56 protein-coding genes and 6 pseudogenes (1 of these 62 only partly in view) are annotated in these 51305 nt (G+C 69.9%); 37 read left to right on the top strand and 25 right to left on the bottom strand.

All coding sequences use genetic code 11. From position 1 onward, the window contains the following. From ABEB00_RS00585 to ABEB00_RS00515, 15 genes are all read left to right on the top strand, one after another. Positions 1 to 513, top strand: a 513-nt coding sequence (locus ABEB00_RS00585; RefSeq protein ID WP_345616714.1) for a glycoside hydrolase family 15 protein, incomplete at its 5' end; no start/stop codon positions are given. Positions 514 to 515: 2 nt separating this feature from the next. Further along, on the top strand, positions 516 to 1862 hold the full coding sequence (locus ABEB00_RS00580) for an ATP-binding protein (RefSeq protein ID WP_345616712.1): 1347 nt from the start codon (positions 516 to 518) through the stop codon (positions 1860 to 1862). Next, the gene (locus ABEB00_RS00575) at positions 1859 to 2284 is read left to right on the top strand and encodes a roadblock/LC7 domain-containing protein (protein ID WP_345616711.1); all 426 of its coding nucleotides are present in this window, start codon (positions 1859 to 1861) and stop codon (positions 2282 to 2284) included. The genes ABEB00_RS00580 and ABEB00_RS00575 overlap by 4 nt, the downstream gene beginning before the upstream one ends. Beyond that, entirely contained in the window at positions 2281 to 2637 is a 357-nt protein-coding gene (locus ABEB00_RS00570; RefSeq protein WP_345616710.1) for a DUF742 domain-containing protein, read from the top strand. Before ABEB00_RS00575 ends, ABEB00_RS00570 begins: the two co-directional genes overlap by 4 nt. Continuing rightward, positions 2615 to 3235: a GTP-binding protein gene (locus tag ABEB00_RS00565; protein ID WP_345616708.1), complete on the top strand. Its 621-nt coding sequence runs from the start codon at positions 2615 to 2617 to the stop codon at positions 3233 to 3235. Before ABEB00_RS00570 ends, ABEB00_RS00565 begins: the two co-directional genes overlap by 23 nt. After that, entirely contained in the window at positions 3232 to 4416 is a 1185-nt protein-coding gene (locus ABEB00_RS00560) for a cytochrome P450 (RefSeq protein ID WP_345616707.1), read from the top strand. The genes ABEB00_RS00565 and ABEB00_RS00560 overlap by 4 nt, the downstream gene beginning before the upstream one ends. Before the next feature lie 13 nt (positions 4417 to 4429). Beyond that, entirely contained in the window at positions 4430 to 5659 is a 1230-nt protein-coding gene (locus ABEB00_RS00555; RefSeq protein WP_345616705.1) for a cytochrome P450 family protein, read from the top strand. A gap of 162 nt (positions 5660 to 5821) precedes the next feature. After that, positions 5822 to 6385, top strand: coding sequence for a LexA family protein (locus ABEB00_RS00550; protein WP_345616704.1), 564 nt, complete (start codon positions 5822 to 5824; stop codon positions 6383 to 6385). 128 nt (positions 6386 to 6513) lie between these two features. Beyond that, complete coding sequence (locus ABEB00_RS00545; RefSeq protein ID WP_345616703.1) at positions 6514 to 7146, top strand: hypothetical protein; 633 nt, start codon at positions 6514 to 6516, stop codon at positions 7144 to 7146. Positions 7147 to 7538: 392 nt separating this feature from the next. After that, the gene (locus tag ABEB00_RS00540) at positions 7539 to 8390 is read left to right on the top strand and encodes a hypothetical protein (RefSeq protein ID WP_345616702.1); all 852 of its coding nucleotides are present in this window, start codon (positions 7539 to 7541) and stop codon (positions 8388 to 8390) included. Next, positions 8387 to 8875 (top strand): helix-turn-helix domain-containing protein, encoded by a 489-nt coding sequence (locus tag ABEB00_RS00535; RefSeq protein ID WP_345616701.1) that lies wholly within the window; start codon positions 8387 to 8389, stop codon positions 8873 to 8875. Before ABEB00_RS00540 ends, ABEB00_RS00535 begins: the two co-directional genes overlap by 4 nt. Further along, positions 8872 to 9483 carry a hypothetical protein gene (locus ABEB00_RS00530; protein WP_345616700.1) on the top strand — a complete coding sequence of 204 codons (612 nt, stop codon included), beginning with the start codon at positions 8872 to 8874 and terminating at the stop codon, positions 9481 to 9483. The genes ABEB00_RS00535 and ABEB00_RS00530 overlap by 4 nt, the downstream gene beginning before the upstream one ends. A 155-nt stretch (positions 9484 to 9638) precedes the next feature. Beyond that, positions 9639 to 10544, top strand: a complete 906-nt coding sequence (locus ABEB00_RS00525) for an endonuclease/exonuclease/phosphatase family protein (protein WP_345616699.1) — start codon at positions 9639 to 9641, stop codon at positions 10542 to 10544. Positions 10545 to 10736: 192 nt separating this feature from the next. Continuing rightward, positions 10737 to 10871 (top strand): hypothetical protein, encoded by a 135-nt coding sequence (locus ABEB00_RS00520; protein ID WP_345616698.1) that lies wholly within the window; start codon positions 10737 to 10739, stop codon positions 10869 to 10871. 95 nt (positions 10872 to 10966) lie between these two features. Continuing rightward, a complete protein-coding gene (locus tag ABEB00_RS00515) occupies positions 10967 to 11992 on the top strand; it encodes a hypothetical protein (RefSeq protein WP_345616697.1) in 1026 nt (341 codons plus the stop codon). 412 nt (positions 11993 to 12404) lie between these two features. Here ABEB00_RS00515 and ABEB00_RS00510 read toward each other — a convergent pair whose 3' ends face one another. After that, positions 12405 to 13637: a helix-turn-helix domain-containing protein gene (locus ABEB00_RS00510; RefSeq protein WP_345616696.1), complete on the bottom strand. Its 1233-nt coding sequence runs from the start codon at positions 13635 to 13637 to the stop codon at positions 12405 to 12407. A 275-nt stretch (positions 13638 to 13912) separates the two neighbouring features. Here ABEB00_RS00510 and ABEB00_RS00505 point away from each other — a divergent pair, with 275 nt between their 5' ends. From ABEB00_RS00505 to ABEB00_RS00495, 3 genes are read left to right on the top strand one after another with little or no spacing between them, the layout of a single operon-like run. Beyond that, positions 13913 to 14473, top strand: a complete 561-nt coding sequence (locus ABEB00_RS00505; protein WP_345616694.1) for an ATP-binding protein — start codon at positions 13913 to 13915, stop codon at positions 14471 to 14473. Then, positions 14470 to 14994: a dCTP deaminase gene (locus ABEB00_RS00500; protein WP_345616693.1), complete on the top strand. Its 525-nt coding sequence runs from the start codon at positions 14470 to 14472 to the stop codon at positions 14992 to 14994. The genes ABEB00_RS00505 and ABEB00_RS00500 overlap by 4 nt, the downstream gene beginning before the upstream one ends. Continuing rightward, the gene (locus ABEB00_RS00495; RefSeq protein ID WP_345616692.1) at positions 14924 to 15457 is read left to right on the top strand and encodes an HAD-IA family hydrolase; all 534 of its coding nucleotides are present in this window, start codon (positions 14924 to 14926) and stop codon (positions 15455 to 15457) included. Before ABEB00_RS00500 ends, ABEB00_RS00495 begins: the two co-directional genes overlap by 71 nt. Before the next feature lie 457 nt (positions 15458 to 15914). Here the strand turns inward: ABEB00_RS00495 and ABEB00_RS00490 are convergent, their stop codons facing one another. Beyond that, entirely contained in the window at positions 15915 to 16883 is a 969-nt protein-coding gene (locus tag ABEB00_RS00490; protein WP_345616691.1) for a hypothetical protein, read from the bottom strand. A gap of 1687 nt (positions 16884 to 18570) precedes the next feature. Between ABEB00_RS00490 and ABEB00_RS00485 the strand changes: the two genes are divergently transcribed. The 10 genes and pseudogenes from ABEB00_RS00485 to ABEB00_RS00440 all read left to right on the top strand — a co-directional run bounded on the left by ABEB00_RS00485 (position 18571) and on the right by ABEB00_RS00440 (position 26944). Next, positions 18571 to 19464, top strand: a complete 894-nt coding sequence (locus ABEB00_RS00485) for a helix-turn-helix domain-containing protein (protein ID WP_345616690.1) — start codon at positions 18571 to 18573, stop codon at positions 19462 to 19464. 2 nt (positions 19465 to 19466) lie between these two features. Further along, positions 19467 to 20165, top strand: a complete 699-nt coding sequence (locus ABEB00_RS00480; RefSeq protein WP_345616689.1) for a zinc finger domain-containing protein — start codon at positions 19467 to 19469, stop codon at positions 20163 to 20165. A gap of 161 nt (positions 20166 to 20326) precedes the next feature. Then, positions 20327 to 20968: a WhiB family transcriptional regulator gene (locus ABEB00_RS00475; RefSeq protein WP_345616688.1), complete on the top strand. Its 642-nt coding sequence runs from the start codon at positions 20327 to 20329 to the stop codon at positions 20966 to 20968. Next, positions 20965 to 22657 (top strand): annotated as a pseudogene (locus tag ABEB00_RS00470) (hypothetical protein). Before ABEB00_RS00475 ends, ABEB00_RS00470 begins: the two are co-directional and overlap by 4 nt. After that, entirely contained in the window at positions 22654 to 22845 is a 192-nt protein-coding gene (locus ABEB00_RS00465) for a hypothetical protein (RefSeq protein WP_345616687.1), read from the top strand. Before ABEB00_RS00470 ends, ABEB00_RS00465 begins: the two are co-directional and overlap by 4 nt. An 85-nt stretch (positions 22846 to 22930) precedes the next feature. Then, positions 22931 to 23167, top strand: coding sequence for a hypothetical protein (locus ABEB00_RS00460; RefSeq protein ID WP_345616686.1), 237 nt, complete (start codon positions 22931 to 22933; stop codon positions 23165 to 23167). A 263-nt stretch (positions 23168 to 23430) separates the two neighbouring features. Beyond that, the gene (locus ABEB00_RS00455) at positions 23431 to 23781 is read left to right on the top strand and encodes a plasmid mobilization protein (protein ID WP_345616685.1); all 351 of its coding nucleotides are present in this window, start codon (positions 23431 to 23433) and stop codon (positions 23779 to 23781) included. Beyond that, positions 23778 to 25520 carry a relaxase/mobilization nuclease domain-containing protein gene (locus ABEB00_RS00450; RefSeq protein WP_345616684.1) on the top strand — a complete coding sequence of 581 codons (1743 nt, stop codon included), beginning with the start codon at positions 23778 to 23780 and terminating at the stop codon, positions 25518 to 25520. Before ABEB00_RS00455 ends, ABEB00_RS00450 begins: the two co-directional genes overlap by 4 nt. A 208-nt stretch (positions 25521 to 25728) precedes the next feature. Next, complete coding sequence (locus tag ABEB00_RS00445) at positions 25729 to 26172, top strand: hypothetical protein (protein ID WP_345616683.1); 444 nt, start codon at positions 25729 to 25731, stop codon at positions 26170 to 26172. A gap of 79 nt (positions 26173 to 26251) precedes the next feature. Then, the gene (locus ABEB00_RS00440) at positions 26252 to 26944 is read left to right on the top strand and encodes a hypothetical protein (RefSeq protein WP_345616681.1); all 693 of its coding nucleotides are present in this window, start codon (positions 26252 to 26254) and stop codon (positions 26942 to 26944) included. Positions 26945 to 27114: 170 nt separating this feature from the next. Here the strand turns inward: ABEB00_RS00440 and ABEB00_RS00435 are convergent, their stop codons facing one another. The 18 genes and pseudogenes from ABEB00_RS00435 to ABEB00_RS00350 form a co-directional block, all read right to left on the bottom strand. After that, positions 27115 to 27936 carry an SPDY domain-containing protein gene (locus tag ABEB00_RS00435; protein ID WP_345616680.1) on the bottom strand — a complete coding sequence of 274 codons (822 nt, stop codon included), beginning with the start codon at positions 27934 to 27936 and terminating at the stop codon, positions 27115 to 27117. Between the two features lie 12 nt (positions 27937 to 27948). Further along, a complete protein-coding gene (locus tag ABEB00_RS00430; protein ID WP_345616679.1) occupies positions 27949 to 28239 on the bottom strand; it encodes a hypothetical protein in 291 nt (96 codons plus the stop codon). Positions 28240 to 28340: 101 nt separating this feature from the next. Further along, a pseudogene (locus tag ABEB00_RS00425) lies at positions 28341 to 28693 on the bottom strand (SPDY domain-containing protein). Between the two features lie 291 nt (positions 28694 to 28984). Continuing rightward, positions 28985 to 29716 (bottom strand): hypothetical protein, encoded by a 732-nt coding sequence (locus ABEB00_RS00420; protein WP_345616678.1) that lies wholly within the window; start codon positions 29714 to 29716, stop codon positions 28985 to 28987. Between the two features lie 441 nt (positions 29717 to 30157). Continuing rightward, complete coding sequence (locus ABEB00_RS00415) at positions 30158 to 30610, bottom strand: GNAT family N-acetyltransferase (protein WP_345616677.1); 453 nt, start codon at positions 30608 to 30610, stop codon at positions 30158 to 30160. 98 nt (positions 30611 to 30708) lie between these two features. Further along, positions 30709 to 30849: pseudogene (locus tag ABEB00_RS00410) on the bottom strand (IS21-like element helper ATPase IstB); the annotation flags it as partial. Between the two features lie 327 nt (positions 30850 to 31176). After that, positions 31177 to 31965, bottom strand: coding sequence for an SPDY domain-containing protein (locus ABEB00_RS00405; protein ID WP_345616676.1), 789 nt, complete (start codon positions 31963 to 31965; stop codon positions 31177 to 31179). 31 nt (positions 31966 to 31996) lie between these two features. After that, positions 31997 to 32485 carry a hypothetical protein gene (locus ABEB00_RS00400; RefSeq protein ID WP_345616675.1) on the bottom strand — a complete coding sequence of 163 codons (489 nt, stop codon included), beginning with the start codon at positions 32483 to 32485 and terminating at the stop codon, positions 31997 to 31999. A 32-nt stretch (positions 32486 to 32517) separates the two neighbouring features. Continuing rightward, complete coding sequence (locus ABEB00_RS00395; protein ID WP_345616674.1) at positions 32518 to 33387, bottom strand: SPDY domain-containing protein; 870 nt, start codon at positions 33385 to 33387, stop codon at positions 32518 to 32520. After that, the gene (locus ABEB00_RS00390) at positions 33384 to 34607 is read right to left on the bottom strand and encodes an ATP-binding protein (RefSeq protein WP_345616673.1); all 1224 of its coding nucleotides are present in this window, start codon (positions 34605 to 34607) and stop codon (positions 33384 to 33386) included. The genes ABEB00_RS00395 and ABEB00_RS00390 overlap by 4 nt, the downstream gene beginning before the upstream one ends. Before the next feature lie 45 nt (positions 34608 to 34652). Then, positions 34653 to 34955: a hypothetical protein gene (locus tag ABEB00_RS00385; protein ID WP_345616672.1), complete on the bottom strand. Its 303-nt coding sequence runs from the start codon at positions 34953 to 34955 to the stop codon at positions 34653 to 34655. A gap of 31 nt (positions 34956 to 34986) precedes the next feature. Beyond that, entirely contained in the window at positions 34987 to 36222 is a 1236-nt protein-coding gene (locus ABEB00_RS00380) for an MFS transporter (RefSeq protein ID WP_345616671.1), read from the bottom strand. Then, entirely contained in the window at positions 36219 to 36713 is a 495-nt protein-coding gene (locus tag ABEB00_RS00375; protein ID WP_345616670.1) for a regulator, read from the bottom strand. Before ABEB00_RS00375 ends, ABEB00_RS00380 begins: the two co-directional genes overlap by 4 nt. Further along, complete coding sequence (locus tag ABEB00_RS00370) at positions 36710 to 37552, bottom strand: winged helix-turn-helix transcriptional regulator (RefSeq protein ID WP_345616669.1); 843 nt, start codon at positions 37550 to 37552, stop codon at positions 36710 to 36712. Before ABEB00_RS00370 ends, ABEB00_RS00375 begins: the two co-directional genes overlap by 4 nt. Positions 37553 to 37595: 43 nt before the next feature. Then, positions 37596 to 38009, bottom strand: coding sequence for a hypothetical protein (locus ABEB00_RS00365; RefSeq protein ID WP_345616668.1), 414 nt, complete (start codon positions 38007 to 38009; stop codon positions 37596 to 37598). 13 nt (positions 38010 to 38022) lie between these two features. After that, positions 38023 to 38473: pseudogene (locus tag ABEB00_RS00360) on the bottom strand (hypothetical protein); the annotation flags it as partial. After that, a complete protein-coding gene (locus ABEB00_RS00355; protein ID WP_345616667.1) occupies positions 38470 to 38952 on the bottom strand; it encodes a hypothetical protein in 483 nt (160 codons plus the stop codon). The gene ABEB00_RS00355 and the pseudogene ABEB00_RS00360, both read right to left, overlap by 4 nt. Positions 38953 to 39049: 97 nt before the next feature. Continuing rightward, positions 39050 to 39370: an SH3 domain-containing protein gene (locus ABEB00_RS00350; protein ID WP_345616721.1), complete on the bottom strand. Its 321-nt coding sequence runs from the start codon at positions 39368 to 39370 to the stop codon at positions 39050 to 39052. A 214-nt stretch (positions 39371 to 39584) separates the two neighbouring features. Between ABEB00_RS00350 and ABEB00_RS35995 the strand changes: the two are divergent. After that, positions 39585 to 39755, top strand: a pseudogene (locus ABEB00_RS35995) (transposase); the annotation flags it as partial. 127 nt (positions 39756 to 39882) lie between these two features. Here the strand turns inward: ABEB00_RS35995 and ABEB00_RS00345 are convergent. Continuing rightward, a complete protein-coding gene (locus ABEB00_RS00345; protein WP_345616666.1) occupies positions 39883 to 41004 on the bottom strand; it encodes a hypothetical protein in 1122 nt (373 codons plus the stop codon). A gap of 435 nt (positions 41005 to 41439) precedes the next feature. Between ABEB00_RS00345 and ABEB00_RS00340 the strand changes: the two genes are divergently transcribed. Beyond that, positions 41440 to 42138: a hypothetical protein gene (locus tag ABEB00_RS00340; protein WP_345616665.1), complete on the top strand. Its 699-nt coding sequence runs from the start codon at positions 41440 to 41442 to the stop codon at positions 42136 to 42138. Between the two features lie 17 nt (positions 42139 to 42155). Here the strand turns inward: ABEB00_RS00340 and ABEB00_RS00335 are convergent, their stop codons facing one another. From ABEB00_RS00335 to ABEB00_RS00320, 4 genes and pseudogenes are all read right to left on the bottom strand, one after another. Further along, complete coding sequence (locus ABEB00_RS00335) at positions 42156 to 42899, bottom strand: hypothetical protein (RefSeq protein WP_425586407.1); 744 nt, start codon at positions 42897 to 42899, stop codon at positions 42156 to 42158. A 95-nt stretch (positions 42900 to 42994) separates the two neighbouring features. Continuing rightward, positions 42995 to 43477 (bottom strand): annotated as a pseudogene (locus ABEB00_RS00330) (hypothetical protein); the annotation flags it as partial. Beyond that, positions 43474 to 44016, bottom strand: coding sequence for a DUF4913 domain-containing protein (locus ABEB00_RS00325; RefSeq protein WP_345616719.1), 543 nt, complete (start codon positions 44014 to 44016; stop codon positions 43474 to 43476). The pseudogene ABEB00_RS00330 and the gene ABEB00_RS00325, both read right to left, overlap by 4 nt. A 245-nt stretch (positions 44017 to 44261) precedes the next feature. Continuing rightward, complete coding sequence (locus ABEB00_RS00320) at positions 44262 to 45017, bottom strand: DNA-methyltransferase (RefSeq protein ID WP_345616664.1); 756 nt, start codon at positions 45015 to 45017, stop codon at positions 44262 to 44264. 487 nt (positions 45018 to 45504) lie between these two features. Between ABEB00_RS00320 and ABEB00_RS00315 the strand changes: the two genes are divergently transcribed. The 7 genes from ABEB00_RS00315 to ABEB00_RS00285 all read left to right on the top strand — a co-directional run. Beyond that, positions 45505 to 46617, top strand: coding sequence for a C40 family peptidase (locus ABEB00_RS00315; protein WP_345616663.1), 1113 nt, complete (start codon positions 45505 to 45507; stop codon positions 46615 to 46617). Between the two features lie 129 nt (positions 46618 to 46746). After that, complete coding sequence (locus ABEB00_RS00310) at positions 46747 to 47061, top strand: DUF6112 family protein (protein WP_345616662.1); 315 nt, start codon at positions 46747 to 46749, stop codon at positions 47059 to 47061. Next, positions 47061 to 47753, top strand: a complete 693-nt coding sequence (locus ABEB00_RS00305; RefSeq protein WP_345616661.1) for a hypothetical protein — start codon at positions 47061 to 47063, stop codon at positions 47751 to 47753. Before ABEB00_RS00310 ends, ABEB00_RS00305 begins: the two co-directional genes overlap by 1 nt. A gap of 36 nt (positions 47754 to 47789) precedes the next feature. Next, positions 47790 to 49157, top strand: a complete 1368-nt coding sequence (locus ABEB00_RS00300; protein WP_345616660.1) for an SCO6881 family protein — start codon at positions 47790 to 47792, stop codon at positions 49155 to 49157. Between the two features lie 81 nt (positions 49158 to 49238). Further along, the gene (locus tag ABEB00_RS00295; RefSeq protein WP_345616659.1) at positions 49239 to 50708 is read left to right on the top strand and encodes an SCO6880 family protein; all 1470 of its coding nucleotides are present in this window, start codon (positions 49239 to 49241) and stop codon (positions 50706 to 50708) included. A 101-nt stretch (positions 50709 to 50809) separates the two neighbouring features. Beyond that, positions 50810 to 51271, top strand: coding sequence for a DUF6238 family protein (locus ABEB00_RS00290; RefSeq protein ID WP_345616658.1), 462 nt, complete (start codon positions 50810 to 50812; stop codon positions 51269 to 51271). A gap of 31 nt (positions 51272 to 51302) precedes the next feature. Beyond that, positions 51303 to 51305: the beginning of a VirB4 family type IV secretion system protein gene (locus tag ABEB00_RS00285; protein ID WP_345616657.1), read on the top strand. It continues 1509 nt past the right edge of the window; only the first 3 of its 1512 coding nucleotides appear in the window; the start codon lies at positions 51303 to 51305; its stop codon lies beyond the right edge, outside the window.

The following is a 51305-nucleotide window of genomic DNA, read 5'->3' as shown; positions in this document are numbered from 1 at the left end:
GCTTCTCCGCTGCTGGTCAGACCCACTCGTGAACACCCCTTCCTTCCGCCCGATGACCCGCGCGTCGTCGGTACCGTGGAGGCGGTGCGCCGCGAGCTGTCCACCCCGGACGGGCTCGTGCGCCGGTACCCGACCACCGGCGACCGTACCGGGATGGACGGCCTGGCCGGCGACGAGGGCGCGTTCGTCCTCTGCTCCTTCTGGCTCGTCGACGCCCTCGCCCTGACCGGCCGCGTCAACGAGGCCCACGCCCTGTTCGAACGCCTTCTCGTGCTACGTAACGGCCTCGGGCTCCTGGCCGAGGAATACGACCCCGTCCAGCAGCGCCAACTCGGCAACTTCCCACAGGCGTTCAGCCACATGGGACTGATCCAGAGCGCCAGGCTCCTCCATCGGCTGTCGACGCGATCCACCCCCGGCCGGGCTATTGCCGCACGGACACCGGACACGAACGATGTCAGTACCGCAGTCCGGACGGCAGGCCGTGTCCGCGAGAAGCTCACGAGGGTCTGATCATGGAACCGATACTGATCACCGCTCTCGCGCTGCTGGCTGTGGGGGCCACCGGCTCAGCCGTGCATCACCGCATCGCGGCGCGGTCCCAGCGGCGCCGTGCCGACCGGCTGGGCCAGCGCGTCGCACAGGCCCAAGAGCAGCTCGTCGCGGCCGAGCAGCTTGTCCGTCACGTCGCGATCTCGGTGGTCCCGGCTGCTGCGGCGGCGGCGCAGGCTGGCCAGCCGTACGGGCCCGATGTGGTGATGCCGCCGCAACTGGCCAACACCTCGCTCGCCAGTGCCTTGCGTGTGCTCACCGATCATGTCGTCTCCGCCCTCTTCGTGACCGTGCGCGCGGTCCAGGATTCGGCCCAGGAACGCGTCACGCAGACCAGGGTGGAGGCCGAGCGGCAGATCGCCGAGGCGCGCGGGGAGTCGGTGAACGTGGCCCGGGCGGCGGTGCGGGCCTTCTCAGCCAGCGTCGTGCAGCACGCCGCGAAGCTGAGCGGCAGGATCAGCGACGGGGTCCGCCGTCACCTGGGCGACGAGTCGTACGCGACGCTGGTCGAGATCGACCACCTGGGCCAGCAGATGCTGCGGACGGCTTCCGGGTACACGGTGCTGGCCGGCGGGAAGCTGTCGCGGCACTGGCCGGCGACCACTGTGACGGATGTCGTGCGCAGTGCCATGGGTCAGGTCGAGCACTACCAGCGCGTCCAGCACACGGAGTTCGACTCGCACGCGGTGCAGAGCCGTGCCGTGGCCGCGGTCGTGCACTGCCTGGCTGACTTGCTGAACAACGCGGTGCAGTACTCCCCGCCCAGCGCCAAGGTGTACGTGTCGGTGGAGCAGAGCGCCACCGGGGTCCTGCTGATCGTGGACGATTCCGGGCTGCCCATGGAGGACGAGAAGCTGCACTGGGCGCGGGGCGTGCTCGCCGGCAAGCAGCGCGACGACATCACCCAACTGGGCGCCCATCCGCAGACTGGGCTGCGCATCGCCGCCGTTCTCGCCGACGCGTACGGCTTCCGTGTCGATCTCACGACTCCCAACGTGTACGGCGGCAACCGTGCGGTCATCGTGCTGCCGCAGTCTCTGCTGACCGCACCGGCACGGCCCGAACCGTCGTCCGTGCCCGCGGCCCGTCTGACGCCCGTCCCGCCTGCGGGGCAATCCCTGGCCTCCGCCACTACCGCCGGCGGGCTCACGGTCCGTCAGCGCGGCACGCGCCACGCCGCTCCCCCGCGCACAGCGTCTGAGCCGGCGCGGCCGGGGAGCCCCGCGGTGGCTGCCGCCTGGGCCGCGGGAAGCCGCCGTGGCCGGCGCGAAGACATCCCCACCACCACCGACGAAGGACACCGATCATGACCACGGAGACACGCTCGAATCTCGGGTGGCTGCTGGACGAGCATCTCGGCAGTGTGCCGGGCGTACTGAGCGCGGTGCTGCTGAGCGGTGACGGGCTGCTGATGGCCCGGACACAGAGCATCGGGCAGGACGACGCCGAGAAACTCGCCGCGATCAGTTCCACGCTGCGGATCACGGCCAAGGTCTGGGACGAGGAGACCGGCCGCGGCGGCGTGCGGGCGCTGCTGGTCGAGAGCGCGTCCGGTTTCGGGCTGACGACCGCGGCCGGGACGAACTCGGTGCTCTCGGTGGTCACCGGCTCCGAGGCGGATCCCGGCCTGGTCAGCCAGGAGATGGAGCGGCTGGTGGTGCGTCTGGGCGAGCACCTCGGTACCGCCGAACGCGCGCGTTCGCTCCAGCCGGACGGGGATTCGGCGGCATGACCGGGCCGCGGCGTGACCCGGACATGGTCCGGCCGTACGTCCGCACCGGTGGACGGGTCCGGCCGGCGAGGCCGGTGCGCCTGGAGAGCGTGGTCATCGCCGCGGCCGGCCCCCTGCTCGAACTGGGAACCGACGCACGGCGGGTGATGGCTCTGTTCGCTCCGGCCGGCCGGGGCGGGCTGGCCGTCGCGGACATCGCCGCGGCCCTGCAACTGCCGCCGTCCACGGTCCGCATCCTCGTCTCCGCCCTGATCGGCAGCGGCCACCTGGCCAGCCCCGTGGCCGCTGCCGACGACCAGCCCGAATCCGACGTTCTGCTGAAGGTGCTTCATGGACTGCGCGCAGCCCTCTGACCCGGCCGTCGCCTACCTGCCCCACACGGTGACCGAGGCCGCCAAGATCGTGGTCGCCGGCGGGTTCGGGGTAGGCAAGACGACGTTCATCGGCAGCGTGTCGGAGGTGAGGCCGCTGCGGATGGAGGAGCCGATCACCGAGGGCAGCGTGGGCATCGACGACCTGCGCGGCACCCCGGACAAGGTCACCACCACCGTCGGCATGGACTTCGGCCGCATCCATCTGGCCCACGGCAGCCTCGCCCTGTACCTGTTCGGGCTCCCTGGCCAGACTCGGTTCCAGTCCCTGTGGGAAGAGATGGCCGGCGGGGCACTGGGCTGCCTCGTGCTCGCCGACACACGCGACCTCGACGCCAGCCACGACGCGCTCAGCCTGCTGGAGTCCCAGGCCATCCCCTACGCCGTCACCATCAACGCCTTCCCCGACGCCCCGCGCTACGGAGCCGGCGAAATACGCCAGGCCCTCGCTCTGGACGCCGGCACCCCGCTGACCACCTGTGACGCCCGCGAACGCACCTCCAGCCTGTACGCCCTGATCGCGCTCACCGAATACCTCGTCGCGCGCCGCGCGGCCACCCCCTTGGAGCCCACGCGATGACCGCCACCAGCCCCGTGCCCCTGTACGAGCCGGGCTTCGCCGCCGACCCACACCCCGCCTACGAGCACATGCGGACCGTCTACGGCCCTCTCGTTCCCGTCGAACTGTCGCCGGGCCTCCCGGCCACGCTGGTGATCGGCTACTACCAGGCCCGGCGCATCCTGGCCGACCCCATGCGGTTTCCCGCCGACCCGCGCATCTGGCAGCAGCAGGTGCCCGCCTCCTGCCCGGTGCGGCCGATGATGGAGTGGCGTCCCAACGCCCTGCGCAGCAGCGGCGCCGCGCACGCCCGCTACCGGGCCGCCAACACCAGCGCGATCAACGCCGTCGACCAGCACCAGCTCCTCACGGTCGTGGAGAAGATCGCCTCCAGCACCCTCGCGGACTTCCATCCGGCGGGCCGGGCCGACCTGCTCAGCCAGTACGCCTGGCCGATCGCCTTCCGCGTGCTGAGCGCCCTGCTCGGCTGCCCCAACGAGATCGGCTCCCGCATCGCCGACGGCATGGCCCGCATCTTCAACGCCACCGACGCCGATCACGGCAACCAGATCCTCGGCCAGGCCGTCGCCGAACTCGTCGCCCTGCGGCAGGGCCACCCGGCCGACGACATCACCACCCGCCTGCTGGCCCACCCCGCCCACCTGGGCGACGAGGAGATGGCCCACCAGCTCGTCACCCTCTACGGCGCCGGCATCGAACCCCTGACCAACCTCATCGCCAACACCCTGCTGAAAATCCTCTCCGACGCCGACTTCGCCGCCGCCGTCCACGCGGGCCGGTCCACGGTGCGCGACGCCCTCGACCTCGTCCTCTACACCGACCCGCCACTGGCGAACTACTGCATCACCTACCCGCCCTACCCCACCGACATCGACGGCGTCCTCCTCCCGGCCCACCAGCCGGTTCTCATCAGCATGGCCGCCTGCAACAACGACCCCGCACTGCGAGGCACCCCGGACGGCTTCGCCGGCAACCGAGCCCACCTGTCCTGGAGCAGCGGCTCGCACGCCTGCCCGGCACGCCCCCACGCCTACCTCATCGCGGAGACCGCGATCAGCTACCTCCTGGACGCCCTGCCCGAAATAGACCTCTCCGTCCCCGCCGACGAACTGCGCTGGCGCCCCGGCCCGTTCCACCGCGCGCTGGAAGCCCTCCCCGCCACCTTCCCCACCCTGCGCTGAAGGAGAGATCGCCGTGTCCGAACTGCCCCTCGTCCTCGACCCCACCGGAGCCGACCGCCACGCCGAGCACCGCGCCCTGCGCGCCCAAGGCCCGGCCGCCCGCGTGGACATCCTCGGCGTCCACGCCTGGGCCGTCACCGACCCCACCCTCCTGAACACACTGCTGACCAGTCCCGACGTGTCCAAGGACGGCCGCGCCCACTGGCCCGGCTTCGAGGAGGCCGCGGCCACCTGGCCGCTCGCCCTGTGGATCGCGGTGCGGAACATGTTCACCGCCTACGGCGCCGACCACCGCAGGCTGCGCCGCATGGTCGCCCCCGCCTTCAGCGCCCGGCGGGTCGCCGCCATGAAGGAGGACATCGCCGCCATAGTCACCCACCTGCTCGACCATCTCGCCGGCCTGCCTCGCACACGGGAGGTGGACCTGCGCGAACACCTCGCCTACCCGCTGCCCATCGGCGTGATCAGCCACCTCGTGGGCGTCCCCGAAAACCAGCGCGACGCGTTCCGCGCGGTCGTCGACGGCGTCTTCGACACCACCCTGACCCCGGCCGCGTCCCAGGCCAACGCCGAACGACTGTACGGGCAGCTCGACCAGCTCATCGCCACCAAACGCGAGGCCCCCGGCGACGACATGACGTCGCTGCTGATCCGGAGCCGGGACGAGGAGGACGGGACGGGCCTGAGCCACCAGGAGCTGCGCGACACCCTCCTGCTAATGGTCAGCGCCGGATACGAGACCACCGTCAACGTCATCGACCAGGCCATCGTCCACCTCCTCGCCCACCCCCGCCAGCTCGACCGGGTCCGCGCCGGCGCATACACCTGGCAGGACGTGGTCGAGGAGACCCTCCGCCTCGAACCCGCCGTCGCCCACCTGCCCCTGCGCTACGCCGTCCGCGACATCCCCCTGCCCGACGGACGGACCATCCCCCAGGGCGACGCCATCCTCGCCTCCTACGCCGCCGCCAACCGCCACCCCGACTGGCACGGCCCCACCGCCGACGACTTCGACATCACCCGCACCACCAAGGACCACCTCGCCTTCGGCCACGGCGTCCACTTCTGCCTCGGCGCCCCCCTGGCCCGCCTCGAAGTCGCCGAAGTCCTCGCACAACTGTTCACGCGCTTCCCGCACATGCAGCTCGCCGTCCCCGGCACCCGCCTGCACCCCCTGAACTCGCTGATCAGCAACGGCCACCAGGCCATCCCCGTCCGACTCGGCGCCCCCGCCGACTCCTGACCCGATTCGAGCGCTTCCCGGACATTCAACTCGCGGCGGATCAAGCCACGACGGCGACAACGCCGAGCCTGATCAGCAACCCCCGTCCCCGTGCGCCTACGGCCCACACCGAAGCACTGACATCCGATCGAGCCCGCCCCGCACACGAGTGCCTGAGGGACCATGAGCAGCAACGACGCACCGATCCCACAAAGCAGCCCCGCCCCGCTGCCCGAGCACGCCCTTGCACCGCAGGACGCGCCCCTGACGGAGCGGCAACGTCAGATCTACCGATTCATCTGCGACACCGTGCAGGAGGAGGGTTATGCGCCCACCCTGCGCGAGATCGGCCACGCGGTCGGGATGACCAGCGTTTCAGGAGTCGCCCACCAGCTCAGACAGCTAGCCGCGAAGGGATACATCACCTTGGATCCGGGACGTATGCGCGCCTACCGCGTCATCACCCGGCCACTCGGGACCGCGCAGTCGCTCGCGCACCCACAGTGCGGCTGCTCACCCCGCGCCGACGACAACGAAGAGGGGGGCGGCGCCCCGCTCGTCCTCAAAGTCATGATCACCCCCGGCATGAAAGATGCGCTGGTCAATGGGGCGACGCTGAACGTGAGACCACTCCTCATGCCCGACACCAACTGCTCCTCGCTCGGCAGCGCCGACATTCTCGGACAGGTCACGGCGATCACACACTCGGTGAACGACTCCTCAGAGAGTCCCTGTGTCCAGTCCTGACTCCCGTGCATGGCCCCCGTGAAGCCAGATCACCGCGCACGGGCTCATGCCGCCGGACCCTCCCCCCAACACACAGGGGCCGACAGCACTCCTACCCGATCAACCCACGAAGAAAGGTATGGACAACCGTGTCCCCGTCCCTGACCCAGTCGGCGCAGCCAGTAGCGCCTCAGCCGGCCGCACCCCTACTGCGGTTCCTCGACGGCTCCCTGGACCGCACCGTCGAATCCGCCACCGCATGGCTGACCAAGGCCGGCATCGATGGCACGGCCGCGTTCGACGAAGCCCGCGACATTGTGATCACGCTGCCCACGTCCGCTGCGGTGGACCAGCTCGCCACCGTGCTGCTGGATCCGTGCATCCGCGCGCATACCGCGGCGGACGACCTGGTGGAACTCCTGTCCTCCGCAGCTCTGGTCCACCACGTCGGTCTGCTGGGAACACACGCCGTGGAAGTGACCCTGGCCGACGGCGACCTCGGTGCGGCCATACAGTTCGCGGCCCTGCTCGGTGCCGGCGGCATCGACGACGGGCTCACGCTGAGCCGTCCCCGTGGAATGCGACGGCTCGCCGAGCGACTCCAGTGGCTGGTGACCGGTGCGGTGGGCACCACCGTCCACACCGACGTACGCCCCGGGTACGTCCACGACCCCGATCACCTCACCATCGACCAGGCCCGCCACCTGACACAACGCCTTGTCCTCGCTGCCACCGGCACGGACCGCGCGGCCTGCCGTGCCGGTACCGGAGGGGCGGCATGAGCGAACCGTCCCCCATCCCGTCTCTCGCAGCGACCGGCTCCGCGGAGAGCCGCTCCCGCGAACTTCGCTCCGCGCTTCACGCCTTGCATCGCACGTCCGCTCGGTTCACCGGCCGCACCCCCTCCGGCCTCGCCCGGGACCGTGAGGCTGTATGGACCGTGGTCGACCCATGGCTGCCGCTGGCCGCGCAACGGCTCAGAGAGGCAGAGCGCTCCCCCTCGGACCAGGCACGTTGGCGGGAGATCATCCGGGAGGCACGCCGCCCGGACACCGCTGCCGGAGAGCTTCCGAGGCAGGACATGGTCATGCTCGTCAGTGCGGCTCGCTGCCTGCTGCGTGCGCTCATGGAGGCCGAGCGGCCCGGACCTGGCGTGAGCGCTATCACCGAGCGAGTGCGACATGCCATCCACGACGGCATTTACCCGTCCGGGAGCCTGCTGAGCCTGCGCCGCATCGCCACGGACACCGCGGCCCCCACCCTCGACCGCGTCGAGACGGCGCTGCGAGACCTGCAGGGCGACGGACTGGTCACCATCAGCCCGTCCGGGCGCACCCGCGTGGCCGGCAGCGCGACCCGCGAGAGCCGTTCGGAACAGATCGCCGCCTGGCTGCGCTTTCTGATCCGCTCGGGTGTCTATCCGCCCGGCACAGTCTTGCCGTCCCAACTGGTGCTGGCCCGGATCCTGGTCTCATCGGGGCCCGACGTGGTCGGTGCCCAGCGCCTGCTGGCCGACCAACAGGTGCTGGTGGCCCGACACGGACGGCGCTGCTCGGTGCGCCGCGTCCCCGCGATCCCCGTGGACGATCCGCCGGTCCTTGCCGATCTGGTCCGCGCCCTGCGGGCCCGCAGCGCGCCCGGCCCACAGCCGACCGCCGAGGCCACCCTGGCCGCGTGCCGGCAGACCCACGCCTGGTGGTCCAGGCGCACCATCCCGCCGCCCCGGGAGACCGCCGACCGCACCGCCACCCTGACCGCTGCCTGCGCCGACCTCGTGTCCCGGGCCGCCCTCGCGCACGCGCAGGACCAAGAGGTACAGGCCATGCTCCGGCACACGGCCGTCACCGCGCTGGCCGAGCACCCCGAGGACGGCTGGGAACAGACCTGGCGCGCAGCCTGCCTGGGCGCACTCGTCCGCCTTCTTCTCCTCGACACCACGCCCCGACTCCCGTCGCAGACACTCACCACCGCCCCGCCGGTAGAGACAGGCACCGGCAGCGGATCTCAGCTTGGAACTTCGACATGACGACTTCTTCCATCACGCCACTGAAGCCCGCAGTGCGCCGCGTCGCCCAGCATCTCGTAGACGGTCTCGCCCCCCAGGACATCGCCGCCGCCACCTGCCTGGCGCCGGCAACCATCCGCCAGTACCTGCGTCAACTGCGCGCGAGCCTGGGCTGCCCGCACCGCTGCAGGCCACCGGTCATCGTGCACTTCCTGTTCGCCTCCCGGCAGGCCACACCTCCCCGAGCGACCCGGCCGGCACCGGAACTCGCGCCCCAGGAGCACAGACTGCTGAAGGCCGTCGCCATGCACAGCAGGCCCGACGACATCGCTGCCGCCGCCGGTTCCACCCCCGCCTACCTCCCCGGTGCGCTCAGCGCGCTGCTCGGCAAGACCGGGGCGAAGGACGCCACCCAGCTCATCGTCCTGGCCTACGGGTGGGAACTGATGACCGACGAACGGAGCAGGACCACAGAAGCAGGGGCAGGGGCAGGGGCAGGCCAATGAGCACAGGTGCTCCCTACGAGATGCGCCCGCTGGCCACGGACGCCGAGCACACGCAGGCCGGTGCGCTCGTCGAGGACCGCCTGCGCTGGCTCACCCTGCGCGGCCTGCCGGTATCCATGCGCGGTGACATCCCCGACTTGTACCGCGACACTCGCGCTGCGCGTCACGAGACAGCGGGGCTGTTCGAGGAGAACATCCTGCTGGCCTGCCTGATAGTGGACCCCGAGCCCCACCTCGCTCACTGGGGCCAAGGCGGTACCGGGCCCTCCCTGTCCCTCCGTCACGTGCACACCCTGCCCGCGCACCCGGACAACATCGTGCGCCTGGTCACTCTGTGGGCATCCGACCACGCCTCCCGCCTCGGCCTGCCCTGCGTCCGCGCAGAAGCCCTCGCCCGCGCGGACCTCGCCATCGATCCGATACGGCCCTTCCTCGACCGCCTGCAAGACATGGGCTGGACGATCCGCGGCACCGGCCCAGGAACCGACGGCGAACGGGTCGCGCGTCTCGAACTCGCGGCCGAGCCACGTCCAGGACTCACAGCACTGATCGACTGCTCTCTCCCCCGCCAGCCCGTACTCGACAGCAGCAAGGGGTACAGCACGTGACTGCCGCAGAGCCGACAGCATCTGCCAACTCCTACCTTCCTGAGACCAGGGCCTCCCTCGCAGCGCACACCACGCGAGGCCGAGTCATACGGCCGGCCCGCCCTTCCATCACCCGCCCCGCACAGCGGCCGAACACCCCGGACCCAAGGACATCCATGGACACCGGCACCATCGATGTCGCTGTCTGGAACATCGAAGCCGACGGCGGCCGGGACGGTGAGCGCCGCGACTTCGCACTGGACATCCTGGCCGCGCTGAAGCCCGACATCGTCCTCCAGCAGGAAGCCAAGTACAGCCGGGAACGCGGAGGGCGACTCCTGCACGCCGCGGAGAAGCGGCTGAAGCTGCGCGGGTTCCTCTCCGCGCCGAACCCGGACATAGACGCCGACATCGCCACTGCCGTCTATCTGCGGCCCGGACTGTTCCACATCGCCGAGCAGAAGCCGCACGCCAAGCCATGGTGGCTGCACCCCTGCCACGTGCAGGCACAGCTCGGCAACTGCCCCCTCCCGCTCAACCTCGTGTCCTTCCACATGTGTTTCTTCGACGCCGGCCAGCGGCTCGCCGAAGCCCAATGGCTCACCACTCTCGCCCAGCCGGGCATGGCGACCATGGCAGCCGGCGACACCAACAGCTACCCGCAGCACCCCGAACCACTGCCGCTTCCCGTCTGGGAGACAGTCACCGACCGTGCGCACATGGTCCAGCGCACATACGTGGACGCCGCTGGACGCCGCCACAGCGACACCCGGCCCGACGGCGCGCTCACCGCCGCCGGATTCACAGACCTCGCTCGTCACGCCGCCAACCACTGCGGCCCGAACAGTAAACGAGCACTCGCCGCCACGGCAGGCTTCACCAAGCCCCACCAGGGCGGGCCGCAACGCATCGACCGGGGGTACGCCGCCGGCGGTGTGCAATTCGCGCTGGAGCACGTCGAGGTGATCGACAACGAGGACACCCGCGCCGCCTCCGACCATGCCCTTGTTCTCTACCGCTACCACCGCACCCGCCTGGAAGGGGTCCTCACCCCGGGCCGGGGTCTGCGGTGCGCGGGATGAGGGGAGCACCCGCCCGTTGTCGGCGACGGACGGGCGCTCCACACCATCACCGGTGCTCAGGGAAGTGCCGGCGACAGCACCATCGGCCACCACCGGGGCGCCTGGGGCCCACGCCGGGGCGCAGGAGCGCGTGCCGCGCCGCCCGCTGGCCGCATGACTGGTGTCACTCCACTAGCCAGAAGGTTCCCGCTCATGTCCCGCAAGCGCCGGTTCTCCTCCTACGCCCTCTCGATACTCCTGTTCAGCAGCCTGATACCGGTGCTGCTCGTGTCCCGGCAGGTCATTCGGGACGCCCAGGGCACGGAAGTGTCCGCCCTGCCCCGGTGACCCGTGCCGTCTTCCCCGCCGGGCACTCACCGCGCAGTGCCGCCGGGAGCCCGCCCGCGTGTTACCCGACCTTGCCGCCGCACTCGAAAGACGCCATGCGCACCTCAACCCCATCGCCTCTGCCCGACGCCGGCTCGCGCGCCCCGCTGCTGGGAGGCCCGGCCGCCAGCGCGGGCATGCTGCTCGTGCTGAGCGGAGGTCCGACGGTCACCCTGGCCGTGCTGACGAGCGGCACCGTGTTCGGCGGATTGCACTGGTCCCCCACCATCCTTCACCTGCACGAATACCTCTGGGCCGCAGCCGCCGCGCTCCAGATGTTATGGCTGACCCGGCTGCTGCACACGAGGCTCTCGGCACCTCACCACACACCCGGTCACCGGGTTGCGGCCGTCACGGGCCTCGTCTGCGTCGGCGCGCTGGTGCTGGGCGGACCCGTTCTTCACCTGACCTTCTCCGGTCCCGCCGACTTACTCGTCCGCAGCGTGCTTCTCGCCTGGCTGGCCTGCGAAGTCTGCTGGCGGCACGGCATCCCTCTGTCCGCCCCTGCCGAAGCCGCGGATCCCTTCACGCGGTGGCACACCCTGTGGGAACAGACGCTCCTGGTGATGTCCTACTGCTGTGCCGGAGTCGCACCCGTCTTCATCGCGGTCCACGCACTGCGCTGGACCGAGGCGGACCGGCTGCCCGTGATGCAGACCGACCAGGCAACCGCGCTCGGCGTCTCAGGCAGCATCGAGCTGCTCCTCGCCCTGCCGTGGACCATCGTCCTCGAAGGGGTTGTCATCGGCACCGTGAGCATGCTGCTGCACGCTGCCGGACGACCCGCATGGCAGATCTACCCCGCCATCGGCATCCCCGAGGTCGTCTTCCACGCCTACTTCGGATTGCCCGCCGTCCTGATGGCGCTGTACGCGGTGCTGTGCGCACGGTTCTACCTGCGGCACCACCGGCTCGCCCCCCTCCTGCTGGGACACGCCGTTTTCGACCTGCCCGGCGCGCTCACCGCCACGCACTCCCTCGCCGAGAAGCTCCCTTACATGGCGGCAGTCGGCATCGCCCTCTTCGCCATCGACCGCTGGTTCGACACCCATGCCGAACGGCGGCTCCCCCCGGCGGTGTAACCCCCTTGCCCATCCCGGTCCGCCGACCGCCATTCCAGACCCGGACGGGTCTGTCAGCCATGGAACTGGCCCACCCCGGACGTCAAACCGTCCGCGTAGTCGACTCCCTCGTCAGGGTCGCCCGGCTTGACGCATACGCCGCAGAGACACGCTGCACCCGCCCCGTCGCCGCGGCCGTCCTGGACGACCGCGGCGACAGACACGCCCCACACGGTGATCGCCACGGCCGGACCGGGATCCGGCGTCCTGTCCGCCCACCACAATGAAGCACTGCCGAGCGCGGTCGGCCACGCCGAGACAGAGCTGGAAAGGCTGCCGCAGGCCGAAGTGCGTACTTAGTTGGCGGGCGGACAGCAGTCCCCGTGCGTGGGCCAGGACCATGAAAGAGGTCGCTGGCCCACAAGGCCGCCCCTCATCCGTTTGCGGCGGTCAGGGCGGCGCGCAGGTTTCTCGCGGATCCGGTTTCGGTGGCGATGGCCACGGCGCGGGAGGCGAGATTGGCGGCGGTGTCCCGGTCGCCGCAGGCCGCGTGAATGCGGGCGCTCGCGGTCAGTACTTCGGCGGAGCCGCGAACGCTCGTGGCGGGCCAGGCAGCGCGGGCTTCGTCGAGGGCGGTCCGGCCGGCGCGCAGGAGGGAGGGAGTTCTCTGGCCGAGGCGGACCATGGCGTGCCCGGTCCACTTGTTCAGTTCGGCGGCGTCCAGGTAGCCGATGTAGGTGGGCTTCTCCCCGTCGTCGGCTCTCTCCAGCAGCGTCCAGGCGAGGGTGAGATCCCGCTGGGCGAGGCGGGTGTCTGCCAGGCAGGCGTAGTGGTGAGCGCGGACGGCGTGGAGCCAGGACCGTACAGCGGGGTGGGCTGCGGTGCCGGCGAGGTGCAGGGCGCCGTCGGCGAGGGTGAGGGCGCGGTGATAGTGGCCCTGGTCGGTGAGGATCCGGCTCATCTGGCCGATCAGGTTGGTGCAGGAGGAGAGGTCGCCGGCCCGGCGGGCGTGGGCGGCGGCGTCGCGGTAGTGCGTGGCGGCGGTCTCGGCCATGCCCAGGTCGTAGGTGAGGAAGCCGACGAAGCCGCCGGTGTCGGCGGCGAGTGCGGCGATCCGCTGTCGCTCAGCGGGGCCGGCCGCGGTGGCGTGCCAGGCGAGGATCTGCTGGTGGTGGCCGACGGCGTGGGCGTAGACGGCGGACGCCCCGCGTAAGTTGTCGAGCCGGCCGTGGGCGGCGCGCAGGGCGAGATGGGCGTCCATCAGGTCCCGCCCGCCCGCGGCGGCCGGTGTGCCCGCGCCCGGGCCGGTGGCCAGGGCGGCGCCGGCGGCGCCGGCGCCCTTGAGGAAGTCTCTGCGCCACACTTCGTCCCATTCCCGCAGGAGACCGTCCACGGCACTGTCCCCAGCAGCGTCGGCCGTCTCCTCGCTCAAGCGCTGTCGTTGGGCTTCGGCCAAGGACACCAGTTTGCCGCCTGCCCCAAGGGCTTTGTCCAGACCGCGAGCGATCGGGAGCGTCGGCACTCTGCGCTCGTGTTCGAGATCACTGATGATGCTCTTGCTGCACGAGGCCCGGCGTCCAAGTGCCCGCAACGACACCTCGCCACGCAGCCGCCGCAGTTCCGCGGCGAACGTCGTCTCCTCGGCCTCCGGCATCACTACCTCCATGCCTTTGTGGTGATCCGGCTGTCCGCACGGGGACGCGGACGGCGTACGTGCGGCTGTGACCAGCACACACCCGCTCCCCCGCGGCGCGCGCGGGCCTTGGGCGAGGTGCGGACAAGTGCGGACGGCCGGGCCCTGCCCGGAGGCCGGGCGGGCGGCCACCATGGTCGTCACGGGCTCTGAGCGTAGGGACACGCCGCAGACAGGCCAAGACCTTTGGCTCCTGGAAATCAGGGCCCGCCTGACTGTCATCCGGAGCCGTTGAGAGGAGCCCAGTCATGCCCCCCAAGGTGGCGCTGTACGGCAGGCCCGGGGCCGGCAAGAGCACGCTCGCCGGTCTCCTCACGCAGGAACTGGCCGCCGCCGGTGCGGACGTGCTGAACCTGAAGGTGGCCGCGCCGCTGTACGAACTGCAGGCTATCGTGCACGCGATGGCCGGGCGTCCGCTGCTGGACGGCAGCGAGCAGGACGGAGAGTTACTGAACGCCCTCGGTGCACACCTGCGGCGCATCAACCCGGTCGCGCTGACCGAGGCGTTCACCCGGCGTGTGCGGCAGGCCGGGCAGCGCCGTCCACAGGCCGTGCTGGTCTGCGACGACCTGCGGGCCCCGGACGTGAGGGCGGTCACCGCCCTCGGGTTCCTCCTCGTGGAGATCACCGTCTCCGACGCGGTCCGGCTCGTACGCAAACGCGAGAGGGCCGACTTGTCCGCGGGCGCGGAACACCACTCCACCGAGGCGCCGGTCGAGGCGGAGCCGTGGCGGTGGGTGGACAACACCGGCAGTCTCGACGAACTGCGCGAGCGGGCGGCCGAACTGGCCGGGGAGGTACTGCGGTGATCCTGACCGGCAGCGAGATCGTGCGGCAGCGCGATTTCGGCTCCCTGACCATCGAACCGTTCACCGCCGACCAGTTGAACCCGGTCTCCTACAACTACCGGCTCGGTCCCGTTCTGCGTACCCACCGCGCCCAGGTGATCGACACGCACGCCACCAACGAGCTTCGGGAGTGCGCTATCCCGGACGACGGCGTGGTCCTTCAACCCGGTCGTGTGTACCTGGGGACCACGGTGGAGAAGATCGGCAGCCCGGTCTTCGTGCCGTCGCTGATCGGCCGGTCCTCTCTCGGGCGGCTCGGGGTGTTCCTCCAGTACAGCGCCGACCTGGGCAATGTCGGGTCGTGCCATCGCTGGACGCTGGAGATCAAGGTCATCCAGCTTACCCGCGTCTACGCGGGCATGACCGCCGGCCAAGTGACCTTCTGGTCGACCGTCGGCGCCCCGCTCTCCTATGCCGGGCGCTTCGGGCGGATCGACGAAGCCACCATCGGCCCGCCCGGCCTGCTGGTTGGCGCCCGCTGACCCGTCCTCACCGTCTTCGAGGCCACACGTCCGCGAGGCCCTCGGCCCCTGGCGCACCGACCGCAGCGAACCCGACCCCCACATGATCAGCCTCCTCGCCGTAATACGCCGGCAGTTGCCCGTCGGTGTCCTGTCCAACTGCACCGACGCCCTCCGCGCCGACCTCCAGCACCACGGCATCACCTTCGACCACGTCTTACCATCGGCAGAACTCGGCGTCGACAAACCCTCACCACACGCCTACCGCCACGCCGCCAGCCAGATGGGCATCCCCACCCACGCTCTGGCCTACTACGATGACGAACCCACCTTCGTCCACGCGGCACGATCCGTAGGAATGCACGCCTACCTGTTCGCCGGAGCCGATAAATTCACCACCCACCTGCGCGGACACGGCCTGCCCCTGCCCACCCGGCACGGAAGCAACGCACCTGCCCGTATTGCGCAGGCTCCAGACGGCTGAAGTACTGGTGGATCACCCTCGCTGATGCTCGTGCAGCCACCGTCAGGCTGCCGCGAAGGCCGATGGCATTTTCTGTCTGCGCGAAACTCAAGATCCGCCCAGCCTTGACGAACCGTGGTGTCGGGCGCCGTCTGCACGATGCTGCTGTCACAGAACGCGTCGACCAGCCGCGGACCGTCCTACCTGCATCATCGATAACGATCCCGCCCACAGTGCGCACCTCCGCTGGGGCCACAAGATCATGGGCCGAATCAAGCACTCATTCGAGTCGCCGCTCTCGACGCCATTCTCCTCCCGTCGGCCTGAACGGTCCGCCTCCGTCCGCTGGCCTGCGCGTCGCGCGACCAGGACGAGGCGATACAAAAACATACAAACCGGTATCGCCGTGCAGCAAAAATCGTGCGCGTGGTGGTCGCGAAGGAAATTCTGCCCCAGCATCAGGAAGGCCCTCCAAGCGTTACGGAAGCTTGCGCTCCTCCGTTGTACCCCACCAGGCACCGAGGGCGAAATGACTGCTTGTGTTAGTCGCCTCGTACAGCGCCTTGATTTCTTTGTTTATCGTCCCCCGCGAGAGACCCATCACCCTTGCCATCTGGTCGATCGTCTGACCATCTTCCATCTTGCGGAGGATTTCGCGCCCCCTGCCGGTGGTGACCGTGTCAGAGATCTGCCGCACCCGTTCCCCCATCCACGGTTCGGCCCTATCCCACAAGAAACGATAGAAGGTGGTGCATATTCGAACCATCCCAGGGTGCGTGATGATATAGCCAGACGACGGCTGGGCAGGCCCTATATCTCGGTCTGATATAATGGCGCACCGTTCATCGATGACAAGCATCCTGACGTAATTTGGCACCATAGTCCTCACCTCGGCCCCATGAGCGCTGGCCGCTCGCGCCCACTCTCGCTCAGCCGTACGGGTCCTGGCAGCGTCCGGATAAATGGTCTTCATTTTGATCCCCCGCTGAAGCATCCGAGTTTCGCGGACTATCGATGCTTTGAGTTGCGCTGACTGCCGCGCGTCGGGGTGAGCTGTGTAGAGGTGGCTCCGCATCGTGTCCATGTATCGAGCGATCATGTCATTGGCCACTGCGGCGTCCTCGAAGTAAACGATTCCTCCGCTGGTCTCAGCCGCCATTCGGTCAAGGCCAGCAAAGAGGGTCGTTATGGAGGTTATGCGCACCTGATGCTGGGCCATACTGGCCTGCTCGGCCTGGATGAGGTCTCGCTGAGCCTCGTGAAGGTCCCCAAGGACATACTGGCCGGTGAGAGGCTCCAGGACGGCCAGACCCATGCTCTGCAACTCTTCGTGGCCTGGGGCACCTCCTGCCCATTTCCCACCGTCGAGCCCTTGCCGTATGAGGGCTTTGGCCGCCCCTGAGAGAGCAACGGCTCCGTACTGGTGGAGTACGTCCTTTTCGATCACGTTCACACCTTGCACTTTTGATCACTGGACACATGTGCACCCAGCACTCGCTTGCCTCACACAACCATCACATGGCCTGATTTACGTCACGGAGCGCAAGTTCCCCCTGCACCACCAGTGACGCCCGGACCCACATGTGCCCTTCCGGCACAAGCTACGTCGCAGGTGAGAGAGGGTACTGTGCGCGCCACGCAAACGGAGGGGACACCTCCCCTTAGCTCGCGATCACTCAGAACATGCCAGCGGAGAGGTTGGTGGACATGAACCGGTCACGTCGCTACTGGATTGGCGTCGCGGGAGTCACTGCGGCGGTCGCTCTCAGCCTGGGGGGTGCCCTGGCGTCAACCGTGACGAGCCAGGGCACCCAGGACGACTCCAACTGGGGTTCGGCCAGCACTGCCCCTGCGGCCAAGGAGGACTCAGGCCCGGACACAACCACGTCCGACACGAACTGGGGATAGGTCCCCAGGCGAGGATCGCCGGCGGCGACCGTCTGCCGGTTCAACTTCGCGAGGAGCGGCAGACCCCCCTCTCACTAGGAAACGGGCTCGGGGGCTCAGCAAGTACTTAGGGGCGAGAAGGCGGTAATTCCGGTGCCATACGCGCGGGAGCGTAGTTTCGCGCTTAGTCGCACCAGGCCGTACGCAACAGCATAGGCGTTCGAAACACTGATTTGTTCCACTTTGACACCGAGGGCGCGGGACCATACTTCATCGTAGCCGGCAGCATTGCGCTACAAATCGAAGACCGTGATGCCCTCGCAGGGTTCTGCAACGCACTTGGGGACCACCGGAGGAGCCGCTTTCCCGCCCCTGATTATCCAAAACTCGACATCCGACCCCATAGGCAGCAGAGTTCGCCATGCACCTGGTTCACCTTAACCTTGCTACAGCCTTATTCTGCGGGTAGTCACCGTCACCGACGGCCAGCAGTAAACAAGGGTCCCGCAACCTTGGCATGAAAAATGCTCGTAAGCATGCGCGGCGACCAAGAACCATGATCCTTGTCTTCGAGGGTTGGGCGAAGGGGAGGCACCGCAGCACCAGGAAAATCCCTTGCGCACTGCCCATAAAATGCACAACCCGCATCTCGCACCAATGCTCGGAAATCTCACGAATACCGATATCGGAGCCGCGAGGATTGAGGGTATGCACACGTTCACGAGGGACTGCGTGAGTGCCGCCCTTGTGGTGGTGCTGCATGACCTGCCCCGCCGTGCTCGCCTCAGTGCGAGCAGCGAGGACAGCCCCTGAGGCCCGCTTGCATCGCGCCCGGCGGCACGACTTCTACAGGGTTTAAGAACCAAGTCTGGATCTTGGCGCGAGGTCGTGCGTATGTTCGTCGTCCCCAGGCAGCCCAGTCCGGCCTCAACGAGTGAGGTGCGGCAAGACGCCCACTTAGATCCGAAGCACAGCGACGGCGCCCGAGAGGTGCAACTCCCGGACGCCGACCGCCTCTACGGCAGAACCCGCCCCGGCAAGGGCGGATATCGCCTCCATCACCACGCTGATCCCTTCCACCGGGCGCTTCAACGTGGCGACTCCAAAGGAGATTCTTGCATGCACCCTGCCCTGCGCAAAAGGCCCAACGGCCCAGCCTGCGCGGCAGCCGCCCACTCCCCCCAGCCCCGGTGTAACTGGGTCCCGACCTGTCCGGCGCACTCCCACCTGACGGTCGGGAGCAGCCGATGAGCGTCGATGCACGCGAGTGGGTGTGGGAGCACAGCTCCAGCCGAGGGGCCGCGCGCCTGGTCCTGCTGTCCATCGCAGACCGAGTGGCCGATGAACAGTGCATCTCCTGGGCATCGCTGTCCAGCCTGGCCAAGCGCACGCGGGCCTCGGTCTCCACGGTGCGTGAAGCCGTCGAGCGCCTGCTCCTCGCCGGCGAGCTGGAACAGCTCGACGACCTGGTGGGCCCGCAGCGCAGCACGGTGTATCGCCTGCCTCTCGCCGCCGAAGTGGTCACCCAGGCCCAGCGCGAGGAGCAGGAGGACAGCGACACGGCGGCGCCAGACGAGCCCGCTGGCCCCGCGAAGCTCCGGCTCTCGGCTCTGCGGCGGTACGGAATACGCCCGCGTGAGGTGTCGGAAACCCCCGGGAGGGTCCGGAATCCGGCAGTACCGGAAACCGGCAGGTCGAGGCGGAAACCGGCACAGCGACGTACCGGCTACCGGCACAGCGATGTACCGGCTACCGGCACACAGAACCGTAGTGAACCTGATTTGAACCGGAGGTACAGCAGTGGTGGTGCTGCCGTCCTCTCGGCTGCCGAGTGGCAGGCCGACCCGGCAACCCACACCTGGGCCCACCAGCAAGGACACCTCGACCGCCTCGGCGAGCAGGGCTTGCAGGCCGCCGACGCGAAGTGGCGTGCCCACCGGGCGGGTCATGCTCCGAGGCCGGCGGAAGCCTGGGCTGCCGACTGGCGCTCCTGGGTCGCCCGGGAGCACGCCCCCAGCCGCCCGAACCTCTACGCCGTGCCCGGAAAGAACACCGCCTCGTCGAGCGGAATGACTCGGGCGGAGGCCCACACCGCAGCCCTTCTCGCCGCCCTCGACGAGCCGACCGGATCGGAGGGCTGACAGTGGACCGCCGTGAAATCGCCGCCCTGTTGGCCTACATCGGCCGGCTCGACCCCCGCACCATCCGCACCGACCAGGGCGAGGCCCGCGACCAGCTCGCCCAGTGGCACGAGCTGCTCAGCGACGTGCCGATGGCCACCCCGCACGGCTGGGACGCCCGCCTCGCCGCCCGCCAGCACATCCGCACCTCACCATTCGCGATCCTGCCTGCGGACGTGATCCGCCCCTGGGAGAGCTACCGGCGCGACCGCCTGGCCCGCCACTCCGACCCCACACCGTCCGCGGACCCGGACGACCAGGCCGCCTGGACCGCCGAGCTGGTCGGCACCCGCCGCGCCGTCGCCACGGGCATAACGCAGCCCGCGCAAGCCCGGGCCATCACAAGCGGCCAGGACGGGATCGACCCGCGGCTGCAGACTCGGCTGAAACAGATCGGCTCCTGCATACCGCCCGCCGCCCGAGCCGCCCTCGCCCCGTTCCGGCCCGCCCGGGCAGCACGCGAGGCCGCCGTCGCGCAAGGACTGCCCGACGCCCTGAGCGTGCGATGCGAGTGGTGCCTGGCGCCCGTCGGCGAGCCATGCCGCCGCCGCCGGATCGGCCCCAACGACGGGGTACGCGCCGTCACCCCGCGCGCCACCCCGCACCCCGGCCGCCTCGACCTCGCCACCGCCCAACAGGCCCAGCAGCCCGCCTTGACCTGACCGGCGCCTCCAGCGCGTGCATCCCCTCCGGGGCACCGCCACCAGACAGCACCGTCCCGCACCGGCTGCGGCGCACGCCCTGCGCCGCAGCCGGCACCCGACGCCGCACCCGCCGAGCACCACCCTGGTCGGCCGACGCGGCAGCACATCGGAGACTCGCCTTGCGCCACATCACCACCCACGACGCGCCAGCCACCGGCCTGCGCAGCATCGGAGACACCAGTTGGCACGTCCGCGGAGCGTGCCACGGCATGGACATCGAAGACGCCGACGCCGTCTTCTTCCCCGGCCCACGGGATCACGAGGAGATCGCGGAGGCGAAGGAGCTGTGCGGCTGGTGCCCCGTACGCCGTGACTGCCTGGACTTCGCTCTGGAGAACGTTCTCAAGGAGGGCGTCTGGGGCGGACTCACCGAAGCCGAACGGCGCCCGCTGCACGACAACCTGCACCAGCGCCTGGACTACCGGCGCGTAATCGCCTGCTTCCAGGGACGCGACATGCACCTGACCGAGGTTGAGCGGCAGGTGGTCATCGACCACTCCTACGTCCGGGGCTGGCAGCCCGACCGGCTTGCCGCCGCCCTGAAGATCAGCCACAAGCACGCCCGCGACCTGCTCCGGCAAGCGGCCAACAAGGTCTTCGACCGCGACCGCAATTACGGCGTGCCCCGCTCCAAGAAGAAGCGGAAGAAGACCCCCAAGGCCAAGGGCACCCCCGCGCCCGCAGTTCCCGGTACTCAGCAGCCGACAGGCCACCCAGCAGCGTCGGCCCCGGCGCACGCCTCTCTCGGAAAGGCAGCATGACCCAACCCGTTCTCGCCTTCGCTGCTACCTCGGACATCCCTCTCCTCGTCGCCGCCGTCGTGCCCGCAGCCCTCGCGCTCGTGCTGACCGCCTGGACTGTCCGGCGCCGGGGAAATCGCACGCAGAAACGTCTCGGCGACCCCGCGGTCAAGGTCGCCGCCGTCGCTGCCCTGGGCTGCACCGTCTACAGCGCGGATACGAGCTGGCGCTTCGCCGCCGACTACCTCGACATGACCGGCACCGCTGAGCGAGCCGGGATGTTCGCCGCCGCCGAACTCGCCCTTTTCGCTACCGCGCTGATGGCACGGCAGAACCTCGCCGTCCAGGGCGCCCCCGGACTGCCGGGCACGCTGGTCTGGGTGATCACCACGGTGCAAGTGATCCCCGCCTACGCCGAGAGCGGCCCCATCGGCGGCACGGTCCGTGCCTTCGTCGGGCCGGTCATGGCGGCGATGCTGTGGCACCTGGCCATGGGCATCGAGCTGCGCCTGCGCACCCCGGGTGCAGCCTCAAACGGACTGATCGCCGTCCTGGGCCGGGAGGCACGCGAGCGGCTGCTGTCCCGCCTGGGCATCGCGGCGCGAGACCGCGACGCCGCACAGATCACCCGGGACCGGGCCACCGCCCGTGCAGTGACCCTCGCCGCTCGCCTCGCCGAGCGCACACCCGAGCAGCAGCGCAACCGCCGCGGTCGGCGGCTGACGCGACGCCTGTCGAAGGCGGTCGGCAGGGCCTCGGTCGGAGCCGATCCCCTCCAGCGGGCACATCTGCTCGACCAGCTCGCCGCCCGGCGACACGCTCTCGCGCTCGCAACGGTCCCGCTCCCTTCGCCCTGGTCCCCGGCGCACAGCAGCGCATCAGCGGCCACGGTCCCCGCACAGCCGACATCGAATGTGCCGGTCCCCGTCCCCGGTCCCAACGGCTCCGACGAGCCGGTCCGGGACCGCGGACCGAGGTCTTCTCGGGGACCGGTCCCGGTTCCCAAGAAGGCGAACCCGAAAGGTGAGGTCCGCGCGGGGACCGAGGGCGACGAAGCAGGCGCGACCGCAGCAACCCAGCGCTCTGACAACGGCGCGGTCCCGGGGACCGAACCCGCCAGCCGAAAACCCGCAGCGCGGGACGCAGCGGTCACGAAGACCGATCACAACACGCGAGAAGTAGCAGCTCCGGGCCCAAATTGTCATCGGGGACCAGGCGTCGTGAAGTCGGGGACCGAGACCACCGAGGACGGAGGACCGACCGCCCCCGAGCCCGGGACCGAGACCACCGAGGACCGAGGACCGACCGCCCCCGAGCCCGGGACCGAGACCACCCAGGACCGAGGACCGACCGCCCCCGAGCCCGGGACCGAGACCACCCAGGACCGAGGACATAAAGTCCCACTCCGCCGGAAGCCGACCAGGACGTCCCGGACGAAGAACAGGGGCAAGCGTGCCCGGTCCCGCTCTCCGCAGACGGAGCGCCAGGCACGCGAGCTGGGCGAGTCCGAGCGCCGGCTTGTCCACGAGGTGCGCCCCCATGTTCCCCCCCCTGCTCGAACGGGATGGCAACGGCGCGATCACCCGGGTGCAGTTGCGCGAAATTATCCGCCGCCAGGGCCTGACGGGTGTCGGGAACGACCGACTCGGCGTCGTCCTCCAGGAGCTGCGGAACGAGGGCATCATGACGACGAGGAGCAGCGCCCGATGAAGACCTGCCACCGGTTCAAAACCGTGCGCGCGGAGTACGAGCGAGAGATCGAATTCATGCTCGCTCACTCCGAGCGGCACGCGGGCAGGCCGGCGGCGAAGTCCAGCGCGAAGCAAGCTGCCTCGGCGAGACAGCGGATGGCCCGCGCGCTCAACAGCCACGTCGGGCGCTGCCCCGAGTGCGGCTGAACCGGCAAAGCCCCAGCTCAAAGCCCGTACTCGTAAAGGTGGCCCGGCTCCACGCCGGGCCACCGTCCCGCTTGGGAGGTACGCCGTGAATCCGCGTTCCCTTCGCTCTTCCGAGCCCGCCACCGCCGAGGCCGGTGCCTGGGCGGACGTCCTGGTCCGCCTGCAACTCCTGCACGCCGTCGTCCCCACGCCGACCCGGCAGTGGCTCGTCCAGGACCGCCCCGACGGACCGGTCCGCGTCCTTGCCAGCCCAGCCGCTGTCCTCCCGCTGGTCGCAACCATCCAGCAGCGCACCCGCTCTACGAGGCCCGAATGCCGATGACGAACGCACCCAAGAACGGCACCACCCCGGAACCTGATCCCGACCGCGACTCGGTCTCGGGGCGAGCAAGTTGGGGCGGAAGCATAGCTTCCGCCGAACCCGCCCCCGAGGGAGCGGGAGAGGACCTGCACCGGGGGGCGCAGGTCCTTCGGGCTTCGACCGGGGGCGGATCGAAGCCGGGGCAGGAGGAGAAACTGACCGAGCCGCCCGCCCGCCGACAGCGCGCTCGTCAGCGCCCGCGCCAGCCGCCCGCAAAGAAGCGCTTGCGCCAGCCCGCCACACGATTCAACGAAGACGAGTATGCCCTGATCAAGTCCGCCGCCGCCCAGTGCAATCTGTCCGTCGCCGGGTTCCTCGCCCGCTCCGCGCTCGCCGCCGCCCGCGACCTCGACCGCACCAGCGCCGAGATCGCCGACGAACGCGAGGTGATCACCGCCCTGTTCGACAGTCGGCGTCGGCTCGGCTGGGCCGGCAGCAACCTCAATCAGGCAGTCAAGGCGCTCAACGCCGGCGCGGACGTTCCTCACCTCGAAGCGGCCATCGCCGCCGTACGGCGGGCCGCCGACACCGCCCACCAGGCCGCCACGCGGCTGATCGAGCACTACGGCTCATGATCCCCAGCATCAACCCGTCGGGAGCGGACACCCGAGGTCTCCTCTACTACCTCTACGACACCGGCAAGCACGAGGACCACACCGACCCCCACCTCGTCGCCTCCTTCGACGGCATGTCCCCCGACCCGGGCCGCGACCCGAACGCCACGCTCACCGACCTTCAGCGGCTCCTGGACCAACCGATGATGGCCCTCGCCAAGCACGCCCGCCCGGCCAAGCACGTCTGGCACACCTCCGTGCGCGCAGACCCGGGCGACCGGATCCTGACCGACGAGGAGTGGGCCGGCATCGCCCGCCGCATCGTCGCCGCCACCGGCATCGACCCCGGCGAGGGACAGCCCGGCTGCCGCTGGGTTGCCGTGCGCCACGCCGACGACCACATCCACATCGTCGCCACCCTCGTCACCGAGGACGGCCACCGCCCCGACGACTTCCGCTCCGGCGCCCGCGCTCAGGCCGAAGCCCGCCTCATCGAGAAGGAACTCGGCCTCCACCAGGTCGCTCCCGGCGACGGCACCGCGGCGAAGCGACCCACCAGCGCCGAACGCCACAAAGCCGAGCGGCAGGGCCGCGAGCGCACCGCCCGCGAGGAACTGCGCGAAGCCGTACGACGGGCAGTGAGCGGGGCGCGGAGCGATGAGGAGTTCTTCGACCGGCTCGCCGCCGCCGGCCTCCTGATCCGCAAGCGCGCCGCTCCCTCTGGCGACCTGCTCGGGTACAAGGTCGCCCTGCCCGATGACCTGAACAAGGACGGCGAGCCGGTGTTCTACCCCGGCGCGCGCCTGGCCCCCGACCTGTCGCTGCCCCGCATCCGCGAGCGCTGGGCCGGTGACGCGCAGGACGTTCCGGCTGCCCGGCGGGAGGGCGCGATCCGTACGGGGCCGGGCAGTCCGGCCGCCGCACGCCGCGGGACAGCCTCGGCCGTGTGGCAGGCCGTGCTCGTCGTCGAGCACGGCGAGGACGCGGTCGCCGCCGCCCACATCGCAGCGGCTGGCGAGGTCCTGGATGCCCTCGCGAAGACCTCCGCCGCCCACACTCGCCGCGAACTGCGCGACGTGGCAACGGCTTTCGAACGGGCCTCGCGCTCTCACGTCCGCGCCGTCCGCGGGCACGATCGAGCCCTGCGGCAGGCCGCCCGCGACCTCGTCCAAGGCGGCCCGGCCCTCGGCCGCGGCGAGGACGGAGCCACCACGGCCATGGCCATCGACATGCTGTTCTTCCTCATCACCGCCGCCGCGCACTGGCACGCCAGGAAGGGACACGCCCAGCAGGCCGAGGCCGCCACCCGAGCCGCCGCGCACCTGCGCACCGCCTACCAGGCCGCCGCCGCCCAGCCCCTAGGCGTGCTCTGCCAGCGCGGCCGACGCCTGAGCCGACCGATGCTCCAGCGGCAGACCGCGCTGCTTCGCGAGGCGCTGCCGGAACTGGCCGAGCAGATCCTCGCCGAACCTGGCTGGTACGCCCTGGCTGCAACCATCGCGGAAGCCGAGGCCGCCGGCCATGACCCGGCCGCCCTCCTGTCCGACGTTTCCGCACGGCGCGAGCTGGGCACTGCGGACTCCGTCAGCGACGTACTCGTGTGGCGGATGCGGCGGACCGCCGACCTGCCCGCCGATGCCTCCAACCTTCCCGAGACCAGCACGGCCGGGAACCCGTCCGCGTCGCGCAGGCCGGCCACCAAGCCCTCCGCGTCCGGCGGGCAGCGCAGCGGAGAGGAGACCTCACGTCAGGCCCGGTAAGCCCACCGGATGCCGGCACGCAGTCTCACCACATCACAGCCGTGGCGACGCCGCCGTGCCGTACTGAGACACGCACATGGCCCACTCGTCGTCGGGGCCTTTGAGGAGCCGGAGGGACTGTGGACTTTGTGAATTGAAACCACGGGGGGCGTGGAGCACGATCATTAAGCGCGTAGTACGAGGTGTCGAGGTGGAGGAGGACGCCAGGGTGTTTCACCGGATACGTCGCAGGGCCAAGGGGCCGAGCGAAGCTCAGAGACAGTTGGCCGAGGCGCACGCGCGGCTGCAGGGCCAGGTCCCGCCAGGCTTCGGAGTGCCGGCGCCTGAGCCGGAGTCCGTCGAGCCGGCTGTCGTCGTGGATGACTTCCTCCCGCCGGAACTGCGGGTGCCGAGCCACGACCAGGTCGAGGGCACGATGATGCCGTGGAAGCAGCCCCTGGTTCTCGACGGTGAGATGGCCGCCTGCACCGAGTGCGGGGCGTACCGGGACTGGCTCATCCTCTCCACTCGTGGTGATATCTGGCTGCGCTGCCGGGCCGGACACCAGCAGCAGGAGGCCCGCATCGACACCGTCTGGTTCAACCGGCACTCCGGGCCGGCCGACTCGACGCACGCGACGTTCGAGGACTGCCTGCGCCACCTCGGGCACTGACCACCACTCCTACGACCCCACCGGGCCCTCGGGCCCGCACTGACCACCCATCGCCTAGCACCAAGGGGTCAGTTCCGTCATGCGCGTTCGCATCGCCACCACCGCACTCGGCATCACCACCGTCCTCCTCGCCGTGCCCGCCTGCTCCACCGACACCACCGGGTCCAAGCACCAGACCCCCTCCTTCCGTGCGGGAAAGCCGGCTGAGGCCGTCCAGGAGCCGTCCGCGCTCTCCTCGGCCGCGCTCGAGTCCCGCCTGCTCGACCCGAAGGACCTCGGCAGCGGCTACCTTCCCACGCCGGAGCGTCCGGCCCAGCACGACGACGTCACCGTCATCGGCTGCCCGGCCCTGAGCGAACTGGGCGGCGCCGCAGCGACTGGCGGCACGCTCGCCTTCCCGCACAAGGCGAAGGCGGACTTCACCTACGGCGGCAGTTCCGTGGAGATCGCCGAGGAGCTGTACAGCGACAACGCGAAGAAGCTCTCCGACGGCATCGATCGGATCTTCGACGCCATGGCCGGCTGCCCGACGTATCAGGTCGTCGCGGGCGACACCCCGGTCGACGTGACCTCGCAGAAGCTGCCCGCACCCCACGCCGGCGGTGACGAGCGCTGGAGCCTGCTCCTGACGTTCGTCACCGGGGGACGGAGCACCGTGGTCAAGCAGACCGCGATCCGCGACGGCAACCTGCTGCTGGTCGTCTCCGGCTCCCCCGCCCTGGTCGACCGCCACCTCGCTAAGGCCCTCGCCAAGGCCACGGCAACGAGCTGACCTGCGCGCACGTCACGATGCTGCCTCCGACCACCGAAGGTCGGGGGCAGCAGTGCTTTTCAGGATGAGCGTCGAAGACGGACCGGCCACTTCACCCGAGATGCAAGAAAGTCCGGCACCCCCAACTGGGAGGGTGCCGGACTGCGATCGTCGAGAGTTGTACGCGGGAGTTAGATGGCCGGCGCGCGCAGGAGACGCTCCTGGGTGGCCTCGGGCAGCACCCGCCGCAGGACTGGTGCGGTGGAGCTGAGGGAGGCGGCGAAGGCGGCGACGAGGTCGTGTGGGACGCTGGCGGCGAACGATGCCGCCCACAGACACGGTGCGCCGAGCGCGGGCTCGGCCCACGCCTGCCATCCGGCCGGTCCCGTCTCGTCGTCCTCGGCGGACAGGACCCGCGGGTCGGCGTCCTGGATGAGGGGCGGGACCTCGCCGAGGCTGATGTGCGAGGTGAACGTCGGGTCCGTCGCCGCCGCCTGGGCTTGGTCGATGTCGCGGAACCATCCGTGGGCGGCGACAGCGTCGAGAACCAGCTCGGATCCGGCGAACGGCACGGCAGGCTGGGTGCTCGCGTCGAGCGCGACGAGGAAGTCGACCACCGCCTCGCCAGGGACGTCACGGGTGAAGTAGGCCGACCACTGGGCGAGCGGGCTGCTCGCCTCGGCTCGGGCGGAGATCTGCCAGGCGATCGGCAGCCCGCCCAGGTGGAACGGCTCGTCCGCCAGGCCCCACTGGGCCCAACGCAAGGCGTCGGGGCTGATGTGCAGGACGGTACTGCGCAGGACCTGGCGGTCCTCCGGTGCTTCGTCCAGCTCGTGCCGTCCCCGGACAATCGTCAGGCTCGTCCAGCGCAGGCCGGCGAGCGCCTCGGCGACGACGTCGTAGAGGCGTCCATCGTCACCGGCCAAGTACCGGGGGCCGACCCAGAACGCGGGTTGGCCGCCGCGCGAGGCGGACGGGTCGGGCGGAAGGTCGGGGTACAGGGGCGCCTCCAAGGGCTCGGTGGGTTAGTTGCCGCCGGCACGGCGGCGAGGGCGGCGCGGGGGCGCCTGAACGGAGCCTCGCCACGTCAGGGCGATGGCGACCTCTGGCGGCAGATGGCCAAGCTGTGCGTCCTCGTCCGGTCCCTCGGCGAGGTAGACAACGGTCCTTCCCGTTTCATCCACCGACTGCACGACCTGCGCCAAGCGGTGCACCATCGGGAAGAACGGATTCATGGCCTGCCGGACCGGAGCACTCCGGTCGCAGCCGGACAGCAGATCAATGAGATCGCCGACGGTCATCTCCGAGGACGTCACGAGCAGCCTCCAGGGGTGCAAGGAAAAGGGAGCGGTGCGATGGCTCGGTGGTCGGTAACCGCCCGGTGAGAGGGCGGACACTTCCTGTCGGTGTCCGTGGGTCAACGGCGGCGCGATGTCTCCAGCACCCGCGCTACGGCGGCGGCGACGATGTCGGCCGGCGTCTCGGTGTCGAACGACAGATGGTAGCCACAGACTTTGGCGGTGCCGGTGACGGCGATCTTCCATCCCTCGCCGTCGGTACCGGGGCGTCCGAGCGGGAACCAGCCGAGGTAGAACCGGCCATCCTTCGAGCTGACGTGCCATCCGCGCGATCATCGACGATCAAGTGAAAGTCCTCCGAGGAGAACTGGTCCAAGACCAGCGTGGGCTGGCCGGGGCCGAGCTGCCACTCGCGCAGTCGCAGGGCTTCGACGGTGGTGGAGAAACCGGGGCCCGCAAGGGCTACGGTCACAGGCGATCACCTCTCTGACCTGGGGTTTCTTTCCAGGTCGTCCACGTTGACATGCTCTCGCGGGCGTTGGCCAGTCGTTCCGGGATCTTTCCTGTCTGCCCCCGGCGAACTGCTGTCCGTCGGCAGCAAAGCCACTGGGCGGCGACGGTCTTCTGGCATCATCAGCGCGATGCGGCCCGATGCTGGCAGGTGGATAACATGGCCTGGGTTCCAGCAGACGAGTAATTCTGCGGGCTGCGAGCATCCGCTTGCGCACTGGGCGGATGCCCGTTGTGGCGCTGGCGAGGCTGATCATGAAGCGCCAGCCCGCCAGGAACCACCGAGTTCGGCAAGATGCCCGCGCAGTGCGCCACGCTGCTCCTCAAGATCCTGCGAGGCGGGAGACAGAAGATAGACGTTGTCTCGGTATGGACGGAAGCCCAGGCTCTCCCACCCCTGGGCGATCCTGGCGTTCACGCGGTCCCACTCGGCTCTGTCCGTCAGATGACGGCTGCTGAGATCGGTGATGCCGGGCGAACAAGCGACGGCCCGGCAGCCGGCCATGAGCCGGGTGATCACCTCGCAGGCGAGCAGGGCCGCCAGGCCGTGCCCGCGCCATGGCGGATCCAGTGTCACGCGATCCATGACCAGCAGCGCTGAGCCGACGTACTCCAGTCGTTCGCTGACTTCGCAGGTGAAGGAACCCGTCTCGGGATCAAGGAGGACCTGCGCGATCTCGTACAGCTCCTCCGACTCCTCCTCGATGGCCCAGTAGGCGTTGCGGCTTCGGTCGAGGTGCACCCGGTAGAACGTCATGGACCCGACGGCTACGTCCTCGACCGTGCACGAGGGGCAGTCAGCAGCCGCGCACCCGCTGGAGCTGGTCGGCTCGTGGTGTCCACCGTGGGTGCGTCGGCGGTGCAGGATGGCCACGTTCCAGCATTCGAGCGTGTCAGCCTGTGGGGTGTCCCAGAGTCCGTCGTCGTAGGAGATGCGCAGGTGTAGCTCGGAGGGGTCGCCTGGCAGTGGGGAGGGCTCGATCACGGCCGCAGCGTAACGAGGCGTCCGCGCGTTCGCGGACGACGGAGCCCCCGGATTCCAGTCTGTGGAATCCGGGGGCTCCGGGTCGTATAGAGGAATGGAGTGCGGGTCAGCTCTCGGCGGAGTCGTCAGCAGGGCTGTCGGTGCGATTGCGGCGTGCCATGGCGAGGGCGACTCCGCCTCCCGCGATCAGCACGGCCGCTCCGCCGATCAGCCACTGTGTGGCTTCGTTGATCTCTAGGACAGCGTTTGTCGACCGGTTCCGGAGGCGGTTGGTGATCACCCAGCTCGCGGATGTCGATGACAAATGACGGCACTGTCGTGTCTGGGAACGCGGGACGGCCAGCCGCCCGTCAGGGCGGCTGGCCGTCGAGGGTGGGAGTAGTGACAGAGGCTGACCGGAAGGGAGACCCGGGGGCGGTTCAGGCCACGTAAGAATCCCGTTTATGGCGCCATGTCACGCAGATCTAGGCGGTTTCTGGGCAATCCGAAGCCAGCCATCTCTTTTTCCTCGTAGGACAGGAAGCCCAGACTCCGGTAAAACGCGTGGTTGCGCTTGCCCTCCGGTGACGACTCGTGGTCCGTGGACAGGAGGAAGAAGCGGCAGTGTGAGTAGCGCGGCATGAGGTCCTCGATCAAGGCCCGGCCGATGCCTTGCCGGTGATACGCAGGGTTGACCACGACGTCCTGGACGTAACAGATGTGCTCGTCGTCAGAGATGGTCCGGGCCAGCCCGAGGAGCGTTCCTGAACCGTCTCGTGCCGTGATGACGAGGTGCGAGTTCAGCAGGCCGCGGCAGAGCTTGTCGACGTCGCTCCTGTAGCCCTCCCAGCCGACCGAGTCGTAGAGGCTGAGCATCTCCTCAGGATCGAAAGCGTCCTCTTTCGCTATGAACACACCAAAACCCCTATGCAGCGGTACTGCTTCTGATTACGAACTCGACACCGCATCTGACTTCACGCTCGTCAGGCACGTCAAGATCGCAACCACCGAACTCAGCCGGCTTTGGCGGGTTCCTCGGCTCGTGCGCGGGTGCTGGCGAGGCGGTAGGAGTCTGTGCCGGCCTCGATGATGGTGCCGTTGAAGGTGAGGCGGTCAACGATGGCCGCGCAGAGGCGGGGATCGGTCAGTAGACGCCAGGGGCAAGATTCCTGGAGGTCAGCCTTCCCGAGGCGTCACTCCGCCCGCCCTCGTCCAGCTTCCGGCCGGCGGCATCGAGAAGGAACGCCGCTCCTGCAGGGCCTCGCCGTCGACCTCTTGCTCGGTGAGGGGACCTCGCCCGTGTCGGCGCCGGGACTCGCGTCGCCGTGGAGGCGAGGACCGGCTCGGTCGCCTTGGCAGTTGCGGCTGGCGCACAGGCGGACGGGCTGGTCACCGCAGCGGCGACGGCGGTGGTCCGGACGACGCGGGAGAGGATACGGGGGTGCACGAAGGAGGACTCCCTGTCGGGTGTGGTGCAGGGATCAGCGGGTTAGGCCCGGGGTTGGGCCTGGCGGAGGCGTCGCGACACCGGCCGGTGTCGTCGCCTTCTTCGGCTCCGGGGTCGCTGAGGCGACGTGGAGGAGATGGCGGCTGGAGAACGGGACGTCTCGTACCTGGCGGCGGAGGGCCTCGGTGGAGATCAGGGAGGTGGTGAAGGCCGCGACGAGTGTGGTGGGTGTGCTGCCGGAAAACTTGGCCTGCCAGCGTTGTTCTCCCATTCCGCCATGGGCGCTCCAGGCCAGGTGTGCCCGCCAGGCGTAGTGGTGCTGCACCCTGGCATGGCCGTCCGGGGCGAGGAAGCTCTGGGTGCCTTTGGTGCTCACGGTGTGGCTCCAGCCGTGGGTAAGCAGCGGCAGGTACGCCTCCTGTGCCGTGGCCTTGTCCTGGAACAGAGTGTCCGCCTCGTTGTGGAGGTCTTCGAGGTAGACGTCGCGCATTTCGGTGTGGACGTCGCGCAGCAGCTCGGCCGGGGTGGTGGCGTCGAAGGTGATCTGCCAGGTGGCGTTCGAGCTGAACGGGTCCCGGTATCCGGCGGTGATCCATTGTTTCTGGTCAGGTCTGCCGGGGTCTTGCCGGTAGCCGGTACGCAGGCGCAGGCAGGGGCTGGTGGCGATGACCAGTGCTTCCTCGTCGCTCTGGTGCAGGGACCATCCGTCATCGAAGGGAAAGGGCCAGACAGTGCGGGGATCTGCGAGGCCGGGGCCTGCCAGGTGGCGTGGCAGGATCTTTACTTCTTGGTCGGGTTCCAGGCTGTCGAACGGGTCGGGCATCAGGTTTCTTCCGTGGTCGGGGAACGGGTGATCAGCGGCTTCGGCCGGCGGTGGGGGAGGCCGGTGGGGTCGGAAGCTGGTGGGGAGTGTGACCGGATGTCCGGTCGCGTGGGGCTGCGGTCCAGGCGCCGGGGAACCAGACGGCGGTGTACTGCTCGATGGCGTCGCGCAGCCCAGTGGTGACGGCGCCGTCCCACGGCGGGCGGCCGGGCCGGTGGTACTCGTCGAATGTGCCGTACTGGGAGCTGTCCCGGAGGGCGTTTCGGGCTTCGTCGCGGCGGTGGAAGGTGCCGTGGTCCAGGAAGCTGAGTGCCACCGCGTCGATCTCGCCGCGGTCCGGGTGGACGACCGCAACGCGCAGCCCGCCGTAGGTGTTCGCGTGGATGGTGCGGGTGAAGTCGATCCGTAGCTTAAGCGGCGCGTTGGGGCTGGGAGCGGCGAAGTAGGTATTGCCGACGACGGTGTGGTCGTGGAAGGGGAGGCACAGCTCGGCGAAGAACTCGGTGGCTTGCAAGGGCAAGAGAGGGGTCTCCCGTGGGAGCCGGGCTGGTCCTATCGGCGCGGTCCGGGGAGGGCTGGCCGGCTGGTGGTGCTCCAGCGCGGGACACTGGTCGCGGGGAGCGTGGTGGTGCTCTGGCGGGGCACGCTGCGCGTACCGAGGGCGGGTGATCGTCGCGCGGCAGCGGTCCGCTGGACGTCGAGCGGGGTGGGTGCGGGTGGCTTTGAGGGCTCGATGGGAATGAGCTGAGCGAGCTGCGTGAGTTCGGGGCTCAGATCAGCCTGGTAGCGAACGATGGGAGCCGGTGCGACAAAGGAGGCGGCCATGGCGGCAATGAGCCGATTCGGGGTACGGGCGGTGAAATTTGCCTCGGCGCGAAGCGGGTGCCTGCCTCGCCCGGCCCACAACGTCACCACTTCGGCGTCGGGGCCGCTACTGACGATGTCGATGCTGGCGCCGGCGAGCTGGTCCGGGGAGACGATCTCGATCACACCACGGGTGACCGGCCTCCGCTCCCAGCCTGCATCGAGCAGAGGCTGGACCGCCTCGCCCCACCTGTACGAGGAGTCCGTCAGGAAGCTCTCGCTGTCCTCGTCCCACTCACTTGCCAGGGCGTGGATGAAGTCGCGAACGATCTCAAGTGGCATCTTGTCGCTGATGGCCGCCGTCCAACGGTGCGCTGAGACAGCGTCCTCGGCTGCGCTGATCTTCCATACGTCGAAGTGATCCCCGAACCAGCCAATCTTGATGCGGTGGTCCGGTGAAGTGATCAGAAGCTGGCACTCCCCGTCCATGCGGTGGTGCGGCCAGGCGGCGACTGGCTGGAAGCTGGAGTCGATGTTGTCGCCGCGGCCGGCGAGGTAGCGCGGGGAGACGTAGACGTCGCCCTCGATGTTGTGGCCCGGATCGGGCTCGCGGCTCATCGGTCGACCTGCGTGGTGACGGTGATCTCCTCGGCGATGGTGTCGAGGCGCTCGGTGACCTCGGCGGTGTTGCGGCCGGTGACGATGTGGAAGCCGGCTCGGGCGGTGAACAGGGTGCCGCCGTCCTGTGGAAGGACGACCCGGTCTCCGGGGCGGCGCTGGAAGTGCAGCCGGTCCAGCCACGGCGGGCGAGGCCCCGCGTGACTGAGGTGGCTGAGCGTTCCGGAGGCACGGGGGTAGATCAGGCCGATGGCGGCGGCGCGGGAGCGAGTGGGGGTCAGGTCCGGGTCCCGGCCGCAGGCCAGGTCGGCGGCGGCGCGCGGCAGGTCGACGCCGGTGGCGAGGCGGACGAGGTGGCCGATCATGTCGCCGGCGAGGCGGCCGTTGACCTCGATAAGGCGCGGCCGGCCGTGGACGAGGCGCATCTCGATGTGGCTGACGCCGGTGGTGATCCCCAGCGCCTCGACGGCGGCACGGGCGGCGGGCGCGACCAGGCCGAGGAGTGGATCGGCGGCGTCGATACGGTGCGCGAGCTGCTCGAAGTGCGGCGGCGGACTGATGGTCTTGCGGTTGACCGCGACCACCGTGGTGGTGCCGCGGTAGGTCACGCACTCCACGGAGATCTCCGGCCCGTCGAGGAACTCCTCGACGAGGACGCTGGTGCTCTCCGTGCCCTGCCCGGCGGTCTGTTCGGCTGCCTGGTAGGCGGCCGTGAGCTGGTCGCGGTCGTCCACGCGGAGCACACCGATGGCACCCGCGTGGGAGGCGGGCTTCAGCACCACCGGGTATCCGATCCGTTCGGCGGCAGCCTCGGCCTCCTGCCGGGTACGCACGCTCACCGAAGCGGCCGAGGGCACGCCGTGACGGGCGAACAGCGAACGGGCGAGGGCTTTGTCCCTGCATGCCTGCATCACTTCGGGTGCGTTAGTGGAGAGGCCGAGCAGGCGGGCGAGGCGAGCGGTCGGGACGAGGCTCCACTCGTCCCAGGTCATGACACCGGCGATGTCGTGGCGTCCGGCCAGGGCCTGGCCCCCTGCCAGCAGCGCGGCGGGATCGCTGAGATCCACGACGGCATGATCGGTGATGTGCGGCTTCTCCCACGACGGTTCAGTACCGGTGAGCAGCACGACGTCGTAGGCGTCGGCGACCTGCTCGAGGCAGTAGCCGCGGTAGTTCTCATCTCCGGGAGCGACGACAAGCACGACGGGGCGAGCGGACAAGAGGGGGTTCTCCGTATCGGGGGTGGTACGACGGGCAGAGGGGTGTCAGGCGGCACGGCGACGGCGCAGTTCGAACGCGCTGGCCCACAGGGGGTGGTCGTCGAGGAGGCGGCGGGCGTAGAGAGCGGTGAAGTTGTTGTTCAGTCCGGCTACGCCGTGGGGGAGTTGGCGGCGAAGGTCTTCAAAGAGGTCCTTGAGGCTGACCCGGGTCGCGCCGGCGGCCAGGCGGCGGGCGGCCATGCGCTCTAGAGCGCGGTATACGTGCGGGTTGTGGGTGTCGAAGGCGTGAAACTGCTCCGTGATGGTGCGGCCGGTCGCTCGGTTGGACCCGAGAGCAGCGATGGCCATAGGGGTGCTCCACAGGCTGGGGACAGTTGGGTCAGGTGCGCAGGGCGGGGTCGGTGCGCAGGCGGGCGAAGGCGCAGAACAGACCGAGCGTTTGCAGGGCGGCGCACGCGGTGATGACGTGGCCCAGCGCGTCGGGCGGGGTGAGCGCGGTGAGTACGCCGGCGGCAGGGAAGGGCAGCAGGAGGATGAGGATGGTTGCCGACAGGGTGCTGCCGAACGTTTCCGGGGGGATCAGGCGGGAGCGCAAGGTGCGCAGGACGACCGCCAGGCCGCCATCGGCTGCCATGAGGACCGCGACCAGGACCAGGTAGGACAGGTAGTCAGGGGCCAGAGCGGTGGTGAGACAGGCGAGCGAGGCAATGACGGAGCAGACGGCTCCGACGGGCCACAGGCCCAGACGGTCCAGCGCGAATCGGCAGATCGTGACGGCCACGAGGGTGGCCGCCGCTGCGGCGGACCACACCAGGCCGACGGCCGTGGTGGACTGCCCGAAGTGCTGGACGACGATCACGGGACCCGCGGCCTGGAGGAAACCGGTGGCCAGATTGGACAGCGTCAGCCCGGTCACCAGCCAGCCGAGCGCGGGCAGCGTGCGGATAGTGCGCCACCCGGTGAGGAGCCCGGCGCCCGGACGCTCCATCGACACGGGGGCCGAGGTGGCGGATGAGGGCGGTGTACGCAGGGCGAGCAGAGCGGCGATCAACGAGAGCACAGTGACCACCGCGAGCATCGGCGGCGGCCCGGCGAGCAGCAGTACGCCGGCGAGCGCCGGACCGGCCAGCCTCGCGGTCTGGTCGATGCCGAGCAGGACAGCCTGGACACGGTGAGCCCGACTTCCAGCTCGGCGGCCGGCGGCAGCGCCTGCGGTCTCTGTCGCGATGTAGCTGAACTCGGTGAGCACGCCGGTCGCCGCCGCGAGCACCATCACAGTCGCGCTGGCCACGGTGCCGGACGGGTAGAGGTGCAGTAGGACCGCGCCTGCGGCGAGGGCCAGCGCCCGCCCCAGGGAGGCGAGGTGGAAGACCATCGCGGCGCCGCGCCGGTCGACGATCGATCCGGCCCACCCGAAGGCAGCCAGGCGCGGAATCCACTCCAGGGCGAAGGCGGCCCCCGTCAGCGCGGCGGAGCCAGTGGTGGCGAGGACGAGCAGCGGGATGCCGTAGGTGGACATCGCGAACGCCAGGGCGTCCGCCGTACGCGGCAGGTAGATGCCGCTCATCAGCCCGGTGGCGTGGCGCGCCTGCCAGGGTGTGACCGCCGCGCTCACGCGGCCGACTCCGGCTCGGGCACCCTGACCACCTGGGGGTTGCCCGCCAGCCACTGGATCAGGAGCGTGCGGGGGTGGGCCAGGCCCGTCCCGGCCGCTGCGCTGGCCGGGTGGGCGGCGCTGTCGGGGGTGAGCGAGGCTGTCAGTAGGTTGAGGACGTGCCGGATGCGACTGCTGAACTCGCTGACAGGGGCCGGGACAGCGTGACGCCGGGCCCAGCGCGCTACCGAGTGGTACAGCTCGGCCAGCTCCTTTCCGGCTTCCGTGAGTTCCAGAGCGGCGCCGGGTGCGACCCGGACGAGGCCGTGGGCGCGGGCCGTGTCGGATGCGCTGCGCAGGTGGTGCGTGGAGAGGTCGGGCAGGGTGCCGGCGAGCCGTCGCGGCGGTATGGCGCCGTTGTCGTCGATCTCGGTGACCAGGCGGATCAAGGCGCGCGAGGCCAGCAGTTCGACAGCGTGGCGCGCTTCGGCGGGGGTGAAGGAGGTGCTCATCGGCGCGGGCCTCCCGCCGGGCTGGTTGCCTTCGGGCGGCTGGTCGCGGCGTGCGAGAAGAGGTCGCGGTGGTGCCACGCCGGGGAGGACCCGGTCGTCCGGGCGGGTGGGAGCGCCGCGGGCGCTGGCCGTGGCTGGCTGCTGACCCACGGCCTCGGTGCGCTCTTGGCCTGCGGCTGCCCCCAGACGGGGTGGTGCGCGGCCTGGGCGAGGGGCTGTCCGGCGGACCAGGCGGACAGCGTGCCGAGCACGGGGCCCAAGCCGTCGCCGGCGGCGGACAGCCGGTAGGGCCGGCCGTTGCCCTCGGTGTCGACCAGACCGTCGGCGACGAGCTGGCCCAACGGCGGATAGATGTTGGTCCAGTCGCTGCTGGGCATCACGATCCGGCTCAGAACCCGGCCGCTGACCTCCTTACGCGACTTGAGCACCCACAGGATGGCGGCGGCGTGGCGCCGGGTCAGCAGGGTGAGGCTGTCCTCGATCTGCTCAATCGCGGCCAGCGGGCGCTCCGCCTTCTCCAGGTGCTCCTCGGCCCAGGTGACGATCATCGGCAGGATCGGGAGCAGGGCAGTGGCACGCTCGGTCTGGCCGTAGGTCACGTGTCGTGCGGTATGTTCGGTGCGCTCGACCAGTCCGGCGTCGCACAGCGCCTTGAGCTTGGGGTGAAGCTGGCCGTTCTGCAGCCAGGAGACCTTGGCCGCCAACTCGATGTAGCGCAGCGGCGGGCCGGAGAGGGCCAGCAGGATCCTCACGTTCCAGCGCGGGGTGATCATGGCGAGGGCCTCGGTGACCCGGGCGATGTCGGCTTCGGTATCCGGGGGCAGAGCGGTGATGGCCAAGGGAGGAACTCCTGGGTGAGAGGTAAGAGGGATCGCCTGGGGGTCAGCGGCTGTGCGCCGCGTTCTGCGCCGCAAGGGACACGGCCGGCCCAGGCGGCGATGGAGCGGGAGAGGCACACATCGGGGCCGGGACGCGGGCCAGGCTCTGCAGGACGGCGGCGACCGATGTGGCCTGGGCCTCGCGGACGGCGACGGCTTCGGCGAGCCGGCGGGTGCCGTGGAGGATGTGGGAGACCTCGTGCGGGCCGATCCGCCGCTCAGGGTGGAGGAGCCGGGTGAGGTGGTCTCGGTGGAAGTCGATGCTGCGCTCGGCCGAGGCGAGGGCGTCGTGCATGCCGAGCAGGGCGGAGAGCATGCCGGGTGGCTCGTCTTGGGCGTGGGCTTCGAGGCCGGCGAGCGGTGCGCCGTACAGGTCCTCGATCCGTCCGGCTATGTCGGTGGACGTGGGGTGGGGCATTCGGGGGCTTTCTCGGTCGGCGGGCGCGGGCCGCCCCGGCACGCTGGGGTGCCGGGACGGCAGACGGGGGCAGGGTGGCGGTGGCCCTGCGCCGAGCCGTTCGTACGGGCCGGGCCTGCCGGGCGGGCGGGCGGGCGGGCGGGGGGCATGGTGCGCACCAGCTCGCCGAGGGCGGCGCGGTAGGCGTCGCGGGCCTCCACTGCCGCGCCCCACTGCGCGTCGAAGCTGAGCTTGTCCGCCGACAGTTCGCCCATGTCGCGGTCAGGATCCATGTCGGCGTGGACGCGGTCGCGGACGCGGGCGACCTGCTCCTCGGTGAGCGCCAGGAACGAGCGCAGTTCCAGGGCCCGGGCGAGCGCGGGCGCGGCATCGTGGCCGACAGCCGCCACGTACAGCACGGCCACCGGGTTCCCGAAGACCTTCCGCAGGTCGGCGTCCATGGTGCTGGGCTTGTCCCGGCTCATCGGGCGGCCCTTGCCGACGGCCACGCCCACGCCGGCGCGGGCGTGCCTGGGGGCCGGTGGGGGGCACTGGTCTGCACCGCCGGGCTGTTTCGGGGCTGGAGACAGGCCAGGCGCTCTGCGGTGAGATCCTGCTTTCCCGAAGCGTCCGGGTCGAGGAGCAACCGCACGACCATGGCCCGACCGTCGCGGACGGTGACGGCGGCGTTCACCCGGTGGGCGAGTCCCATCGCTGGGTCATCGACCTCGCTGGGCTGGGTCTGCAGGACTGCGAGGAGGTCGTCCTCCGCACGCTCCAGCACGGACTGGGCCTCGACGAGAAGGCCGTGCCACTTGACAACGTCGGTGGCGTCGGAATTCGTGGTCGGAGCGGCGGCGACCGCGGCCTTCAACTGATCCATGCCCATGTCGAAGCGGGCCTCGATCCGTTCGGTGAGCACGCCCACGACATCCGCAGACTCATCGGATGTGCCGTCGGTCAAGAGGGATCTCCTGTTCTTGAAAGGCCGATGCCTGGGGAATGCGAGGGGCTGCTGTACTCGGCGCCCCCGGCCGCTTAGCTGGACCTGCTGAATCCGGTCAGTCCAGGCACATGCGGACGTCGCGGTAGACGTACGTGCCGGAGACCCAGCCCTTGACGCCGGTGGTCCTGTCCGTGATGTAGAGCCAGTTGCCGCTCTTCTTGTGCACGCTGAACTTGTGGCTCTTGTAGAGCACGCCCAGCGCGGTGGACTTCGAGCTGGCCTTGGACCGGATGGTCACGGCCTTGGCGTGCACCGCGTACGGGAGCGGGGGCAGGTTGTGGCAGCTAGCCGCGGGCACAGCGGTTGCCGCGGTAGGTAGGGTCGCCGCGTTGGCACTGGTGGCGGACAGCACTGGCAGCGCGAGTGCGCCGAGCATCGCGGCGCATATGGCCGTTCGAGGTGAGCGCATGCGGAAAAAACCTCCATGCAGGTAGAGGGGTTGAGCGGAAGGAGCGGCGGGGGTTGTCCCGGCGGCTGTATAAGAGTCCGGAGAATCGCCTGTTTGGCTAACCGGCGATCGTCGGCTATGTTGCGTCGCCCGTATCGGACCCAGGCAGGTTCGTCTGGATCTGTCGGGCGGTAATCCGAGTGTGCAGTTGGCCGACGGGCAGTGGGCGCGAATTGAGCCGGTGCTCCCGGACCGCACACGGAAGCGGGGTGACCGCCGGCGGGCTTATCGCGAGCTGATCGACGCAATCACCTACACGTTCCAGACCGGTACCCAGTGGGTGCACCTGCCGGGGAAGGGCGGCAACTGGCGGGGCGTAGCCACAACCGGCTGCGGATGGGGGCCGTCGATGGCGCGTAGGAGCGGGTGCTCGCGCTCTGGCCGAAGACGAACTGGTGGAGGGCACGGAGCAATGCGTGGATCTCCTGGTAAGCCTCGGATCAGCGGCGAGGGCCGGACCGAACCGGGGGACGCGCCGGGAGCTTTGCCGAGGAGACGACGGCCGCGCCGGGACGCGGAGCGGCAAGCAAGACTTGACGGACGAAGGCGTCGCTGTCGGCGAGCCAGGTCTCGACCGCCGGCCACATGCGCGTGTTGCACTCATGCCGGGGGAGCGTCAACCAAGCGCCGGCGTCCAGTTCCGTCCTGAGCGTTTCGGCGGCAGAGGCGGCGACACTCAGGTCCGAGAGCACTTCGGCGTCCTCAGGCCACGGGCTGTCACCAGGACGGCACCGGGCGAGAAGGACGGGGGCGTGCTCCAGGACGACGCGGAAGCTGCGCCAGGTGTGGTCCAGGAACTCTTCGGTTGCCACGCCCAGGGCGTCAACCTCCAGCGGGGTGGCGGCGTCGACATGCCGGTCAGTGCCGATCATGGCAGTCCATGCGCCGTGGCGGGTTCGGATCTCGTTGAGGGCTGTGGAGACCAGCGCGCTGCGGTGAGAGTGCGCGGCACGGTGGTAGACCGGCAGGAACTGGTTGGTGATCGCCTTGGCCGCGCGGCTGGAGTGGGGCGGCAGGACGATGCTTCGCGGGGCGAGCGGGTCGCGACAACCCTCCTTGACCCACTCTGGTGCCACCGCCCCGAGGAGGTAACCGCGTTGGCCGGGGCGTTCGACGAGGACCAGGGTGATGTCGGACGTCGGGTCGGTCAAAGAGGCAATGAACGGGATGCGCTCGGTCTGCGCGGCCTGCCCGAGTTCCCCGCCGTCCCACAGGTAGGACACGAGGTATTCCTGCGAGAGAGGGCTTGGGTAGATTTCGACTGTCGCCTCCCACTGGCCGGGGAGCAAGCGGGCGATGTCCTGGGCGGTGTCTCCGATGAACGGCTGGCTGGCAGTGGTCACGCTGGTCTGATGCCGGGTGGCACAGCGGACCAAGTTGGCGATAGCGGCGCGGGTATCCTCGGTATCGGCGGTGAACGGCAGATGGTAGACGCCCGGCTCCTGAGGGTGGAAGTGGCTCTCCTCCAGTGCGGTTTCTGCCCACCGGTACTTCTCGCCGGTGGCGATGGCGACGATGCCGGTCGTGTGGCTGTAGGCGAGGGTGATCTGTGCTTCAGTCATGATCGGACCCCGTGGTTGCGTGGAGCAGGGCGTACAGGTCTGGGGCCGAACGGAATGCCAGGGGACAGCCGAGTTTATGCTGCCGTCGGGAGTGCGGGCGCAGAGGTTAACCCTTTCTGTTGCAATACACCGGCTGGCGGCCTCAGCGTGGGAGGTGCGTGAGGCGAGCGGGACAGCCGGGCACGTCTTCGGGAAGGCGGGTCGGTGGTGTCAGCGGCGCACAGTGGAGCAGCGGCCGTCGTATGGATTGCGGCCCGGGCAGGTGCTCCTGTCGGCCGTGGCCTGGGGCCCAGTCGAAGGGTCCGCCAAGGCTGGACTGGCTTCCGCATGGCCGCTTGGGCACGCGCCCCTGCCACGCAGACAGGACTCGCCGTACGGGCGAGTCGGCGTGGCCTGACCGCTCCAGAGTTGCGGGGGGCGCTAGGGTCCCGGGGCGTGACGGAGACGAGAGAGATTCGGCGCTGTTTCTGCGGATGCGGCGAGGCCGTAGAAGAGATGGACAAGTGGTTCGCGGCGGGCCACGATGTCATTGCCAGTGCCGCCTTGCGCACTGTGGAAGACCTGCGCCTGCCGCTCCGGTTGGTGTCGCTCGGATTCGGCCCGGAGCGCTCGGTGGTACAGATGGCCACCGCGCTGTTGGGCTGGGTGCCCTGCCCCGGGTGCACAGACATCGGTACGACGGCCACACACATCTGCGCCGCCGGCGCCGCGGCTGATGATCGGGCCCTGGCTACACCCGAACCCGGTTTGCAGGCGGCGCGGGAACCCGCGTCGCCTGCCCCCGCCGCGGCGATGCTGGCCAAGTCCGGTCCTGCCCGGGGCCGACTGCTGCCGGGGGCGGACGACCCGACGTGGGAGGCGGTGCCGCTGCATCTGCGCCAGCGGCTGCGGGTGCCCGCGCACGGTCTGGTGTCGCCCGCCCGTGGGATGCTGACGGCGCGGGAGAACCGGCCTTTGCTGTCGGCGGTAAGGGCGGCCAGCCGGATGCGGATGACCGGCGCGCACTGGATCGTGTTGCTCACCGCTGACAGGGAGTCTCTCGGCAGCCGCAGTCAGCGCGCTCAGTTGCTGTACGCGGTGCTGGAGCAGGTAGCGGCTCAGCAGGCGGTGCGGGCCGGGGAAACAACCTCGTGAGACAGCACACCTAGCGCTCAGCGCGAACGGCCGGGCGGTCGCGAAGCGGGGGCCTTGACGACACCGGCGCAGCGGCTGGCGGTGGCTTCCGGGCGGACCGGCGGGAGCGGCCCGGCCTCGCCGGTGAGGCGGTCGTCGCACCACCGCAGGGCCTCACCGACCGTGTCGAAGCCGCCCTCGCGCAGAGTGTGCGTCCACCTCTCGGTATCGACCTCCTCGACCACCACGCGGAACCGGCTGAGGGCTTGCTCGTCCCGGGCACGCAGAACCACGATGATGACCATGTCGTCTAGGTCGTCGCTGGTGTAGGAGTAGCCCATGGCATAGCGGTCGCCGTCGCCGACGAGGCGGCGCTCCAGTGCTCGCGTGGCCTCGTCCGCTGGTGGTGGGCCCAGTTCGGGGTCGAGACTGAGGGCGTCGTGCGGGCAGCCGCGGTGGATGAGCCAGGACTGCGCCATCGCGGGCAGCGGCAGCGGTGCCTGTTCGAAGCTGAACGTCTTCTTCTCGTAGTCCCGTTGCAGATGTACGGCCAGCACCTTGGCCATGCCAGGGTGTCCCCAGGTGGCGCTGCGGTCGAACAGCACGTAGTAGCTGTTCGGGTTGTCGTGGTGTTCGGCGAGGGGGACGAGCATGTCCTCGCGGACAGCGACCTTGCGGTAGAAGTCGAGGTACCTCTCCTCGTCGGCGTCGAGGTCGTCCAACTTGAAGTCGACGTGGGAGGTGGACTTCCGGACCAGCACTGGTTCGGTGGGGGGCAACAAGAGCCTTTCGGTGGAGTTCAGCGCCGCTTCGCCGGAGTGGACGGCGAAGCGTCGGGGTGAGCCGGGCTCTTCGGCGGATGCGTCGTAGGAGTCCGGCGGGTGGGATGGTTCGCGGGGTGCTGCGCGCTTCGGGGTGGATCCGGCAGTCCGGTAGGCCACGGACCGGGTCGGGGCACCGGAGTGCGGGTGGTCAGCTGCGGGGAGCACGAGCGGGCAGCGTGCGTGCGGGCACTCAATGGCCGGCGGGTCATTCCCAGGCGGCGGCCGACCTCGTCGTAGACGTCGTTGCCCGCACGCGGCCGGACCGCGACGACGTGGATCTCCTTGCGGTGGGCGGATTCCGCGGGCGCTGGGCGGATGCCGTAAACGACGCGCCAGTTCTTGCGGCGGTCCACGAACAACTTCCGGAATCCCTCCAGGTCGCCGTCGAGGCGCTGTCCGAAGCGCTGCGCGTTCACCACTTCCTGCAGGTAGGCGAGCGTGAGGTCGCGGATATCGCTGGGGGCCTGGAGGAGATCGGTCAGCGCGCGAGGGTCAAAGCTCAGTCCGAAGGCGGGTTGCCCCGCTCCCGCGGTCATGACGTCGGCTCGTCCGACTCGGTGGCTTCCTCTGTGGCCGCGGTCTCGGTGCGCACGGACGGCGGCGGGCCGGGCAGGAGACGGTGCGCGGGCCGGTCAGGGGAGGTCATACAGGCCGACAGCGGTCCGCCCGGAGCACGGATCGCGGCGACGGCATGGGTGAGGAAGTCCCGGTGCCACACGAACAGCCCGGAGAGCCCGGCTTCGGGGTCTTTGTGCTGCTGGTAGGCCAGCCACAGGGCGTGGAGCCAGGCCACGACGTCGTCGTGTTCCTGCCACTGCAGGCACCAGGGCGCCGCGGTGGTGACCTCCGCCCCGTAGACCGGGAGGAAGAAGTCGTCGACCCAGTCCGAGAGGGCGTCGAGTTCGTCCTCCCGGTCCTCCCCGTCAAGTTCCAGGATCGGGCGGGGTTCCGGCGGAGCGGCGACTGGAGGCCCGCCGAGTCCCGGCATGCCGAACGCGGCGAACGGTGACCCGCTCGGCGCCGGCGCGGATGCGAGGTGGTCGAGCTGCTGAGCCTGTTGCGCCGACTGCTCCATGAGCCGCCGCACGCTCGCCTCGATTCCCTCCAACTGCGGATCCGGAATGCGAACCGGCTCCCCATCTTCAGTGGGCTTTGTGGTTTCGAACATTGAAAGTTCGGCCTCCTACGAGACACGGGAGAAGAGAAGGGCGAAAGCGTCGTTGCACAGACCGGACAGCGAAATCGCACGTCCGCTCCGGCGGTGCTCCGCCAGCGGCTATGCAGGGAGCCGGTTGCGTTGGCTGCAGGAGAGGACCCGGATCAGACGGCGAGAACCACGTCGTCCTGCGTGAGGGTTGCGCGGATCGTCTCGGTGAGCCGGTCGGCCGCGATCGACGCGTAGTGCTCGGTCTTCTCCACGCCGATGAAGTCCCGGCCTTCCAGCAGGGCGGCGACGCCCGTGGAGCCGGAGCCGGCGCAGAAGTCGAGGACCGTGCCGCCTTCGGGGCTGATCTTGACCAGCTCGCGCATCACCTCGACCGGCTTCTGCGTGATGTGCTGGCGCTTCGCCCCCGAGGGCTGCGAAGCCGAGTACATACCCGGCAGGTAGACCGGGTTCCTGAAGCCGTCGATCGGCCCCTTGGACGCCCAGACGATGAATTCGCAGTTCTGGGTGAACCGGCCCTTCTGGGGCCTGGCCTGCGGTTTGTGCCAGGCCAGCACACCGCGCCACAGCCATCCGGCGGCCTGGATGGCGTCCGTCGTCGTGGGGAGTTGACGCCAGTCGGTGAACAGCAGCGAGGTCCCGCCGGTCCTCGTCAGCCGGTGGGCCTCGGTCATGATCTGCGTCAGCCAGAAGCCGTAGGACCGCTGGTCCATGTTCTCGCCGGTGAAGTCGGCAAGGTCGTTCTTGGCATCTGCGGAGGTGTACTTCTGCTTCGCGGAGCGGGTGGTGCGCTCCTTCGCGGTCCGGCCACCGCTGTTGTACGGCGGGTCGGTGATGACGGAGTCGACGCAGCCGTCCGGAAGGCCGGAGAGAACGGCCAGAGCGTCGCCCTGGTGCAAGGAGAAAGGCAAAGAGGAACCCCGATTCGGGTGCGGAAACGCGGAGAGAAACGCCGCCTCGCACAGGAGTCCTCGCGGGCCGGAAATGGGCATGCGGAAGCCCATGGCCACAGACAGAGGAGGGCGAGGGGAGTCCAAAAAACTGTAGAGGCGAATCCGCCGACGACCAAGAAGTGGCCAGCCGAGGTGCCGGTTTCCGGCACCTCCACGGACTTTTTGGTGGACCGCCGATCCGCGCCTACTGTTTATGAACCGCCCGGCGCACACCGCCGCTGGCCACTCCCCTGCCCCGGCACACCTAACTCACGGCACGGCCACACCGAGCGAGCGGCAACTCGCCCACACCGGCCCGCCTCCGATCGCCCACCCCGGCCGCCGCGCCCTTCCACCACGCCTTCGTGCACGCGGCGCCGGTCACCGCACCCCTCAAGGACACGTTCATGACGTCTCGCTACCCACCCATGCCCGAGACCGCTGACCGGCGAGCGGTCCGCTCGGGTTGAAGGGGCTCGCCGCCGTTATCGGCGTCGTCTTCCTCTCCCCGATCCTGATCGCCGGCACCGGCATGATGCTGGCCTCCTCCGCCGACGCCGTGCAGAGCAGCGGCTCCCTCAACAACTGCCTGACCGACATCGACAGCGACAAGGTCGCCGAGCAGGTCACCAAGCTCCTCGACGGCGCGTCCGGCAAGGACGTGCACGTCGACGGCCTGGACCTGCCCGCCGAGCAGATCCCCAACGCGGCGACGATCGTGGCCGCCGGCCTCTCGCTCGACGTCCCCAGGAAGGGACAGATCATCGCGCTCGCCACGGCGATGCAGGAGAGCCGGCTGCGCAACCTGGGCTACGGGGACCGCGACTCCCTCGGACTCTTCCAGCAGCGTCCCTCCCAGGGCTGGGGCAGCGCCCAGCAGATCCTCGATCCGGTCTACGCCTCCGAGCAGTTCTACGAGCACTTGCTCAAGGTGGACGGCTGGCAGCAGATGACCGTCACCCAGGCCGCCCAAGCCGTGCAGAAGTCCGGCCTGCCGGACGCGTACGCGCAGTGGGAGAACCTGGCCACCGCACTGCAGGGAGCCATCGTCAAGACCTTTCCCGGCGCCCGGGATGACGCGGACATGAACCAGGGCGAGGAAACGACGGGCTGCGCGCCGGGCCAGGACGGTTCCGGCTTCGGCCACATCCCCGAAGGGAGCCTCCCCAGCGGCTATTCGATCCCCAAGGACGCCGACCCGAAGGCGCGCAAGGCCATTGCGTGGGCGATGCAGCAGCTCGGCACGCTCTACCAGTGGGGCGGATCCTGCACCAACGCGCACGGCCCCGACCCCATGGGCCGCTGCGACTGCTCCAGCCTGATGCAGCAGGCGTACGCCCATGCCGGCATCACGCTCACCCGCACCACGTACACGCAGGTCAACGAGGGCAAGGCGGTCTCGCTCGCTCACCTCAGGCCCGGCGACCTGATCTTCAGCCGCGGCAGTGCCGTACGGCCCGAGCACGTCGGCATGTACATGGGCGAGGGCCTTGTGATCGAGGCGCCGCGCACCACCAAGCCGGTCCGGATCACCCCGATCAAGGACTGGGACGTCCTCGCCGCCCGTCGCGTCCTCTGACGCCACCCAGCCCGGCATCACACCGAGCCGACGCGATTCCGCGCCCTGCGCGCAGCTCTCTTCTCCCTCCGCTCTCCCCTTCCCGTCGGCCCTCACCTGGCCGCGTATGCAAGGAGCCCCGCCACACCCATGTCCGTCCCTCTCGCAGACCGCGTCATCCAGCTCGCTTACGACCCAGGAATCTCGCCCAAGGGTGGTGGCCTGCCCGGCTTGAGCGTGCTGAAGAACGTCGTCAACAGCATCAACATGTTCGGGATCATCGCCGTCGTCGGTGCCCTCGCCGTCTCGCTCGGCGTCTGGGCCTGGGGCCACCACACCGGTGGCCACCAGGCCGAGGCCAACGGAAAGAAGGGCGCCCTCGTCGCCGCCGGCGCCGCCCTCGGTCTGGGTGCCGCTAACGGCGTCGTGGCCTTCTTCTCCGGCCTGGGATCGCAGGTCCACTGATGCGAAACCGCTTCCCCTCCTCTTCGCTGTCCTCGTACGGCTCGGGATGGTCGACGAACCAGCGCATCGCGACCGGCGCCGCCATCGTCGCCGTCCTGCTGGTCCTCGCCGGGGTCGTTGCCCTGCTGACCGGCGGTGGTAGCGGCCACCAGACTCCCGATGCCGCGCCACCGGCTCCCACCGGCGGCCCGTCCCACGCCGAGGTTGCCGCGAAGCCTTCCTCCGGGTCCGGGTCGGTGCCCAAGCCTGCGCAGATCGCCGAGCCGGTCGCCTACGCCAAGGCAGCGGCTGAGATGCTCTGGTCCTACGACACCCGCGACACCAGCCGCGACCAGCAGCTCGCCGGCATGCGGGCCTGGATGACCACCGAGACCGAGTACGCCGACTGGGCCTCGGTCTCCGGCCAGGTCCCCGACCCGGTGCTGTGGTCGCGGATGGCCGACCAGGAGCAGCACGCCACCGCCAGCGTCACCGAGGGCCACTACCCCTCCGCGTTCCAGCAGGCGCTGGCCGACGACCCGTCGGCGATCACCGAAGCGTACGTCTACGCGGTCACCGTCAACGGCAAGCAGGCCCTTAGATGGCAGAAGGGCGGCGGTGGGGCCGAGGACCGGGCCGTGACCCTCGCCGTCCAGTGCCGCCCGAACCACGACTGCACCCTGGCCGCCGTCGCCCCCAACGTCGCGCAGTGACCCGCACCTGAGACAAGAAAGGAGGCGTAACTCCTCGTGGGTTTCTGTGATCTCCCCTTGGCCGGCAAGCTGTGCGTCGTCGGCGACGCGGTCGATTTCGCCTCGGACCCCGGCAAGGCCATCGGTGACTGGATGGCGAAGTCTGCCGGTGAGCTGGCAGCCGCCGCGGCCGATCTGGCTGCCGAGGCGGTCGACACCACCACGCATGTGGACCTCAACGCCGGATGGTTCCGCGACAACTACGAGATGTTGCTTCCGCTGGGCCTGGTCCTGCTGGTCGCCACGTTCTGCGCGCAACTGGTCCGGGCCGCCATCCGACGCGACGGACAAGCACTCACGCAAGCGTTTACCGGCACCATGAGCGGTGTCCTGTTCGCCTTCTGCGCCATCGCCCTGACCACGGTCGCTGTCGAAGTGGTCGACGCGGTCTCCGATGGCCTGTTCAAAACCGCGAACCTGGACATCGCCTCGGCCGTGCGCCGCAGCGTGAAGGTCAACCAGATCGCCGCACTCTCCAGCCTGGGCTGGCTCGTGGCCGTCGTCGCGGGTCTGGGGGCTGCCCTCGGCGCCGTCCTCTACTGGTGCGTGATGATGGTCCGCAAGGTCGGCATCCTCGTCATGGTCACGCTCGCCGTCTTCGCCTCCGCCGGCGGCGGCTGGGAAGTCGCCCGACGCTGGCGCAAGGGCTGGATCGAAGCCACCGCCACCCTCGTCGTCTCCAAGCTCCTGATGACCGTGATCTTCGTCCTGGGTATCGCCGCCATGGGCAAGACCGAAGCCAAGGACGGCATCGCCGCGCTCGCCGACGTCATGTCCGGCATCGTGATCATGGTCTTGGTACTGCTGTGCCCGTACGCCGTCTTCAAGTTCGTGCACTGGGCAGCCGAGGGCACCGATGGCGAGTCCATCCACCGTGCCGGCGGCGCCGGAGCACAGATCGCCAAGGCCCACGCCGAGAAGGCCGCCCGCAAGGCCGCCGCAGCCGTGGCCACCGCCGGCACCGGTGGCGCCGCAGCCGGAGCGGGCGCCGCGCCCCAGGGTCCGGATGCCGGCGGAGGCTTCCCCGGCGACATCGCCGCCAACCCGGCCGGCGGAGGCGGCGAAGACAAGGACGGTTCGCAGGGCGGCGCAACGGGGGGCTCGCCCGATGGCGGTGCCCTCAAGGCCGGCCTGGAGAAAGCCGTCCAGCCCGCGCCGACCAGCGTGTCCGACGACACCAGCGGCCAGGTGGGAGGCAGCCCGGGACCAGGCGGATCCGGCGCGCCTACCGCGTCCGGCCAGGGCAACGCATGGCGGGCCGCTCCGCCGACCACGACGCCGCCTCCGCAGGGCGCACCGCCGTCCTCCGGTTCACAGAGCGCCACGTCGAGCGGGTCGGCTCCGCCGCCTCCGGCCGGCCTGTGACCCCTGTCCGACTCCCGGGGGCGGGACCTGCCACTCCGCGTCCCGCCCCCGGGCTCCACCCGCGCCTCCAGGACCCGCCCCATGACTGATCTCTCCGCCCCGGTCACGGTGAAGTTTCCGCACCGTTCCCGCCGCGGCATCCTCCTCGGCCTCTCCATGCCCCAACTCGTGCTCGTCTCCTGCACGCTGGCCCTGTTGCTGATGACGATGATTTCCACCGGGCTGCTCGGTGCCCTCGTCCTGGCACCGCTGTGGGCGGCATCCGGTGCACTGGTCGCGATCCGCCGACATGGCCGCTCCCTGATCGACTGGGCGCCGATCGTCACCCGGTACGCGCACCGCCGCCGCACCGGCCAGACCCTCTGGCTCGCTCGGCCCGTCACCCGGCCCCGACAGGACGGCATCCTCCACCTGCCTGGCACCGCCGCCTCCCTGAAGGTGGTCACCCCCGGCGATTCCGCCAACGGGGCCGCGGCCGTCCACGACCCGCACCAGCAGACCCTGACCGCCATCGCCCGCGTCACCAGCCGCGCCTTCGCCCTCCTCGACCCGGCCACCCAGAACCACAACGTGAGCAGTTGGGGCCGCGCGCTGGCGGGCATCGCCCGCACCGGGCACATCGCCACCGTCCAGGTGCTGGAACGCACCGTCCCCGACAGCGGTGACACCCTCACCCGCCACTGGACCCACAATGGGCGACCCCACACTCCGGTCGCCGGTCAGATCTACTCCGAACTCGTCGTTTCGGCCGGCCCCGCCGCCGCACCGCACGAGACCTACCTAGCCATCTCCCTCGACCTCAAGGCTGCCCGGCGCCTGATCTCACAGGCCGGCGGAGGGCTGCCCGGGGCGTTCACCGTCATGCAGCAGACCACCGCGTCCATCGCTCAGGCCGCCCGCACCGCTGGCCTTATGGTCACCGGGTGGCTGAGCGCGCGGGAGATCGCCGCCGTCATCCGCACCGCCTACGACCCCGAGGCGCTCGCCGCGCTCCAGCAGTGGTCCGAGACAGGCCGTGCCGAGGCCGACCCGGCAGCAGCCGGTCCCGTCGTGCAGTTCGAGGAGTACGACCGGCTCGCCACCGACAGTGCGCGGCACGCGACCTACTGGGTGGAGAACTGGCCGAGGACCGAGATGGGGGCCGGGTTCTTGCACGGGATCATGTTCACGGCCGGCGTGCGCCGCAGCCTCTCCCTCATCTACGCGCCGCAGGGGCTTGAGTCCGCACTGCGGGACGTCCAGCGCAAGAAGGCCGCGATCATCGCCGACGCAAACGAGCGCGCCCGCCGCGGGCAGGTCGACTCCGAAGAGGACTCCGTCGAGTACGCCGACGTCAAAACCCGCGAACGTCAGCTCATCGCCGGGCACGCGGACGTGGCCCTGACCGGCATGGTCACCGTCACCGCCGAGACCGACGCCCTCCTCGACGCCGCCTGCGCACAGATCGAGACCCACGCCGTCACCTCCGGCGTCGACCTCCGACGGCTCAACTACCAGCAGCCCGACGCCTTCGCCCTCGCCGCGCTCCCGCTCGCCCGCACCGCCCTGTGAACCCAGCCGCGCCCGTGCGCGCCCTGGCCCACTGCACTCCGGATCACCCGCGACGGGACGCCCGTCGCCACCCTGCCCATCGGCAGGAAGGACCACCACCTTTGACCTCTCCCCCGCAGCCCGACGACGCGCACCCCTACCTCCGCGCCGCGAGCGCCGGCGTCCGCCACCACGCACAATCCCTGACGCCGTCGGACGCAGACCCGCCCAGGCCCGTGGACCGCCCGCACCTCGACGTACTGCACGCCCACCTCACCGCTCTGCTCCAGCTTCTGGACCGGCTCGCCGACCGCACCCGGCCTCCACACCCTGCCGCCGGACGTCACCTGGCCACCGCCCACACGCGGCTCTGGCAGGCCACCACCGAAGTCCACGCCGCCTTCCACCTGCTGCCCGGCACGCCCCAGGCCGACGCCGAGCCAGGCGCCTGCCGTCCAGAGCGGCTCCCCGAGGGCCCTCTCGTGCTGACGATCTGCCAACGCCACCTCGCCGCCGGACACGTCGTCCGCCGCAAGACCACCCCCACCGACCTCCGCCCGCACACCACAGCCTGCGTGCGATGAGCACCGCCCGCAGAATCGAGGGCCGCCCCCGATG

Source organism: Streptomyces ziwulingensis (assembly GCF_039542605.1).
Lineage (GTDB): Bacteria > Actinomycetota > Actinomycetes > Streptomycetales > Streptomycetaceae > Streptomyces > Streptomyces ziwulingensis.
The sequence above is the reverse complement of the archived record's forward strand: the minus strand, read 5'-3'. Positions and strand labels throughout refer to the sequence as shown.

Coding starts and splice junctions, on each gene's coding strand:
- ABEB00_RS00580 (WP_345616712.1), top strand. CDS start 516: ATGGAACCGATACTGATCACCGCTCTCGCGCTGCTGGCTGTGGGGGCC.
- ABEB00_RS00575 (WP_345616711.1), top strand. CDS start 1,859: ATGACCACGGAGACACGCTCGAATCTCGGGTGGCTGCTGGACGAGCAT.
- ABEB00_RS00570 (WP_345616710.1), top strand. CDS start 2,281: ATGACCGGGCCGCGGCGTGACCCGGACATGGTCCGGCCGTACGTCCGC.
- ABEB00_RS00565 (WP_345616708.1), top strand. CDS start 2,615: ATGGACTGCGCGCAGCCCTCTGACCCGGCCGTCGCCTACCTGCCCCAC.
- ABEB00_RS00560 (WP_345616707.1), top strand. CDS start 3,232: ATGACCGCCACCAGCCCCGTGCCCCTGTACGAGCCGGGCTTCGCCGCC.
- ABEB00_RS00550 (WP_345616704.1), top strand. CDS start 5,822: ATGAGCAGCAACGACGCACCGATCCCACAAAGCAGCCCCGCCCCGCTG.
- ABEB00_RS00535 (WP_345616701.1), top strand. CDS start 8,387: ATGACGACTTCTTCCATCACGCCACTGAAGCCCGCAGTGCGCCGCGTC.
- ABEB00_RS00530 (WP_345616700.1), top strand. CDS start 8,872: ATGAGCACAGGTGCTCCCTACGAGATGCGCCCGCTGGCCACGGACGCC.
- ABEB00_RS00525 (WP_345616699.1), top strand. CDS start 9,639: ATGGACACCGGCACCATCGATGTCGCTGTCTGGAACATCGAAGCCGAC.
- ABEB00_RS00520 (WP_345616698.1), top strand. CDS start 10,737: ATGTCCCGCAAGCGCCGGTTCTCCTCCTACGCCCTCTCGATACTCCTG.
- ABEB00_RS00515 (WP_345616697.1), top strand. CDS start 10,967: ATGCGCACCTCAACCCCATCGCCTCTGCCCGACGCCGGCTCGCGCGCC.
- ABEB00_RS00510 (WP_345616696.1), bottom strand. CDS start 13,637: ATGGAGGTAGTGATGCCGGAGGCCGAGGAGACGACGTTCGCCGCGGAA.
- ABEB00_RS00505 (WP_345616694.1), top strand. CDS start 13,913: ATGCCCCCCAAGGTGGCGCTGTACGGCAGGCCCGGGGCCGGCAAGAGC.
- ABEB00_RS00495 (WP_345616692.1), top strand. CDS start 14,924: ATGCCGGGCGCTTCGGGCGGATCGACGAAGCCACCATCGGCCCGCCCG.
- ABEB00_RS00485 (WP_345616690.1), top strand. CDS start 18,571: ATGAGCGTCGATGCACGCGAGTGGGTGTGGGAGCACAGCTCCAGCCGA.
- ABEB00_RS00465 (WP_345616687.1), top strand. CDS start 22,654: ATGAAGACCTGCCACCGGTTCAAAACCGTGCGCGCGGAGTACGAGCGA.
- ABEB00_RS00450 (WP_345616684.1), top strand. CDS start 23,778: ATGATCCCCAGCATCAACCCGTCGGGAGCGGACACCCGAGGTCTCCTC.
- ABEB00_RS00440 (WP_345616681.1), top strand. CDS start 26,252: ATGCGCGTTCGCATCGCCACCACCGCACTCGGCATCACCACCGTCCTC.
- ABEB00_RS00405 (WP_345616676.1), bottom strand. CDS start 31,965: ATGCCCGACCCGTTCGACAGCCTGGAACCCGACCAAGAAGTAAAGATC.
- ABEB00_RS00395 (WP_345616674.1), bottom strand. CDS start 33,387: ATGAGCCGCGAGCCCGATCCGGGCCACAACATCGAGGGCGACGTCTAC.
- ABEB00_RS00385 (WP_345616672.1), bottom strand. CDS start 34,955: ATGGCCATCGCTGCTCTCGGGTCCAACCGAGCGACCGGCCGCACCATC.
- ABEB00_RS00375 (WP_345616670.1), bottom strand. CDS start 36,713: ATGAGCACCTCCTTCACCCCCGCCGAAGCGCGCCACGCTGTCGAACTG.
- ABEB00_RS00365 (WP_345616668.1), bottom strand. CDS start 38,009: ATGCCCCACCCCACGTCCACCGACATAGCCGGACGGATCGAGGACCTG.
- ABEB00_RS00350 (WP_345616721.1), bottom strand. CDS start 39,370: ATGCTCGGCGCACTCGCGCTGCCAGTGCTGTCCGCCACCAGTGCCAAC.
- ABEB00_RS00345 (WP_345616666.1), bottom strand. CDS start 41,004: ATGACTGAAGCACAGATCACCCTCGCCTACAGCCACACGACCGGCATC.
- ABEB00_RS00325 (WP_345616719.1), bottom strand. CDS start 44,016: ATGGAGCAGTCGGCGCAACAGGCTCAGCAGCTCGACCACCTCGCATCC.
- ABEB00_RS00310 (WP_345616662.1), top strand. CDS start 46,747: ATGTCCGTCCCTCTCGCAGACCGCGTCATCCAGCTCGCTTACGACCCA.
- ABEB00_RS00305 (WP_345616661.1), top strand. CDS start 47,061: ATGCGAAACCGCTTCCCCTCCTCTTCGCTGTCCTCGTACGGCTCGGGA.
- ABEB00_RS00295 (WP_345616659.1), top strand. CDS start 49,239: ATGACTGATCTCTCCGCCCCGGTCACGGTGAAGTTTCCGCACCGTTCC.